Source organism: Actinomadura sp. NPDC048955 (assembly GCF_040649435.1).
GTDB lineage: Bacteria > Actinomycetota > Actinomycetes > Streptosporangiales > Streptosporangiaceae > Spirillospora > Spirillospora luteofluorescens.
Genome location: NZ_JBEZJI010000052.1, coordinates 1 through 57,454, shown reverse-complemented (window position 1 = coordinate 57,454; position 57,454 = coordinate 1). Strand labels below are relative to the sequence as shown.

Annotated in this window: 49 protein-coding genes and 1 pseudogene (1 of these 50 cut by a window edge); 22 read left to right on the top strand and 28 right to left on the bottom strand. The window is 72.8% G+C overall.

Features of this window, described 5'->3' with window-relative positions; translation table 11 throughout:
- Positions 1-1,175, top strand: the 3' portion of a protein-coding gene (locus AB0C84_RS35045) for a lysine 2,3-aminomutase (protein WP_258945415.1). 112 nt of this gene lie to the left of the window's left edge; 1,175 of the gene's 1,287 nt are visible here — the last part of the coding sequence; its start codon lies off the left edge, out of view; the stop codon is at positions 1,173-1,175.
- Between the two features lie 48 nt (positions 1,176-1,223).
- Here the strand turns inward: AB0C84_RS35045 and AB0C84_RS35040 are convergent, their stop codons facing one another.
- A complete protein-coding gene (locus tag AB0C84_RS35040) occupies positions 1,224-2,417 on the bottom strand; it encodes an MFS transporter (protein WP_361074715.1) in 1,194 nt (397 codons plus the stop codon).
- 59 nt (positions 2,418-2,476) lie between these two features.
- Here AB0C84_RS35040 and AB0C84_RS35035 point away from each other — a divergent pair, with 59 nt between their 5' ends.
- Complete coding sequence (locus AB0C84_RS35035) at positions 2,477-3,451, top strand: winged helix-turn-helix domain-containing protein (RefSeq protein ID WP_361074713.1); 975 nt, start codon at positions 2,477-2,479, stop codon at positions 3,449-3,451.
- 42 nt (positions 3,452-3,493) lie between these two features.
- On the opposite strand, the gene AB0C84_RS35030 is transcribed toward AB0C84_RS35035, so the two are convergent.
- Positions 3,494-4,183 carry a DUF4386 domain-containing protein gene (locus tag AB0C84_RS35030; protein ID WP_361074711.1) on the bottom strand — a complete coding sequence of 230 codons (690 nt, stop codon included), beginning with the start codon at positions 4,181-4,183 and terminating at the stop codon, positions 3,494-3,496.
- Between the two features lie 82 nt (positions 4,184-4,265).
- Between AB0C84_RS35030 and AB0C84_RS35025 the strand changes: the two genes are divergently transcribed.
- On the top strand, positions 4,266-4,769 hold the full coding sequence (locus tag AB0C84_RS35025) for a MarR family transcriptional regulator (RefSeq protein ID WP_361074709.1): 504 nt from the start codon (positions 4,266-4,268) through the stop codon (positions 4,767-4,769).
- Positions 4,770-4,820: 51 nt separating this feature from the next.
- Here AB0C84_RS35025 and AB0C84_RS35020 read toward each other — a convergent pair whose 3' ends face one another.
- From AB0C84_RS35020 to AB0C84_RS35010, 3 genes are all read right to left on the bottom strand, one after another.
- Positions 4,821-5,342, bottom strand: a complete 522-nt coding sequence (locus AB0C84_RS35020; protein WP_339156625.1) for a YbhB/YbcL family Raf kinase inhibitor-like protein — start codon at positions 5,340-5,342, stop codon at positions 4,821-4,823.
- A gap of 120 nt (positions 5,343-5,462) precedes the next feature.
- Positions 5,463-6,254 carry an ABC transporter ATP-binding protein gene (locus AB0C84_RS35015; RefSeq protein ID WP_361074707.1) on the bottom strand — a complete coding sequence of 264 codons (792 nt, stop codon included), beginning with the start codon at positions 6,252-6,254 and terminating at the stop codon, positions 5,463-5,465.
- Positions 6,247-7,218, bottom strand: a complete 972-nt coding sequence (locus tag AB0C84_RS35010; RefSeq protein WP_258945402.1) for an ABC transporter permease — start codon at positions 7,216-7,218, stop codon at positions 6,247-6,249. The genes AB0C84_RS35015 and AB0C84_RS35010 overlap by 8 nt, the downstream gene beginning before the upstream one ends.
- Positions 7,219-7,359: 141 nt before the next feature.
- Between AB0C84_RS35010 and AB0C84_RS35005 the strand changes: the two genes are divergently transcribed.
- From AB0C84_RS35005 to AB0C84_RS34985, 5 genes are all read left to right on the top strand, one after another.
- Positions 7,360-8,952 carry a phosphatase PAP2 family protein gene (locus AB0C84_RS35005; RefSeq protein WP_361074704.1) on the top strand — a complete coding sequence of 531 codons (1,593 nt, stop codon included), beginning with the start codon at positions 7,360-7,362 and terminating at the stop codon, positions 8,950-8,952.
- Between the two features lie 34 nt (positions 8,953-8,986).
- Positions 8,987-9,217 (top strand): DUF6158 family protein, encoded by a 231-nt coding sequence (locus AB0C84_RS35000; RefSeq protein ID WP_179844172.1) that lies wholly within the window; start codon positions 8,987-8,989, stop codon positions 9,215-9,217.
- A 150-nt stretch (positions 9,218-9,367) separates the two neighbouring features.
- Entirely contained in the window at positions 9,368-10,246 is an 879-nt protein-coding gene (locus AB0C84_RS34995) for a VanW family protein (RefSeq protein WP_361074702.1), read from the top strand.
- Between the two features lie 22 nt (positions 10,247-10,268).
- On the top strand, positions 10,269-10,790 hold the full coding sequence (locus AB0C84_RS34990; RefSeq protein WP_361074700.1) for a YceI family protein: 522 nt from the start codon (positions 10,269-10,271) through the stop codon (positions 10,788-10,790).
- A gap of 161 nt (positions 10,791-10,951) precedes the next feature.
- Positions 10,952-12,223, top strand: a complete 1,272-nt coding sequence (locus AB0C84_RS34985; RefSeq protein WP_361074698.1) for a serine hydrolase — start codon at positions 10,952-10,954, stop codon at positions 12,221-12,223.
- Here the strand turns inward: AB0C84_RS34985 and AB0C84_RS34980 are convergent.
- Genes AB0C84_RS34980 through AB0C84_RS34955 form a run of 6 tightly spaced genes read right to left on the bottom strand, consistent with a single transcriptional unit; the run spans position 12,220 to position 17,346 of the window.
- Positions 12,220-12,999 carry a hypothetical protein gene (locus tag AB0C84_RS34980; protein WP_361074696.1) on the bottom strand — a complete coding sequence of 260 codons (780 nt, stop codon included), beginning with the start codon at positions 12,997-12,999 and terminating at the stop codon, positions 12,220-12,222. The genes AB0C84_RS34985 and AB0C84_RS34980 overlap by 4 nt on opposite strands.
- Positions 12,996-14,114 carry a glycosyltransferase family 4 protein gene (locus AB0C84_RS34975; protein ID WP_361074694.1) on the bottom strand — a complete coding sequence of 373 codons (1,119 nt, stop codon included), beginning with the start codon at positions 14,112-14,114 and terminating at the stop codon, positions 12,996-12,998. Before AB0C84_RS34975 ends, AB0C84_RS34980 begins: the two co-directional genes overlap by 4 nt.
- The gene (locus AB0C84_RS34970) at positions 14,114-14,467 is read right to left on the bottom strand and encodes a hypothetical protein (RefSeq protein ID WP_361074692.1); all 354 of its coding nucleotides are present in this window, start codon (positions 14,465-14,467) and stop codon (positions 14,114-14,116) included. The genes AB0C84_RS34975 and AB0C84_RS34970 overlap by 1 nt, the downstream gene beginning before the upstream one ends.
- Entirely contained in the window at positions 14,464-15,192 is a 729-nt protein-coding gene (locus AB0C84_RS34965; RefSeq protein WP_361074690.1) for a hypothetical protein, read from the bottom strand. Before AB0C84_RS34965 ends, AB0C84_RS34970 begins: the two co-directional genes overlap by 4 nt.
- Before the next feature lie 10 nt (positions 15,193-15,202).
- Complete coding sequence (locus tag AB0C84_RS34960; RefSeq protein WP_258945393.1) at positions 15,203-16,360, bottom strand: glycosyltransferase family 4 protein; 1,158 nt, start codon at positions 16,358-16,360, stop codon at positions 15,203-15,205.
- A 14-nt stretch (positions 16,361-16,374) separates the two neighbouring features.
- A complete protein-coding gene (locus tag AB0C84_RS34955; RefSeq protein ID WP_361074688.1) occupies positions 16,375-17,346 on the bottom strand; it encodes an NAD-dependent epimerase/dehydratase family protein in 972 nt (323 codons plus the stop codon).
- A gap of 223 nt (positions 17,347-17,569) precedes the next feature.
- Between AB0C84_RS34955 and AB0C84_RS34950 the strand changes: the two genes are divergently transcribed.
- From AB0C84_RS34950 to AB0C84_RS34940, 3 genes are all read left to right on the top strand, one after another.
- Complete coding sequence (locus tag AB0C84_RS34950; protein WP_361074686.1) at positions 17,570-17,926, top strand: hypothetical protein; 357 nt, start codon at positions 17,570-17,572, stop codon at positions 17,924-17,926.
- 173 nt (positions 17,927-18,099) lie between these two features.
- Entirely contained in the window at positions 18,100-19,140 is a 1,041-nt protein-coding gene (locus tag AB0C84_RS34945; protein WP_361074684.1) for a helix-turn-helix domain-containing protein, read from the top strand.
- A 156-nt stretch (positions 19,141-19,296) separates the two neighbouring features.
- The gene (locus AB0C84_RS34940) at positions 19,297-20,538 is read left to right on the top strand and encodes a phospholipase D-like domain-containing protein (RefSeq protein ID WP_361074682.1); all 1,242 of its coding nucleotides are present in this window, start codon (positions 19,297-19,299) and stop codon (positions 20,536-20,538) included.
- A 39-nt stretch (positions 20,539-20,577) separates the two neighbouring features.
- Here the strand turns inward: AB0C84_RS34940 and AB0C84_RS34935 are convergent, their stop codons facing one another.
- Complete coding sequence (locus AB0C84_RS34935) at positions 20,578-22,221, bottom strand: ATP-binding cassette domain-containing protein (RefSeq protein ID WP_361074680.1); 1,644 nt, start codon at positions 22,219-22,221, stop codon at positions 20,578-20,580.
- A 267-nt stretch (positions 22,222-22,488) separates the two neighbouring features.
- Here AB0C84_RS34935 and AB0C84_RS34930 point away from each other — a divergent pair, with 267 nt between their 5' ends.
- The 3 genes from AB0C84_RS34930 (at position 22,489) to AB0C84_RS34920 (ending at position 25,320) form a co-directional block, all read left to right on the top strand.
- Entirely contained in the window at positions 22,489-23,016 is a 528-nt protein-coding gene (locus AB0C84_RS34930) for a hypothetical protein (protein WP_361074678.1), read from the top strand.
- A 163-nt stretch (positions 23,017-23,179) separates the two neighbouring features.
- Positions 23,180-24,628 (top strand): proline--tRNA ligase, encoded by a 1,449-nt coding sequence (gene proS, locus AB0C84_RS34925; RefSeq protein ID WP_312879230.1) that lies wholly within the window; start codon positions 23,180-23,182, stop codon positions 24,626-24,628.
- 275 nt (positions 24,629-24,903) lie between these two features.
- On the top strand, positions 24,904-25,320 hold the full coding sequence (locus tag AB0C84_RS34920) for a hypothetical protein (protein ID WP_361074675.1): 417 nt from the start codon (positions 24,904-24,906) through the stop codon (positions 25,318-25,320).
- A gap of 110 nt (positions 25,321-25,430) precedes the next feature.
- Here AB0C84_RS34920 and AB0C84_RS34915 read toward each other — a convergent pair whose 3' ends face one another.
- The 8 genes from AB0C84_RS34915 to AB0C84_RS34880 form a co-directional block, all read right to left on the bottom strand.
- Positions 25,431-25,943: a DUF6328 family protein gene (locus tag AB0C84_RS34915; RefSeq protein ID WP_361074673.1), complete on the bottom strand. Its 513-nt coding sequence runs from the start codon at positions 25,941-25,943 to the stop codon at positions 25,431-25,433.
- A gap of 51 nt (positions 25,944-25,994) precedes the next feature.
- Positions 25,995-27,977 carry a SpoIIE family protein phosphatase gene (locus AB0C84_RS34910; RefSeq protein ID WP_258945384.1) on the bottom strand — a complete coding sequence of 661 codons (1,983 nt, stop codon included), beginning with the start codon at positions 27,975-27,977 and terminating at the stop codon, positions 25,995-25,997.
- A gap of 112 nt (positions 27,978-28,089) precedes the next feature.
- The gene (locus AB0C84_RS34905) at positions 28,090-28,884 is read right to left on the bottom strand and encodes an ANTAR domain-containing protein (RefSeq protein WP_258945383.1); all 795 of its coding nucleotides are present in this window, start codon (positions 28,882-28,884) and stop codon (positions 28,090-28,092) included.
- Between the two features lie 80 nt (positions 28,885-28,964).
- Entirely contained in the window at positions 28,965-29,387 is a 423-nt protein-coding gene (locus AB0C84_RS34900; protein ID WP_179844153.1) for a CBS domain-containing protein, read from the bottom strand.
- A gap of 116 nt (positions 29,388-29,503) precedes the next feature.
- A complete protein-coding gene (locus AB0C84_RS34895; RefSeq protein WP_361074670.1) occupies positions 29,504-29,878 on the bottom strand; it encodes an SSI family serine proteinase inhibitor in 375 nt (124 codons plus the stop codon).
- Between the two features lie 371 nt (positions 29,879-30,249).
- Positions 30,250-30,855: a sigma-70 family RNA polymerase sigma factor gene (locus tag AB0C84_RS34890; protein ID WP_361074667.1), complete on the bottom strand. Its 606-nt coding sequence runs from the start codon at positions 30,853-30,855 to the stop codon at positions 30,250-30,252.
- Between the two features lie 422 nt (positions 30,856-31,277).
- Positions 31,278-34,460: a M14 family zinc carboxypeptidase gene (locus tag AB0C84_RS34885; protein WP_361074665.1), complete on the bottom strand. Its 3,183-nt coding sequence runs from the start codon at positions 34,458-34,460 to the stop codon at positions 31,278-31,280.
- Between the two features lie 97 nt (positions 34,461-34,557).
- Positions 34,558-35,301 (bottom strand): helix-turn-helix domain-containing protein, encoded by a 744-nt coding sequence (locus tag AB0C84_RS34880; RefSeq protein WP_361074663.1) that lies wholly within the window; start codon positions 35,299-35,301, stop codon positions 34,558-34,560.
- Between the two features lie 178 nt (positions 35,302-35,479).
- On the opposite strand from AB0C84_RS34880, the gene AB0C84_RS34875 reads away from it, so the two are divergent.
- From AB0C84_RS34875 to AB0C84_RS34865, 3 genes are all read left to right on the top strand, one after another.
- Positions 35,480-37,885: a SpoIIE family protein phosphatase gene (locus tag AB0C84_RS34875; RefSeq protein WP_338739806.1), complete on the top strand. Its 2,406-nt coding sequence runs from the start codon at positions 35,480-35,482 to the stop codon at positions 37,883-37,885.
- A gap of 125 nt (positions 37,886-38,010) precedes the next feature.
- Positions 38,011-38,883, top strand: a complete 873-nt coding sequence (locus AB0C84_RS34870; protein WP_361074661.1) for a hypothetical protein — start codon at positions 38,011-38,013, stop codon at positions 38,881-38,883.
- Positions 38,884-38,922: 39 nt separating this feature from the next.
- Positions 38,923-40,167, top strand: coding sequence for a hypothetical protein (locus tag AB0C84_RS34865; RefSeq protein WP_361074659.1), 1,245 nt, complete (start codon positions 38,923-38,925; stop codon positions 40,165-40,167).
- Here AB0C84_RS34865 and AB0C84_RS34860 read toward each other — a convergent pair whose 3' ends face one another.
- From AB0C84_RS34860 to AB0C84_RS34835, 6 genes are all read right to left on the bottom strand, one after another.
- Positions 40,168-41,049, bottom strand: a complete 882-nt coding sequence (locus AB0C84_RS34860; protein ID WP_361074657.1) for a hypothetical protein — start codon at positions 41,047-41,049, stop codon at positions 40,168-40,170.
- A 131-nt stretch (positions 41,050-41,180) separates the two neighbouring features.
- A complete protein-coding gene (locus AB0C84_RS34855; protein ID WP_361074655.1) occupies positions 41,181-42,827 on the bottom strand; it encodes a sporulation protein in 1,647 nt (548 codons plus the stop codon).
- Between the two features lie 789 nt (positions 42,828-43,616).
- Positions 43,617-44,981, bottom strand: coding sequence for a pitrilysin family protein (locus AB0C84_RS34850; RefSeq protein WP_179844144.1), 1,365 nt, complete (start codon positions 44,979-44,981; stop codon positions 43,617-43,619).
- On the bottom strand, positions 44,978-46,234 hold the full coding sequence (locus AB0C84_RS34845) for a pitrilysin family protein (protein WP_258944065.1): 1,257 nt from the start codon (positions 46,232-46,234) through the stop codon (positions 44,978-44,980). The genes AB0C84_RS34850 and AB0C84_RS34845 overlap by 4 nt, the downstream gene beginning before the upstream one ends.
- Before the next feature lie 191 nt (positions 46,235-46,425).
- Positions 46,426-46,779, bottom strand: a complete 354-nt coding sequence (locus AB0C84_RS34840) for an STAS domain-containing protein (RefSeq protein WP_179844142.1) — start codon at positions 46,777-46,779, stop codon at positions 46,426-46,428.
- A gap of 119 nt (positions 46,780-46,898) precedes the next feature.
- Positions 46,899-47,516, bottom strand: a complete 618-nt coding sequence (locus AB0C84_RS34835; RefSeq protein WP_179844141.1) for an ATP-binding protein — start codon at positions 47,514-47,516, stop codon at positions 46,899-46,901.
- A 226-nt stretch (positions 47,517-47,742) separates the two neighbouring features.
- Here AB0C84_RS34835 and AB0C84_RS34830 point away from each other — a divergent pair, with 226 nt between their 5' ends.
- Together AB0C84_RS34830 and AB0C84_RS34825 are read left to right on the top strand one after the other, a co-directional pair.
- The gene (locus AB0C84_RS34830; RefSeq protein ID WP_179844140.1) at positions 47,743-48,609 is read left to right on the top strand and encodes a helix-turn-helix transcriptional regulator; all 867 of its coding nucleotides are present in this window, start codon (positions 47,743-47,745) and stop codon (positions 48,607-48,609) included.
- The gene (locus AB0C84_RS34825) at positions 48,609-48,860 is read left to right on the top strand and encodes a DUF397 domain-containing protein (RefSeq protein ID WP_361074731.1); all 252 of its coding nucleotides are present in this window, start codon (positions 48,609-48,611) and stop codon (positions 48,858-48,860) included. The genes AB0C84_RS34830 and AB0C84_RS34825 overlap by 1 nt, the downstream gene beginning before the upstream one ends.
- Before the next feature lie 182 nt (positions 48,861-49,042).
- Here AB0C84_RS34825 and AB0C84_RS34820 read toward each other — a convergent pair whose 3' ends face one another.
- Positions 49,043-50,803 (bottom strand): serine/threonine-protein kinase, encoded by a 1,761-nt coding sequence (locus tag AB0C84_RS34820; RefSeq protein ID WP_361074651.1) that lies wholly within the window; start codon positions 50,801-50,803, stop codon positions 49,043-49,045.
- Between the two features lie 136 nt (positions 50,804-50,939).
- Between AB0C84_RS34820 and AB0C84_RS34815 the strand changes: the two genes are divergently transcribed.
- Together AB0C84_RS34815 and AB0C84_RS34810 are read left to right on the top strand one after the other, a co-directional pair.
- Positions 50,940-51,596 carry a helix-turn-helix domain-containing protein gene (locus tag AB0C84_RS34815; RefSeq protein WP_361074649.1) on the top strand — a complete coding sequence of 219 codons (657 nt, stop codon included), beginning with the start codon at positions 50,940-50,942 and terminating at the stop codon, positions 51,594-51,596.
- Between the two features lie 654 nt (positions 51,597-52,250).
- Positions 52,251-55,631, top strand: a complete 3,381-nt coding sequence (locus AB0C84_RS34810) for a pyruvate carboxylase (protein WP_361074647.1) — start codon at positions 52,251-52,253, stop codon at positions 55,629-55,631.
- Here AB0C84_RS34810 and AB0C84_RS34805 read toward each other — a convergent pair.
- The gene (locus tag AB0C84_RS34805) at positions 55,628-56,275 is read right to left on the bottom strand and encodes a TetR family transcriptional regulator (RefSeq protein WP_361074645.1); all 648 of its coding nucleotides are present in this window, start codon (positions 56,273-56,275) and stop codon (positions 55,628-55,630) included. The two genes, AB0C84_RS34810 and AB0C84_RS34805, sit on opposite strands and share 4 nt — an antisense overlap.
- Positions 56,276-56,470: 195 nt before the next feature.
- Here AB0C84_RS34805 and AB0C84_RS34800 point away from each other — a divergent pair.
- A pseudogene (locus AB0C84_RS34800) lies at positions 56,471-57,373 on the top strand (RNA polymerase sigma factor); the annotation flags it as partial.
- Positions 57,374-57,454 lie beyond the last annotated feature (81 nt).

The following is a 57,454-nucleotide window of genomic DNA, read 5'->3' as shown; positions in this document are numbered from 1 at the left end:
CGGTGCTGCCGTTCCGGACGAACGCCTACGTGATCGACGAGCTCATCGACTGGTCGGCCGCGCCCGACGACCCGATCTACCGCCTCGTCTTCCCGCAGGAGGACATGCTCCCCGCCGAGGACGTGGCGCACCTGTCGGACCTGCTGAGCCGCGAGGCGCCCAAGGCGGAGATCGAGGCCGCCGCCCACCGGGTGCGGATGAAGCTCAACCCCCATCCGGCGGGCCAGATGGAGCTCAACATCCCGAGCTTCGGGGACGGCAAGATCCCCGGGATGCAGCACAAGTACGACGAGACGGTGCTGTACTTCCCCAAACAGGGCCAGACATGCCACGCCTACTGCACCTACTGCTTCCGGTGGGCCCAGTTCGTCGGCGAGGCCGACCTGAAGATGGCCGGTGACGAGCCCACCGCGCTCCGCGAGTACATCCTCGCGCACCCCGAGGTGACGAGCGTCCTGTTCACCGGCGGCGACGCCATGATCATGGGCGAGCCGGTGCTGCGCCGCTACGTCGAGCCGCTGCTCGACCTCGACCAGCTCGAATCCATCCGGATCGGGACCAAGTCGCTGGCCTACTGGCCGCAGAAGTTCGTCACCGACCCCGACGCCGACGACATGCTGCGGCTGTTCGAGCAGGTCGTGGCCTCGGGCAAGAACCTGGCCTTCATGGCGCACTTCACCCACCCGCGCGAGCTCGAACCGCTCATGGTCGCCGAGGCGTGCCGCCGCATCCGCGACACCGGCGCGATCATCCGCACCCAGGCGCCGCTGATCCGGACGATCAACGACGACGCCGCCGCCTGGGAGAGCATGTGGCGCACGCAGACCCGTATGGGTCTCGTCCCGTACTACATGTTCGTCGAGCGCGACACGGGGCCGCAGGACTACTTCGCCGTGCCGCTCGTCCGGGCGCACGAGATCTTCCGCGACGCCTACGCGAACGTCTCCGGGCTGGCGCGGACCGTCCGCGGCCCGTCCATGTCGGCCACGCCCGGCAAGGTCTGCATGGACGGGGTCGTGGAGATCGCGGGCCAGAAGGCCATGGCGCTGCACTTCATCCAGTGCCGCGACTCCGATCTCGTCGGCAAGCCGTTCTTCGCGCAGTACGACCCTGAGGCCGTCTGGCTGGACGACCTCAAGCCGGCCTTCGCCGATCGGTTCCCCTGGCAGAAGTGACCGCCGTGGCGTGTTCGCCCGCCGCAGGGCGAACACGCCACACCCCCCTCAGCGAAGGGGCCGGTGGAGGAAGAGGCAGGCGATCAGCGTCGCGGCGCCGCACAGCACCATGACCTGACCGGGCGCCATCACCTCGCCCAGGGCGCCCGCCGCGCCGATGCCGGCCGCCTGGCCGGTCATGAGGCCGCTGCCGTACAGGCCGATCGCCTGCCCGCGGACGTCCTCGGGCACGGCGTCCACGAGCCGCCGCTGGACGGGCAGCTCGTAGCCCAGCCCGAACGTCCCCACCGCCATCAGCGCGCACGCCGCCGGCAGGCCCGGCCCGAACGCGAACAGCAGGAGCGGCGCGCCGGTCAGTGCTGCCAGCGGCAGCGCGAGGCGGTCCCGCAGGTCCGGGCGGACCCAGCGGCCCGCGACCAGGTTGCCCGCGAACATCCCGGCCGCGGCGGCCGACAGCAGCAGCCCGGCCGCGTCAGGGCGCCCCAGCTCCCCCGCATAGGGGACCGCGACACCCTCCGCCGCCACCGACAGGGAGATCGGCAGCCATCCGGCCAGGAGCAGCCCGCGCGTCGTGCGGCGGCCCAGCAGGAACCGGTTGGTCCGCCATGTCGCCCGCGCCGTCCCCGTGGAGACGGCCCGGGCCGGGGCGGGAGCGTCGGGGAGGCGGAAGCGAGCGAGCCCCGCGGCCAGCGCCGCACCGGCGGCGGCGAGCCAGAGCGTCCCGGAAGGGGCGAGCACCGACAGCAGCAGCCCGCCGGCGGCCTGGCCGGCGATCTGGGCGCCCGCGCTGGTCATCGAGAACAGGGACCGTCCGAGCACGTAGCCGTCCCCGGGGAGCAGGACGGGCAGCCGGGCCTGGACCGCCGCGCTGCCGACCGGGGCGAACAGCCCCGCCGCGACGAGCAGCGCCATGATCATCGGTAGCGGGAGCCCGCCCACCGCGAGGATGGCCGTGACCGCGAGGCGCAGCAGGTGGTAGCCGGTGAGCAGCCGCCGGGCCGGGACGCGGTCGGCGAGCGAGAGCAGCAGGGCCCCGCCGATCACGTACGGGAGCATCCCGGCGGCGAAGACGAGCGCCGCCGCGACCGGTGAGCCCGTGCGTTCGAACGTCTGGACCGACAACGCGATCGTGCGGACCGAGTCGCCGCCCACCTGGAGCGTCTGGAGGGAGAACAGCGTCCGGAACTCGGCGACGCCGAAGACGTCGCGGTACCGCGCGGAGGCCGTTGCAGGAGCGGACATGGCGGCGACTCTGCGGCCGCCGGTCCCGTCCTGGACAATGTTTCGGGGAGGAGCGAAACATGTACCGCATCGTGGTGGGGCCCGGCGACCTCGCGGCCAGCCGCTTCGGGGTCGCCCCGCTGATCGAGGTGCACAGCGCGCTCGGCGTGGTCGCCGGGCGGATGCCGGTCGGGCCGCTCGGCCCCTGGGCGGAGCGGGTCCGCCCGGCGTACCGGCGGGTGGCCGGTGATCCGGCCCTGCGCGCGCTGGCCTTCCTGCGCCGCCCGCACGGGTACATGGCCGACTTCGTCGTCCCGCCGCCCGCCCGCCCGAACCTGACGGTCGCCGATCAGCTGGTGACCGTCAGGGCGACGCCGCTCGCCCAGGCGCGCCGCGAGATCGCCCGCAACCTCGCGGGGCTGCCGGAGCCGGACGCGGCCGTCCGGGACGTGCTGGAGGCCCCCGACGTCGTCGAGAGGCTCGCCGCGGGCCTGGAGACGGCCTGGCGCGCCCTCCTGGAGCCGGACTGGCCCGTGCTGCGCTCGATCCTGGAACGCGACATCGTCCACCGCGCGGGACGTCTGGCCGCCTACGGCTGGGCGGCGGCGCTGGACGGCCTGTCCCGCAAGGTGCGCTGGCGCGACGGCGTGATCGAGGCCGACATCCACGGCGACGCGACCTACCGCCTCGGCGGCGCCGGGCTGACGTTCGTGCCCGTCGTCTTCGCCGAACTCGGCGCGGCGCTCGAACAGGACTGGCCGTACACGCTGATGTACCGGGCCAGGGGAGTGGCGGCGCTCTGGGAGAGCCGGGAGCCGCGCGACGAGGACGCTCTGGCCAGGCTGGTGGGCCGCACGCGGGCCGACCTGCTGCGCCTGCTCGCCGAGCCCGCCACGACGAGCTGGCTGAGCGCCCACCTGCGGATGAGCGTCGGCGGGATCGGCGACCACCTCGCGGTACTGCGGGAGTCCGGGCTCGTCACGCGCGAGCGCAGCGGCCGTTCCGTCCTCTACCGCCGTACGGCCGTAGGGGACGTCCTCATCGGAACAGACTGAGGCCGTCCCGGGGAGCGTCCCGGGACGGCCTCGTGCGGCCGCTCACGCCCGCCCGTGGCGGGTGCGGGGCAGCAGGACGGCCGCGGCCACCAGCCACAGGAGGCCGCCGAACCGGATGACCGGCAGCAGCGGCGCGAACCCGTCGGCCAGCAGCGCCAGCGTGGACAGCATCCCGGCGGCGGCCAGCGCCAGGCCGGTCCAGGTCAGCGGTCGCGGCAGCAGCCCGGCGAGCAGGCCGGTCACCGAGACCCCGGCCACGAGCATCGCGAAGCCCGCGCCGTAGAAGGGCCCGCCGGCCAGGAAGGACAGGTCGGCGAGCGCGCGGGCGAGCGCGGGGCTCGCGTCGTCCGGCAGCCGCCCGCCCGTCCAGGCGGCCATCGCGCTCAGCGTCAGCGCGACCGAGGCCAGCACCCCGCCCGCCATCGTGATCGCCGAGCCCGGCGCGGTGATGCCGAGGGCGCGCAGCCTGCGGTACAGGACGGCGGCCAGCAGCGCCAGCGGGATCGCCGAGGCCAGCAGCAGCCACGAGCCCGCCCTGATCGCGGTGCCGTGCTCCCTGGCGTACCGCAGCACCTCGGCGCCCGTCGCGTCCGGATGCGGGGTGGCGCGGTTGGCGATCACGTATCCGACGGTCAGCGCGGCGAAGGACAGGACGGGGACGAGCAGTGGCGGCCCGGACTGCGGCCGGCGGCGGGACGGGGCGGAACGCTCCGGAACGGATGCGGTGGTCATGAGCTCTCCTCGGTCGGTTCATCGCTATACACTCGATAATGATTACATATTAGAACGATTGTCAAGCGGCTATGATGTACTCATGGGTACGAACGATGAGGAGCTCCGCCTGCCGGTCCAGGTCGGGGTGGCGTTCCTGCTGGCCCAGCTGGGCGCGCACGGGGCCGGCCGGTTCGCCGAGCGGATCGCGGAACTGGACCTGACCCCGCCGCAGGCCGGGCTGCTGCGCATGCTGGCCGCCGCCCCCGGCCGCAGCCAGCGGGAGCTCGCCGACCAGCTCGGCATGCCGCCGAGCCGCTTCGTCCCGTTCGCGGACGAACTGGAGCAGCGGGGGCTCATCGAGCGCCGCCGCAACCCCGAGGACCGGCGCCTCTACGCGCTGTACCTGACCGACCGGGGCTTCGTCCTGCTCGCCAGGCTCGCGGAGGCGAGCGCGGCGCACGAGAGGGAGATGTGCCAGGCGCTGTCGCCGGACGAGCGCCTGGAGGTGAAGGCGCTACTGGAGCGCGTGGCCGAGCAGCAGGGGCTCGGCAGTGGCGTCCACCCCGGGTTCCGGCGCCTCAAGCCGGGCCACAGACCGGGGTGAGACGCGCGAGGCCGTCCCGGAACCCGGGACGGCCTCGGAGTGCGGGCGGCGTCAGACGCCGAACTCGGCGACGATCGTGGCGCGCGCCAGAGTGTGGGCGGTGATGTTGAAGCCCACGACGGCCGGGGACGTGTCCGGGCCCAGGCCGAGCGACTCCACGTCCAGCGCGTGGACGGTGAAGACGTAGCGGTGCGGGTCGCCGGGCGGCGGGGCGGCGCCGCCGAACGCCCTGACCCCGTAGTCGTTGCGGGCGTGCACGCCGACCTTGGCGTCCTCGGTCCCGGCACCCGTGGGCAGCTCCGTGACGCTCGCGGGGATGTCGAACAGCGACCAGTGCCAGAAACCGCTGCCGGTCGGCGCGTCCGGGTCGTAGCAGGTCACCGCGAAGCTCTTCGTCGCGTCCGGGAACCCGGACCAGCGCAGGTGCGGCGACTCGTTGCCACCGCTGAAACCCCAGTCGTCGAACACGTGCCGGTCGGCGAGCCGCTCGCCCTCGGCGATGTCGTCGCTGGCCACCGCGAACGAGGGGACCTCGGGCAGGTGCTCGTGCGGGAGCGGGGGCTTGCCGGGCATGGCGACCTCCTCCATCAGGATCATCGTGACACCCCATCTCTACCAGGGGGCGTACGGCCTTGCCGGGTCCATGCCGCCCCGCGCCGTCACCTTCCGGTGCGGGGCACGTGGCGGGGCGCGCTACTTGCCGGTCGCCTCGATGTAGGCGGCGACGACCTCTTCGGGGTCGCCGTCCATGTGCATGCGGCCCTCGTCGATCCAGATGACGCGGTCGCACATCTCCTTGACCGTGTCGAGCTGGTGCGCGACGAGGAACACCGCGCCGGCGTCCTTGCGCAGCTCGTCGATGCGGCGCTTGCTCTTGGTCCGGAACTTGGCGTCGCCGGTGGCGAGCGCCTCGTCGATCAGCAGCACGTCGTGGGTCTTGGCCGCGGCGATCGCGAACCGGAGGCGGGCGCCCATGCCGGAGGAGTACGTCCGCATGGGGTACTGGATGAAGCCCTCCTTCAGCCCGGCGAACTCGACGACCTCCTTGTACTTGGACCGGGTCTCCGCCGGGGTCATGCCCATGGCGAGGCAGCCGAGCACGATGTTGCGCTCGCCGGTGAGGTCCTTCATCAGGGCCGCGTTCACGCCCAGCAGGGACGGCTGCCCGTCGGTGTAGACGCCGCCGCTGTGCGGGGGCAGCAGCCCCGCGATCGCCTTCAGCAGCGTCGACTTGCCGGATCCGTTGGTGCCGATGATGCCGACGGCCTCGCCCCGGTACGCGACGAACGACAGGCCCTTGATCGCGTGGACCTCGGTCATCGACGGGCGGTGCTTGCGGCGCAGGACGCGCGAGAACGCGCTCGCGGCGTTGCCCTTGCCGCCCGCGCCGTACACCCGGTAGACGATGTGCAGGTCGTCGACGACGACGATCGGTTCCCGGGTCGGGTCGATGGCGGCGGTCCCGCGGACCTTCGTGTCAGCCACGGCCGTAACGCTCCTCGGCACGGTAGAAGAACAGGAATCCGCCCACCAGCATCACCGCGGCCCAGACGATCGCGTAGAGCCACAGCTGCCCCGTCGAGGTGGCGTGCGCGAGCCCTCCGACATAGTTCCGGTACTCGCCGAGCAGGACGTGCCGGCTCAGTTCCACGTACACGTACGCCGGGTTCAGCTGCAGCAGCTCGCCCAGCCACGGGTAGTCGGCCAGCCGGCTGCCCGGCTTCATCAGCGACGGCAGGCTGAAGATCACGCCGGACATGTAGAGCCAGGTCCGCATGACGAACGGCAGCAGCTGCGTGATGTCGCGGTTGAACGCCCCGAGCCGCGCCATGACCATGCTGATGCCCACGTTGAACATCAGCTGGAGCGCCATCACCGGGACGAACAGCAGCATCTGGAGGCTGAGCGGCTCGCCGAAGGCGAACACGATCACGAACAGCACGACCAGGGCGAGCAGCAGCTGCTGCAGCTCCACGATCGCGATCGCCAGGGGCAGCGTGGCGCGCGGGAAGTGCAGGGCCCTGATCAGCGACAGGTTGTCGCCGACCGACTTGGACCCCGACGTGACCGACCGCTGCGTGAACCCGAACAGGAACACGCCCGTCACCAGGAAGGGAATGAAGTCGGGCACTCCGCGCTTGGTGTTCAGCAGCAGACCGAAGATCAGGAAGTAGACCCCGGCATTGAGCAGCGGGGTCAGAAGTTGCCACACCTGACCCAGTCGGGAGTCGGTGTACATCGAGATGTTCTTGGCGGATGCGAACGCCCAGATGAAGTTCCGGCGAGCCCACACATCCTGGATGTACTTGCGCAGCGGGGGGCGCGCAGCGCTCTGCCTAAGCCCGTATCGTGCGGCGTAGTCGGCCAGGGTCCCGTTCACGTGAGGAGGCTCCGCGATCGTCCCGACCGACTCGCCACCCGGGGTTCCGAGCCGTTCCGGGTGACTCATGCCGCGAAGCCTATTGCAGTCGCTGAGTCCAGAGTGACGTTCGCCCGCATGTGACCCCCGATTTGAGATCTTTACGGAATCATGTCGGCCTCCCTGGGGATACCACGGAACATGCGCGTCAACCATTCACGGCGCACTCATGTGCCGTCACGGTCCGTCACCCGGCGCCGGTCGCGGCAGGCCCAGGAGCACCGGGCCTGGCCGCAGCGCGTCCCCCTCCTGCGCAGGCTGGGCCGGATGGACCGGTGGGCGTTCGATCAGGTCGCGGCGGCGCGGCTGCGCGGGCTGGAGTACGTCCTGCCGCGGCTGTCGCGGTTCGCCGACCACGGGGTGCTGTGGTTCTCGGCGGCCGGCGCGATGGGGATCGCGGGACGGCCCCGGCTGCGGCGCGCGGCGCTGCGCGGGGCCATCGCGATCGCCGTGGCGAGCCCCGCGGTGAACATCGCCGGCAAGCAGGCCTTCCGCCGCAAGCGCCCCGTCGTCGACCTCGTCCCCCCGATCCGGATCCGGTGGAAGCTGCCGACCTCGCACGCCTTCCCCTCCGGGCACTCCGCCTCGGCCGCCGCGTTCGCGACCGGCGTGGCGCTGGAGGCGCCGGCGGCGGTGGCGGTCCCGGTCGCGGCCACGGCGGCGGCGGTGGCCTTCTCCCGCATCTACACCGGCGCCCACTATCCGGGCGACGTCCTCGCCGGGCTCGGGATCGGCGCGCTCGCCGGGATCGGGACGCGGATGGTGTGGCCTGCCCGGCCCCCGGTGGCGCGCCTGGCCCCGGCCGGGGGCGGGGACGTGCGCGTCGCCCGGGACGGCCGGGGCGTGGTGGCCGTCGTCAACCTGGGCTCGGGCCCCGCGGCCGAGACGGACGCGAGGATCCTCCCGAGGCGCTCGGAGCTCGCGCTCGCGCTGATCGAGGCCGAGCTGCCCGCGGCGGAGATCGTCCGGCTGGAGCCGGGCGCGGACGTCGACAAGGCGTGCGCCGAGGCCGCCGAGCGGGCCGACGTGCTGGCCGTGGTCGGCGGTGACGGCACCGTGAGCGCGGCCGCGCGGGCCGCGCTGGGCCGCGACGTCCCGCTCCTGGTCGTCCCCGGCGGGACGTTCGACCACTTCTCCCGCGCGGTCGGCGTGGAGACCGCGGCGCAGGCGATCAGGGCCTACCGGGAGGGCCGGGTCGGCCGCGCCGACGTCTCCTACGTGACCCCGGTGTCCGCCAAGGCGGGGGACGAGGCGGAGCAGGTGTTCCTCAACACCGCGAGCATCGGCGCCTACACCGAGGTGGTGGAGCGGCGCGTCCGGCTGGAGGGGCGGATCGGGAAGTGGCCCGCGCTCGCGGTCGCCGCCGTCCGCACGCTGCGGCACTCCGAGCCGGTCGAGCTGATGGTGGACGGCAGGCGCCGGCGGGTGTGGCTGGCGTTCGTCGGCAACGGCGTCTTCGGCTCGTGGGGCGCCGCGCCCACCTGGCGCGAGCGCCTCGACGACGGGAAGCTCGACGTCCGCATGGTCACCACGGGGAGCCGGGCGCCCCGGGTCCGCGCGGTCGCCGCGATCATCGTTGGCCATCTGCGCGTCACGCCCGGGTACCGCTCATGGCGGACCACCGGCATGGAGGTCGTCTCCCCGGGCGGTGAGCTGCGGCTGGCGCGCGACGGGGAGGTGGCGTCGCTGCCGCGCGCGGTGCGCTTCGGCAAGCACCCCCGCGCGCTCCGGGTGTTCACGGTTCATGCCCCGATGGCCGGGTAGGGCACGGGACGCCCACGAAGGAGGAGATCACACGATGACGAGCCGTGACCTGGGAGTCGCGCCCGGCGACCTCAGCGACGACGACCTGTTCCGTGAGCTCGGCCACCTGTACGACACGAGGCTGGACGCGCTGCGGCACGCCGCCGACCAGGCCTACGGCGAGCACACGCGGCGCATGAACGAGCTGGAGGCCGAGTACCTGCGCCGGCGTCCCGGCCGGGAGATCGACCCCGAGCGCATGCGCGCCGGGGCCCGCGCCCGCTGACGGCGCCCGGCGCGCCCCCCGCGCCCGCCGTCCCGCAGGGCCGGTGTTGTTCGGACGTTCGTTCTGTTCGGGTAAAGGCGCGGGCGCCCGCCGCGGGGAAGCGGCAGGGTCCGTGAAAGATCCCGTTGGGATCCTCGGGGGGTGTGGTCGGTGGGGCGGATCGGGCCTGGGCGCCGTCGGGAGGGGCGGGGGCCCCGCGAGTGGCTGCGGCGCGGCGTCCGGCGGTGGTGGCCCATCGCGGCGGGCACCGCCGCGTCGGCGGGTCTGCTGCTGGGCGTCTACCTGGAGGGCCCGCGGCTCTCGGGGGTGTCGGCGGCGCTCAGCGTGCCGTACCGCGACGGGCCCGGGCGGGGCGGGCCCGGGGAGCTGCCGCCCGACCGCCTGATGAGCACGTTCACCACGCGGTTCGCGCCGGGCGAGCCCCGCGTCCACAACATCGAGCTCGCCGCCCGGACCCTGGACGGACGGGTCGTCGAGCCCGGTGCGACGTTCTCGTTCAACGACGCCGTCGGGCCCCGCACCAGGGGCCGCGGATACGTGCCCGCGCCCGCGATCATGGGCTCCCGGCTGGCGGACGACGTGGGCGGCGGCATCTGCCAGGTGTCCACGACGCTGTACAACGCGGTGTTCCTGGCCGGGCTGGACATCCGGAAGGCGCGCGCCCACACCCTGTGGATGCCGGAGTACCCGGAGGGGCGCGAGGCGGCGGTGTTCTATCCGCAGCTCGACTTCACCTGGAGGAACGACACCGGCGAGCCGGTGCGGATCCAGGTGGCCTACTCGGCGGCGTCGGTGACGGTGAACCTGTGGGGCCGGCGCAGGTACGAGGTGCGGTCGCGGACGTCCGAGCGGTACGGGTTCAGGCCGTTCGAGTCGGAGGCCGGCCGCGGCGGCGAGTGCATTCCCATGACGGGCCGGGAGGGCTTCGAGGTCGACGTGTGGCGGACGCTGCTGGCCGACGGGCGCGAGGTGCGCCGCGAGAGGTTCCACACCGAGTACCGCCCGCAGCCCGAGGTGGAGTGCCTCTGACCCGCGTGGCAGGGTGGGGTGTATGGACGGAACGTTCGAGCTCGGACCGGAGGACGGGCGGCTGCTCGTCCGGACGGGGCGCAGCGGGCTCGGCCGGCGCGCGGGGCACGACCTCACCATCGAGGCCACGCGCTGGTCGGCGGCGGTCGAGGCGCGCGAGCCCCTGGACGCCTCGTCGGTCGAGGTGACCGTCGAGGTGGAGGGGCTGGAGGTGCGGGAGGGCGCCGGCGGCGTGAAGCCCCTCACCGACCAGGACCGCGCCGAGATCGTGAAGAACCTGCGGAAGGTCCTGGACGTCCGGCGGTATCCCCGGATCGTGTTCGCCTCCACCGCGGTCGGCGAGGACGGAGTCGAGGGCGACCTGACCATCATGGGCCGGGTCAAGCCGGTGCGGCTCGCGGCATCGCGGGACGGCGACCGGGTGCGCGGCGGCGTCACCGTCGAGCAGAGCCGCTGGGGCATCAAGCCCTACTCGGCGTTCTTCGGGGCGCTCCGGCTCGCCGACGAGGTCGAGATCGAGTTCGACGTCCGCCTGCCCGCGTAGCCCCCGCACAGCCCCCGCACAGCCCCCGCGCAGGCCCCGCGCAGGCCCCGCGCAGGCCTCGTCCGGGGCTCCGGCCTCCGGGTTCTCCCCGCCACTGAAGATCGAATGCATTAGGGTGCATGATCACCGCATTCCGGACAATCGATCTTCAGGGGGCCGCGGTGGCGGAGCTGAGCAGGCGGAACTTCGGCAAGGCGGCGGGCCTGGTGGCCGCGCCGGCGCTGCTCGCGGGCTGCGCCGGCGGCGGGTCGGGGCCGTCCAAGACGGCGCAGGCGGCGGCCGCCGCCCGCACGTGGGGGGTGACCGGCAAGGCGCTCGCCGGCCTCGGCGGCTTCGACGCCACCATCAAGAGCTTCATGCAGGCGCGGTCGATCCCCTGCGGGCAGCTCGCCGTCGTCCGCAAGGGCAAGCTCGTCCTGTCGCGCGGCTACACCTACGCCGAGGCCGGCGCGTTCAAGACGCAGCCAACCTCGCCGTTCCGGATCGCCAGCATCTCCAAGCCGGTCACGGCGACGGCGGTGCTCCGGCTCGTGCAGGACGGGAAGCTGAAGCTCACCGACCGGGTGGCGACGCTGCTGGGGCTGTCCACGACGGCCGACCCGCGCCTCAAGGACGTCACGGTGCTGCGGCTGCTCCAGCACCTCGGCGGCTGGGACCGCGACATCTCGCCCGACCCGATGTTCCGGGACGCGGCGATCGCCAAGGAGCTCGGCCTCGCGCTGCCGGTGTCGCAGGCGAGCATCATGAAGTACACGTCGCGGCGTCCGCTGGACCACGCGCCCGGTACGCACTACGCCTACTCCAACTACGGGTACATGCTGCTCGGCCGGATCATCGAGAAGGTCACCGGGAAGAAGTACGAGGACTACGTCCGGCAGACCGTGCTCGCGCCCCGGGGCATCACGCGGATGCGCCTCGGCAAGTCGCGCACCAAGGCCACCGGCGAGGTCCCGTACTACTCGACCTACACCGGCGCCACCGTGTTCGACAACAGCGGCACCAAGGTGCCCTTCCCGTACGGCGCGTTCAACCTGGAGAACATGGACGCGCACGGCGGCTGGCTGGCCACCGCCATGGACCTCACCCGCTTCGCGGGCCTCTACGACGGCGCGACGTCCGTCCTGTCGTCGACCTCCATCAGCCGGGCGTTCGCCAAGCCGGAGATCGGCGTCAACGCCGACGGCTGGTACTACGGCTGCGGATGGCAGGTGCGCCCGGTGACCGGCGGCCGCAACACCTGGCACAACGGGAGCCTGGCCGGGACGTACACGCTGCTGGTCCGGCGGTACGACGGCCTTTCGTGGGCGGTCCTGTTCGACCAGCGCCAGGAGGGCTCCGCCGCGAACTACGGCGACATCGACTCGCTGCTGCACAAGGCGGCGAACGCGGTGAAGACCTGGCCGACCGGCAACCTGACCTCCACCTACTTCTAGCGCGGCGACCCGCCTCTGGCGCGGGCCGCGCGCGTGTACTGGTCGTCCAGGCTGCGCGGGAACGGCATCATCCGGTGCCGTTCCCGCCAGGGCGCGTACTGCCGGACGGCGTTGAACCCAGCCGCGGTGACGATCCGCTCGACGTTCGGGCCCGGCACACAGGCGGGATAGACGTCCAGGTGGACGACGTGCGGAGGCAGGTCGTCCGGCCTCGCGGGCGACACCAGCGTCATCGGCGGGCGGACCCGTTCCAGCGACGCCATGTCCTGCGCGTAGGCGACGAGCTGGAGCGTCTCCGCGTCGGGGCCGCTGTGGACGATGAGCCAGCCGTCCACATCGACCGGTTCCGACGGGGGATCGGCCAGCGCCAGCGGTACGACCTCGTCCGACACCGCGCGCAGGTAGGCGAGGTGGGCGGGGTCGAGTTCCTCCAGGACGAACGTCCGGTCGAAGCGGGGCGGCCTCGCGGGGAGCAGGGGCCGGTAGGCGTCCCAGCGCAGCAGCCGCGCCAGATGCGTCGTCCTCGTCCCCGCGGGGAATCCGGTCAGCTCACCCCTCAGCCCGGCGGGGAACGCGTCCACGATCACCTCGTCCGGCGGCGGGGCCGCCGGCTCGGCGGTCTCCACGACGTCCCAGCCGCCCGCCACGCGCGGGTCGGCCGCGAACCGCGACCCGGTCACGACGGTGACCGGCCCTTCCCGCCCGAGGGTGTGCAGGACGGCCCGGAGCCGCGTCAGATGCCCCAGCCCGTCCCCGGCCGCGTAGCAGACGATCAACGCGTCTCGTCGAGGACGGCCAGGTAGCCCGCGGTCTCGGCGGCCGGGGTGAAGTCGCGCCGGATCCGTTCGGCGCCCGCCGCGCCGAGCTTCGCCAGCTCCTCCCCGCCCGCCCGCGCGGCCCGGTCGACCGCCGCGCGGCACGCGTGCGGGTCGCCCGCCGGGAAGGTGAACCCGATCTCGTCGTCGGCCACGTCCGCCAGCCCGCCGGCGTCCGACGCGATCAGCGGCACGCCGAGCGCCGCCGCCTCCAGCGCCACGTTCGGCATCCCGTCGTAGAACGAGGGGAGCGCGACCAGGTCGCAGCTCGCGTAGACGGCCGGAAGGTCGTACCGCTCCAGGAACGGCAGGAACGAGTGCGGGACGTCGCGCTCCGCGAGCCAGTCCCGCACGGAGTCCTCGACCTCGCCGACGAGCAGCAGGTGGAAGGCGCCGGTGCGGCGCGACGCCGCCAGGGCCTCCAGGAAGAAGCCGACGCCCTTCTTGACCTTGAGCTGGCCGATGAGCCCGATCGTCCGGCGCCCGGGAGCGACGTTCTCCTCCCGCCACGCCCGGCCCCGCTCCCGCTCGGACGGCAGCACCCGCCACTGCGCGGTGTCGACGCTGTTGGCGACGAACGCGACCGCCGCGTCCGGGGCCAGCGCCGACACCAGCGGCGCGTGCGAGCGCGCGACGACGCACACGCGCGAAGAGGCGCGCAGCGCGTCCGCCAGCACGCCGCGCCGCCGCATCGAGAAGGCGCCCACGTCGATGTCGTTGCCGCGCAGCAGCGTCACCAGCGGCGCGCCGAGCAGCGCGGACAGGACGGGCGCGGCGAGCATCGCGTAAACGCCGCCGAACGCCACGACGTGGCTGTACCCCGTCAGGTTCTCGGCGGTGATCGTCGTCCACAGGCGGCGCAGCGCGTGCTCGGAGTCGTCCCCGAGCGGGGCGGTGACGAGCCGCCCGCCGTGCTCGCGCGACACGCCCCACGGCCGCGACCGCCGGGTCAGGTGGGCGACGTCGACCTCGGCCCCCGCGCCGCGCAGGCCCCGCACGATCCGGTCGCACGACTGCGCCATGCCGCCCCGGCTCGGCGGGTAGTGCTCGGTGATCCACAGGACGCGGGGCCGCATCAGCTGTCCACGAAGCCGGTGTCGTCGTCCGGTCCCCAGTCGCCGCCGTAGGAGTAGTCGTCGCCCGGGTTGAACGCGCCGCGGTCGTACTCGTCGAACGAGGAGTACCAGTAGCCGTCGTTGTAGCTCTGCGAGCTGCCGCGGTAGTACTCGCGCCGGTACCCGTGGGTCCAGGCCGGGTGGTGCGGGTCCTGCGTCCGGTAGCCCTGCGCCGCCGCGCATTCGGGGCACAGCGCGTTCGGCCCGGCGTGCGCGCCGCAGACGGGCCGGCCGCACTGCGGGCACGCCGCCACCGCGGACCGGCCGCAGCGTCCGAGCACGAAGAACCCGGTGGTCACGGTGCAGCGGTTCATGTGGTCCCCCTCGCGGCCGTGCCGGGCGGCGTCCACCGGAACGGCTCCGTCGACACCTGCAGGATCCGGTCCACGAGGATCCTTTCCTCCACCGGCCCCGGGAACTTCCCGCTGGCGCGGATCACCAGCCGCCTGCCCTGCTTCACCTGCACCCGGACCCAGCGCGGCGGCGGCGAGGAGGGCCGCCGGACGGCCGCGTCCTTGGCCAGCCGCCGGGTGACCCGCACGAGCTGCACCGTCTTCGACTTGCTCTTGAACTTGACCTTGCCGCGCGCGTTCCTCTTGCGGTACTTGCGGTTCCGCACCCGGTCGGTGACCGAGAGCTCGACGACGCTGCCGTCGCGCAGCTCCGCCCGGATCCGCAGCCACGGGTCGATCGCGTACCACTGCTTGAGCCCCGAGATCGGGGGCCGGGAGGGGAGGTCCTGCACCGGGCCGTTCTTGTCCGGGACGCGCGACCCGCGCATGTCCGCGGACACCGACAGCACCCCGTCGGGCGGCATGTCCGCCGACAGCACCCGCAGCAGCGGCACGAGCACGCCCGGGACCCGCCCGTGCAGCCGCCACCGGCGCCGCCGCACGTGCGCCCCGTGCTGCGCGAGGCTCTGGATCACCGGCTCCCAGTCGTCGCGCCGCAGCGAGACGGAGAAGCCCTGCTCCAAGGTCAGCGCCCTGTGCAGGGGATGGAACCGCTCGATGGCGGCCTTCTGTTTACGCCAGAACATGACGGACCACCTATCGACCCCGTGTCAGCGTGCGGTAGACCTCGGCCAGCCGGGCGCGCGACCGCGCCCACGTCAGGCTCTCCTCGATGTGCGCGCGGCCTCTCCGCCCCATCGCCGCGGCCTCCTCCGGGTACTCCAGCAGGATCCGGACGGCCCGGGCCAGCTCGGCGGGACGGTCCGCCGGGACCAGCCGCCCGTGCCGCCCGTCCGCCATCAGCTCGCGGACGGCGGGCAGGTCCGAGGCGACCACCGGGACGCCCGCCGCCATCGACTCGATCACCTTCAGCGGCGCGCACCCCTGGTCCAGGTTGCGGGCGCAGCCCGTCAGCGGCGCCACCGACACCTCGGCGTGCGCCAGCCACGCGGCGACCTCGTGGTGCGGCAGCGCGAAACGCCAGTCGACCCGCTCGGCGACGCCGAGGCGCTCGGCCAGCCGCCGCACCGGCTTGGCCCGCCGCTCCGGGACGGACGCGCAGACCACCAGCCGCAGGCCGGGCAGGTCGGCGAGCCGCGCGAACGCGCGCATCAGCACGTCCAGGCCCTGCCACGGCTGCAGCGCGCCCACGTAGACGAGGTACCGCTCCGGCGCGCCCGCGGGGCGTTCCGGCCTGTCGCGGACGTCGGCGCCGTTCGGGACCAGGTGGATGCGGCCCTCCGGCACCCCGAGGCCCCGGACGGCATCGCCGATCACCCGCGACGGCACCACGACCGCGTCGCTGCGCTCCAGGCAGAACCGCTCCAGCTCGCGGATCTTGCCGAGCGTGGCGGGCGCGGCCCACGGCCAGGTGTGACTCATCTCGATGGACGGCAGTCCGTTGACCTCGTACACGACCGTGTGGCGCCGCCCGTCCGCGACCGCCGGAAGCGCGCTCCACGGGTCGCGCACATGGCAGACCTCCAGCGTCTCCCAGTGCGGCCGCAGGTGGGCCGCGACCCAGCCGGAGAACGCCTCGGCCCGGTCGATCAGGTTGGGGATCGCCGCGTCGAACCGCGCGACCTCCCGCGTCCCCTCCCGCTGGTAGCGCGGCAGGTCGCCGCCGCCGATCGCGGCGAGCAGCCCGCCCTCGAACCGCGTGAACAGCTCGTCGGCCATCTGCGCGATGTGGACCGCCGACCCCTTGCTGGACGGGAACCGGTCGAACGCGACGTACGCCGCCCTGTGCCGCATGGGCCCCTGGTGCCTCATCCGATCGCCGCCCCCTCCGGCACGTTCCGCAGCCCGCGGTGCCAGGCGATCTGGTCCGCGAGCCCCTCGGCCAGGCCCGTCGCGGCCGTCCAGCCGAGCAGCTCCCGGGCGCGGGCCGTGTCGGCCCAGGTGCGCGTCGCGTCCCCGGCCACGGGCGTCTCGCGCCGGATCTGCGCCGGGACGCCCAGCGCCCCGGTGAGCATCGCGATCGCGTCGCGGACCGCGACGTGCTCGGCGTGCCCCACGTTGACGGCGACGCCGGGCGCCAGGTCCTCGGCCGCCGCCGCCAGCGTGGCCGCGACGACGTCCCGCACGTGCGTGAAGCTCCTGGAGCTGCGCCCGTCCCCGAACACCGGCAGCGGCCGCCCGTCGAGCGCCGCCTCGACGAACCGGTGGAACGCCATGTCGGGCCGCTGCCGGGGCCCGTAGACCGAGAAGTACCGGAGCAGCACCGTCCGCAGCCCGCTCGCGGCCGCCGTCCGCGCGAGCCGCTCCGCCTTCGCCTTGCTCACCGCGTACGGGCTCGCCGGCTTCAGCGGATCGTCCTCCCGGTTCGGCCGCGGTCCCGCCGATCCGTACACCGACGAACTGGACGCGACGACGACCTTCGGCCGCAGCCGGGGCGGCCGCTGCACGCAGGCCGCCAGCAACCGCCGCGTCGCCGCCACGTTGTCCCGCTCGACGAGCGCCCTGCCCGGCCCCCACGAGTCGCGCACCCCGGGACGTCCCGCCAGATGCACGACGACGTCCGCCTCGGAGACGGCGGAGAGATCGTCCAGTGCCAGGTCGATCTCGGCGGCGACGACCCCCGGCCTGGTCGCGACCTTCGCCCACGTCCGCCGCGCGACGCCGGGACTCAGCGAACGCCCGGGCGCGTCGACGGCCAGCACCTCGTGCCCCGCCCCCGAGAACGCGTCCACGACATGGCTCCCGATGAACCCCGCCGCACCAGTGACCACCACCCGCACCCGGGCACTTTATCCGTCGGCCCCCGAAGTAGGACAGGGCTCTCGTCCCTGCTCACATGGGACTCCCCGCCGGGACCGTCCGGGGAGCGCGGGACGGGGGAACCGACGCCCTGTTGTCATTACTTAGAGTTAGTTTGTCATTACGCAGGGGCATGAGGCCGTTGTACTGATCAGAACGCTCTCGGGGGGAGAGTTCGTGAAACAGACCTACAAATGCGTAACCGTGGCATTCGCGGGCATTGTCGGGATCGGGGTCGCCAGCGGGACCGCACTGGCGTCGGCTCCGAGCACGGCCGAGGCGGCGGGCCCGGCGGCGCACGCCGCCCAGCCCGCCCTCGACCAGTACGCCACGGGCAAGGTGACCAGCCGGCACCGGCTGGCGGTCCGGTCCCGGCCGACCACGCACTCCAAGCGGGTCTACTGGCTGAAGCCCGGCCAGAGATTCCAGATCAAGTGCTGGACGCGCGGGCAGAAGGTCGGGCACACCCGGGTCTGGTACCGGATGGGCTACAGCAGCCCCAAGGACTGGGTCACCGCCAACTACGTGAAGGTCATCAAGGGCCACGTCCACCACTGCTGAGCGCGCCAGGGGCCGGGGACCGCACGCGGCCCCGGCCCGCCCGTCCCGCGGTCCAGGGCGCCCCGGTGGCCCCGCATCCCGGCCTTTCCGGCCGCCGGATGCTGTGATATCCAGGCCGGGCGGCTCCACTGCGTGACGGCGCCGCGCCCGCGGTCGCGAGTAGGGCGGAGACGATGGCGAGCACCGGTCCGCTGATCGAGGCCTTCGGCGACCCGGGCCGGGCGGAGGCGGCGAGCGTCCCGCGGCGGCTGGTCGTGGTGGTCTTCGACGGCGCGCTGATGGGAAGCATGTCCTTCGCCTGCGGAGTGTTCGACATCGCCGCGCACTACGGCGCACTGCCCGGCATGGACCTGCGGATCGTCGCGGGCGAGCCCGGCGCCGCGATCATCGGCGGGGGACTGTCGTGCGCCGTCCCGCACGACCTGGAGGCGGTCCGGGCCGCGGACCTGATCGTCGTCCCGAACCTGCCCCAGCCGACGGCCGAGCGCCCTCCCGGGCCGGTGCTGGACGCCCTGCGCGCCGCGCACGCGCGGGGCGCGCGGGTGGCGGGCCTGTGCAGCGGAGCGTTCGTGCTCGCGGCCGCCGGCCTGCTGGACGGCCGCCCGGCGACCACGCACTGGTCGGTCGCGGCGCGGCTGGCCGAACTCCACCCGGCGGTCCGGGTCGACGCGTCGGTCCTCTACATCGACGACGGGGACGTGCTGACCGCGGGCGGCGGTGCCGCGGGCATGGATCTCGGGCTGCACCTGATCCGCTCCATGCTGGGCCCCTCGAACGCCAACCGGGTCGCCCGGGCCATGGTGGTGCCGCCGCACCGGCCCGGCGGCCAGGCCCAGTACATCGAGGCGCCTGTCCCCGACCTCGACGACACCGACCCGGTGGCCGAGACGATCGCCTGGGCGCTCGAACGCCTGGACGCGGCGCTGCCCGTGTCCGTCCTGGCGCGCCGGGCGCACATGAGCAGGCGCAACTACGACCGCCGGTTCCGTGAGATCACCGGCTCCGCGCCCGCGCAGTGGCTCGTCCACCAGCGCGTCATCCGCGCGCAGCAGCTTCTGGAGACCAGCGACATGCCGGTCGACGAGGTCGCCCGGCGCTCCGGGTTCCCCTCGGCCGCCGCGCTGCGCGCGCGCTTCCGGCAGGACGTCGGGGTCACCCCCACCGCCTACCGCGAGACGTTCGCCCACCCCGCCAAGCGCCACGGGTTGTCCTGAAACCGCCGCCCGGCGGCCGAATCAGCACTCACACCCGCGCAGGACGGCGGACCAGAATCAGGACCACCGGAGCCCGCGCCGCCGCGCGCCGCGCCACCGGACCCCGCGCAGGCAAACCGACGGAACCCCGCATGAACAGAAGGGCCCCCCACACCCATGCGCTCCCGAGGTCTCACACTCACCACCGCCGCGCTCCTGGCGGGCGCCGCCCTGACCGCCCCCGCGTCCGCCGCCGCACCCGCGGACCCCGGACGATCCGCCAGCGTCCTCAGTGACACGGCCACCTTCAACACCCCGCCCGGCAACGAGATCCTCACCCACCTGCTGGACCTGATCCAGAACGCCGACCAGGGTTCGACGATCATGTTCACCGCGTTCCGGTTCGAGGAGCCGGTCATCGCCCAGGCGCTGCTCCTCGCGTCGAAGGCGCGTGGCGTGAAGGTCCAGCTCCTGGTCGACGGCGGGGCGCCCGAGGCCGAACACGAGGTGTTCACCCAGCTCAAGACGGCTCTCGACGAGGACGGGAATGACGAGACCTGGGCGCGTTACTGCCGACAGGTGCTCGGTGCTCCCCCGTACCCCTCCTGTCAGGGGACGAACGCGATGCACAACAAGTTCGTCCTGTTCTCCGGTACCAAAGGCGCGTCCAACGTGGTCTCCACGGGCTCGGCGAACATGAGGAGATCCTCCGGCAGCGACGCCTGGAACAGCTGGTACACGCACGTCGGGGACGCCAACCTGTACAACCGCTACGCCGGCTACTTCGAGGACCTCCAGAGGATGGAGGGGCGGCCCGACTACTACAACGACAACCCGCCGGTGATCACCGGCAACATCAAGAGCTACTTCTACCCGCGGGCGGTCGTGGACGGCGACCCGGCCGCGAACGACACCACCGTGCACACCCTGCAGGCGACCAGCTGCCCCGGCAAGATCCGCATCGCGAACTGGTCGGTCACCAGGAGCGCGATCGCCAAGGAGCTGGTCAAGAAGGCCCGCGAGGGGTGCAGCGTCGACGTCGTCGCCCGCAAGATCCACAAATCGGTCTGCGAACCGCTGGCGAAGGCCATGAACGAAGGCGCCCCGGTGCGGATGTGGGCGTACAAGCAGAACGAGGACGACGCCCCGAACTACGTCCACACCAAGGACATGATGATCGAGGCGGGCTACCCGAACACCACGAAGCTGGCCACGGTCGTGTTCACCGGCAGCGCCAACCTGAACCACGACTCCCTGGAGAACAACGACGAGAACTCCATCAGGATCATGAACGACAAAACCGTCTACACCCAGTTCGTGAGGAACTTCGACCAGATCACGAGCCACGCCGAGACCTCCGGACAGGGCTTCCAAATCCAGAGCGCCGATGACTGCGGGCGCGCCTACCCACAGGGGTAGGCCGCTCTGACACGCCTCTCATGAGGGTGCCCGCGTGGCTCAGCGGGGGCGGGCCACGCGGGTCTCGTCCCAGACGGGTTCCGCCGACTCGTAGACCGAGCCGTCGGACCCGAAGACGAGGTGGCGGTCGAACGCGCGGGCGAACCAGCGGTCGTGGGTGACCGCGACGACCGTGCCCTCGTAGGACTCCAGCCCCTCCTGGAGCGCTTCGGCGCTGGCCAGGTCGAGGTTGTCGGTCGGCTCGTCCAGCAGGAGCAGGGTGGCGCCGCCGAGTTCCAGGAGCAGGATCTGGAGCCGGGCCTGCTGGCCCCCGGACAGGGTCTCGAAGGGCTGCTCGGCGCACACGTTCAGCTCGTAGCGCGTGAGCGCGCTCATCGCGTCGTTCCGCAGCCGCGCGTGCTCGGTCATGACGATCTCGCACGGGGTGCGCCCGGCCAGGTCGGGACGGGCGTGGGTCTGCGCGAACAGGCCCGGCACCACCCGCGCCCCCAGGCGGGCCACGCCGGTGTGCGCGACGGGCTTCACCGGCGTCGCCCCGCGCGGAAGCGCCTCCGCGACGGCCGCGAGAAGGCGCAGGAAGTGCGACTTCCCGGAGCCGTTCGAGCCCAGGACGGCGACGCGCTCGCCGTACCAGACCTCGGTGGCGAACGGCTTCATCAGGCCCGTCAGTTCGAGGTCCTCGCAGACCACCGCGCGCTTGCCGGTCCTGCCGCCGCGCAGGCGCATCTTCAGGTTCTGGTCGCGGGGCGGGACCTCGGGCGGCCCCGCCTCCTCGAACTTGCGCAGCCGGGTCTGCGCCGCGCGGTAGCGGGACGCGAAACCGTCGTTCACCGTCGCCTTGGTCCGCAGGGTGTTGACCAGTTCCTTGAGCTTCGCGTGCTCCTCGTCCCAGCGGCGCCGCAGCTCCTCCAGGCGCTCGTTGCGGTCGCGGCGGGCGGCGGCGTAGGTGGCGAACCGGCCGCCGTGGATCCACACCCGGGCCGCCTCGACGGTGACGATCCGGTCGGCGGACCGGTCGAGCAGCTCGCGGTCGTGCGACACCAGGAGGACGGTCTTCGGCGTCTCCCGCAGCCGCTCCTCCAGCCACCGCTTGCCCGGGACGTCCAGGTAGTTGTCGGGCTCGTCCAGGAGGAGGACCTCGTCGGGGCCGCGGAGCAGGGCTTCGAGCGCGAGCCGCTTCTGCTCGCCGCCCGACAGGGTGCGGACCTCGCGCCACCGGCACGAGTCGTAGGGGACGCCGAGGGCCGCGACGCAGCACGCGTCCCACAGCACCTCGGCCTCGTAGCCGCCCGCGTCGCCCCAGCCCGCGAGGGCCGTGGCGTAGCGGAGCTGGGCGGGCTCGTCGTCGCGCTCCATCATCACCAGCTCGGCCGCCTCCACCGCGGCCGCCGCCTCCCGCACCCGGGGCGGCGCCAGCGACAGCAGGAGGTCGTGCACGCTCGACCCGTCCCGCACGCTGCCGATGAACTGGCGCATGACCCCGACGCCGCCGCTGTGCGCGACGGTCCCGGACTGCGGCGCCAGGTCGCCCGCGATCAGGCGCAGGAGCGTCGTCTTGCCCGCGCCGTTCGGCCCCACGAGGGCGGCCGTGACACCGTCGCCGACCCGGAAGGAGACGTCGTCGAGCAGCATCCGTCCGTCCGGCAGCACATGGCCGACGTGGCCCACCTCGACGTGTCCCATGCCGCCGAGTGTCGAGAACCCCCCGCCGCGCCGTCAATCGAATTACCCGGCCCGGCGCGGCGCTCGCCTAAGCGGGCTCATCCCGTGGAGTACTTCGACGGCCACCGCCAGGGCCGCGACGCCGGCCCTGCTCGTCGGACGCCTCACCAGACCGCGATCTCAGGGACGAGGCCGCGGTTTGCGGAGGTGCGGGAAATCTGGACGATCTTCCATGTGTCGCCAGCCGGCATGAAGGACGCGAAAAACCAGATCCCCAAGGAGTGCGTCATGGAACGTTCCCTCACCGCAGACCGCGACTACCTCGACGGCATCGGCCGGCTCCTGGTGCTGGGCATGGGCGTCGACGTCGTCATCCATGCCGAAGAGGACCGCGACGAGGTCGATGCCTGGATCGAGGCCGTCGGCGCCGTGTACGAGGTCGAGGCCGCCCGCGCCGAACTGGTGCGGTTCGGTCGCGAACTCAACCTGGAGCTCTTCCCGGTGGCGATCCGCTCCGGCGGGGCCTCGCCGGGCCCGGACGTGGCCGGTGACGTCACCTGTTCGGCCGACCACGGCAGCATCGCCGCCGCCGTCGTCAACGAACCGGTGACGCTCGACGGTGGCCGCGTCACCGTCGGAGCCCCCACCCCGGTTCCGGCCAGGGAGGAGGGCCACCTGACGGTCACGCTCAAGGTGCCCCGCGACTTCTCGATCACCGTCCGTCTCAAGGGCGGCGACATCACCACCCACGGCGTGCCGCGGAGCAACGCCCAGCTGCACACCGACGCCGGAACGGTGGCCCGCCACCAGGCATAGGACCACCGGAACGGCACACCCGAGGGGCCCGGCCACGCCGGGCCCCTCACTCCGTCCGGCGGCACACCGTCCGGGGGGACGCGGGAGCGCGTCCGCATCGGCGACGGCGGCCTCCGCGGCGAAGGTGACATGACCAACGCCGATGGTCAGTACCCTTGTGGCCGTGAGTCGAGAAGGTGTGACGCCGCAGAGCGAGGATTTCTCCGCCTGGTACAACGAGCTGGTGGTGCAGGCCCAGCTCGTCGACCGCGGACCGGTTCGCGGCACGATGGTCATCCGCCCGTACGGTTACCGGGTGTGGGAGCTGCTCCAGGCCGACCTGGACCGGCGCATCAAGGACGCCGGGCACGACAACGCCTGCTTCCCGATGTTCATCCCGGAGTCCTACCTCAAGCGCGAGGCCGAGCACGTCGAGGGCTTCTCCCCGGAGCTGGCCGTCGTCACGCACGCCGGCGGCAAGGACCTGGAGGAGCCGCTGATCGTGCGGCCGACCTCCGAGACGGTCATCGGCGAGTACATGGCCAAGTGGATCGACTCGCACCGCGACCTGCCGCTGCTGCTGAACCAGTGGGCCAACGTCGTCCGGTGGGAGATGCGGCCCCGGATGTTCCTGCGCACCACCGAGTTCCTCTGGCAGGAGGGCCACACCGCCCACGCCGACGAGGACGACGCGATGCGCGAGACGATGTGGGCGCTGGACGCCTACGCGAGCCTCGCGCGGGAACTGGCGGCGATCCCGGTCGTGTCGGGTGAGAAGACGCCCGGCGAGCGGTTCGCCGGCGCCGTCCGCACCTACACGATCGAGGCCATGATGCGCGACGGCCGGGCCCTGCAGTCCGGCACGTCCCACTACCTCGGCACGAACTTCGCCAAGGCGTTCGAGATCCAGTACCAGGACGAGGAGGGCAGGCTCACCCTCGCCCACACCACGTCCTGGGGCATGAGCACCCGCATGATCGGCGGCGTGATCATGACGCACGGGGACGACAAGGGCCTGGTGCTGCCGCCGCGGCTCGCGCCCTACCAGGTCGTGGTCGTGCCGATCGGCCGCAAGGAGCAGGGCGAGCAGGCCGCCGCGGAGGCCCGCCGGCTCGGTGCGGCGATCAAGTCGATGGGCATCCGGGTGCACGTCGACGACAACCGCCCGCAGCTGACACCCGGCTTCAAGTTCAACGAGTGGGAGATGCGCGGCGTACCGATCCGCATCGAGCTCGGCAAGCGCGACATCGAGAACGGCGTCGCCACCGTCGTCCGGCGGCTCCCGACCGTCGAGGGGCAGGGCAAGGAGCAGATCCCGCTCGACAAGGTGCCCGAGGTGCTGCCCGGGATGCTCGCCGACTTCCAGTCGTTCCTGCTGGCCAGGGCCGAGAAGTTCCGCGAGGACAACACCGTCGTCGTGGACGGCTGGGACGCGTTCGTCGCGCAGGTCGCCACCGGCTGGGCCCGCGCGTTCCACTGCGGCGACACCGGCTGCGAGGACGACATCAAGGCCGAGACCGCCGCGACCCCGCGCGTCATCGCCACCGACGCGCCCGAGGAGACCGGCGTCTGCGTGAAGTGCGGCCGTCCGTCCGCCTACGGCAAGCGCGTCATCTTCGGCCGCGCCTACTGACGCCGCCTCCGAGCGGGCCCGCCGGGGGGCGGGCCCGCTCCGGGCCGCCCCCGGTGGTCCGACTTTTTCGATCTTCATGCCCGGCCCGGGCGAGTCCATCGGCATCGGCAGGGACGGCCTCGTTCCTCTCGTGACGCGTGCGCACTCTTCGCTCCCTCAAGAGGGATTCTCCGGTCTCGCCATCGATTTGGCTTCTCGGCGAGACAGCGGAAAGGTATGCATCGCTGCGGATATCGGACCGCAGAGCAGACCTCAACGCATTCGAGGGAACTCTCATGGTTTTCTTCAAGAAGTATCGCTGGGCCTTACTCGCCTGCCTCCTGGCGGCGGCAGTGGGCGGCTTCCTGGCGATGGCGGACGGCTCCAAGGCCGGCCGCGGCGCGCACCCCGGCCACGTGAAGGACTGGGGCACCTGCCCGGACGGGACAAAGATCGAGTCCCTGGCCAAGGGATTCTCGACGCCGAAGGACGGTGTCATCACCAAGCACCTCGAACAGCCGGGGTGCTCCGTCGCCGTCAAGGATCCGACCGGGACGATCCTCTACACCGAGCTGATCCGCTCGCACCACTACGTGGTGGTGACGGGCAACGGGTTCACCGTGACGAGGCTGGTCGACGTACGGAACCCCGAAGACTGCAAGGTCGGGCTGCCGTACGACCGCTGCTTCTTCTCCCACGATGCCGTTGACTGAGGGCTCCCTCGACTGACGGCCGGCACCTGAATCCTCGGAGCGTGCCATGCGCGCTCCGAGGGTTCCTTCACGTTCGCGGCCGCACCGGCCGGAACCGGGACGGCCGCTCGTCAGGAGTCCCCGGCCTCCGACGCGCGACTCTCCGCGCGCCGCCGCGTCAGGTACGGCTGGACGAACCACGCCCACCCGCAAAGGAGCACCGCGACCACGACCGTGGCGGCGGTGGCGGCGGCCTCATCCGACAGGGACTGGACGACCAGTGTCGTCGCCGCGGTCATCGAGACGCCCAGCGCGAAGGCGCCGGCGATCCCGAACCGGTTCGCGCGCCGGATCAGCAGCGCCTTCTGCCCGAGCCGGAACAGGATCCGGTGCTGGATGACGGGCGCGATGAAGCAGACGGACGCGAACCCCGCCCCGAACAGCGCGACGTAGAACAGCGCGCGGCCCAGCTCACTGACCTTCGTGTCGAAGCTCGCCGAGAACGGGACGGTCAGCAGGAAGGCGAACAGCACCTGCACGCCGGTGGTCGCGACACGGAAGCCCTGGAGGAGCTCCATCAGTTGCCGGTCCAGACGTTCGTGTTCCGTCTCGTTGCGGGGCTTGTCCGAGGGGTCGACGCTCATGGATGCCGTTTACCCCGGCAAAACGCCCATCAGTCGCGCGGCTGAAACGTTCTAGTCGAGAGTCGGCGGCTCCACCCGCAGCGCGAGCATGGACACGTCGTCGCGCAGGTCGCCGTCGCAGAAGTCGAGCAGCGCCCGCTCCACTCCGCCGAGCATCTCCTCCGGCGGCTTCCCCGCGTGCCCGGCGAGCGCCTCCAGCAGCCGCTCCTGGCCGAACTCCTGCCGCGTCATGTCGCACGCCTCCAGGACCCCGTCCGAATGCAGGATCAGCGTGTCGCCGACGGCGAGGTCGATCGTGTCGAGCCCGGCCTCGAAGTCCTCGAACAGGCCGAGCGGGACGCCGCCGCGCGACGCCGACCTGATCACCCCGTCGGCGCGGACGACGATCGCCGGCGGGTGGCCCGCGGTGCCGAGCGACACGATGATCCGCTCGGTCTCCAGCGTCAGGTTCGCCATCACGGCGGTGACGAAGCGGTCCTCGTCCAGCAGGGCCTCGTTCACGGTCGCGAGCACGTCGCCGGGACGGGCCTTCCACCGCGACGCGAGCCGGACGCAGTGCCGGGCGGTCGACGTCACGGCCGCCGCGTCCTCGCCCTTGCCGCACACGTCGCCGAGGACCAGCCCCCACCCGTTCTCGGTGCGGAACACGTCGTAGAAGTCGCCGCCCACTTCCGAGCCGTGGGTGGACGTCAGGTACCGGGCGGCCACGCTCACCCCGGGAATGGAGGGGAGCGTCTTCGGCAGCAACCCGGCCTGGAGCGTGTCGGCCACCTCGGCGCGGCGCCGGTAGAGCCGCGCGGCACGGATCACCAGGGCCAGGTAGCGGCCGAGCCGCTGCACGACCCCGAGGTCCATGAGGTCGAACGGGCCGTACTCGCCGCTGGCCGCCAGCGTGATCGTGCCGATGGCGCGGTCGCCGTCCTCGATGGGGACGCTGAGCACCGACGTCACGCCGATCTTGCCGCACACCGGCAGCCCGTCCGGGCACATGCCGAGCACGTCGAGGTTCTCCACGTGCGGGCGCAGCGCGCTCTGCCGGGTGACGAAGACGTCGTGGGGAAGCGTGTCCTCGGCGGGGTCGACCTCTTCCAGCATCCTCGCGGCCTCGACGGACCGCTCGTCCTCCGGGCCCATCACGACCTGGCGGCGCAGCGCGGGCGCCGCGCCCGCCCTGGTCGCACCGCCCTGCGCGCCCCCCTGCGGTCCGCCGCCGGGGCCGGTCAGGTCGATGAACGCCCAGTCCGCCAGTTCCGCGGCCAGCAGCCGGGCGCAGCGCCGCACGGCCACCGTCTCGTTGAAGACCGGCTCGTCCAGCAGCAGCTCGCTGGCGGTGGCGAGGACGTCCATCCGGTGCACGATCGTGGCGACGGCCTCGTCGTCGCCCTGCCCGCCGTCGGCGGCCCGCACCCGGGCGGCGCCCGCCGCCTGGGCCCTGGACGCCGCGGCCCCGCCGTCGTCGGCGGGCGTGGTCGTCGGCCCGGCGGCCACCACGACCATCGGGTCGGGCTCGCCGCGGATCCACACCCGCGCCACCGTCAGCACGGCGTCGATCGGATGGTCCCGGCCGAGGAACCGGACGCTGACGCGGCGCCGCTGCCCCGTCCGGATCGCCGCCGCCAGCTGCGACCGGACCGCCGCCCGGGTCGCCATGTCGCAGAACGCCGTGAACTGCTTGCCCGACACGTATCCCGCCGACGTGCCGAGCAGCATGGCCGCCTGCCGGTTGACCCGGCGGACGTTCGTCGTCCGGTCGAGCAGGAACAGCGGCACGGGGGCGTCCTGGAAGACGGTGCGCAGCACGCGCCGCTCGTTCTCGGCGGCGGCCGACCCGCCGGGCTCGCCGGACTGCTCGCCGCCCATCGTGCGCAGCACGGTCAGCGCCAGCTCCAGCTCGACCAGCGCCGCGTCCAGCGTGGCGCGCAGGTCGGGCTCGGGCACGCCGGCGGCCTGGCGCAGCTCGCCGATGCGTCCCTCGAGATCCGAGATCTCCCGCAGGAGGGTCTCGGGCTCGAGCTGGTCAGGCCGATCGTGCATCTGGTCTCCTTTCGCCCGCGTCACCACGGTGGAACCAGGCGGCTCCCGCCCGACCCGGGCCGGACACCGTTCTACGGGGCCGCTTCACGCAGCCTATGCTCCCCGCCCGCACCTAGGGCAGGCCCTGGTGACCGACGATACGCTGGGCGAGCGCGGTGAGCTTCACGTGGCGCGTCTGTGAGATGCGACGCATCTCGGCGAATGCCTCGTCGGCGTCGCAGCCGAGCGCGTGCATGAGAATTCCCTTGGCCTGGTCGACGACCGCCCGCGCCTCGACGGCGGCCTGGAGCTGGACGGCGGTGCGGTGCACGTCGTCGTACTGCTGGCTGTTCGAGAAGGCCGCGGTGCCCTGCGCTACCAGCAGGGACGTGATCGCGTGCCGCTCGGGCCCGAGCGCCTTCGGCGTCACCCCGTACAGGGTGAGGGTGACGAGGACCCGCGGGCTCTGGTGCGGGGTCGTGGCGAAGCAGCGCACCCCGCGGCGCAGCATGTCCGACATCGCCTCGGGCCAGCGGGTCTCGGCGAGGATGTCGTCGGCGGTCAGCGCCCGGCGGTCGGCCACCACGTCGAACAGCGGCCCGTGCCCGCGGGACAGCTGCCGGTCGGTCACCTCGGCCAGGTCGGGATGGCTGGCCGCGGCGGCCAGCGGTTCGGGCCGGTTCTCCTCCGCGCCGGCGCGCCCGTCCTGGAGGGGCATGTCCGGCATGCCGCTCGCCCGGTCGGGCAGACCATGAGGGCTCGGCAGCGCCCACCGCACGCTCGCCGCGCCCGCGCACCCCGGCACGGCGCGCGCCGCGAGCTCGGTCACCCGGTGCAGGGTGCCCACGTCGGAGGACTCTCCGACCATGCCCAGCCGGGCGATCTCAAGCGCGAGCTGGTCCGTCAGGACCGTTTCGGTGGACGTCACCTTTCCGAGAGTAGCCTGCCCCGGAGGATGCGCAGGCGGGCCCTGCTCGGCCGTGCGGCCCTGGTGCCTCATGGGGTGTCCTAGTTGTTGGGCGGCGCCTTGCTGATCTCGGGAAGGGGCCCGGAGTCGCCGTTCGCCAGGGCCAGGTCGCCGATGCACACGATCCCGACGGGGTGGTGCTCGGCGTCCACGACCGGCAGCCGCCGGACGGCGTGCTCGCTCATCAGCCGCGCCACGGTGTCGGTGTCGTCCTCGGGGTGGACGGTGGTCAGTTCGGCCGTGCAGACGTCGCCGAGCGGGGTGAGCGAGGTGTCGCGGCTCTCGGCCACCGCGCGGATCACGATGTCACGGTCGGTCACCAGTCCGCAGAGCCGTCCCGCGTAGGTGACCAGCACGTCGCCGATGCCCTCGTCCCGCATGATGCGAGCCGCCTCGTAGAGCGTCGCGTCGAGCGGCAGAGACTGGGGCGCCGCCGTCATCACGTCGCTGACCCTCGATGACATAGCGCGCACATCCTCCCGAATAGCCAACGCCTCGCGTGGCCTGTGTGTGCGCGCCCTACCCACGGTCGGCAGCCCTATTCGGACGGTTTGCGAATCGGCCGCCGACCTGCGCCGGGTCAGAACGCGAAGACGGTTCCGGTGCGCGACTGCATCGCGCAGTCGTTGCCGTACTCGGCCTTGAAGCGCGCGGGTCTGCCCTTCCACCGTCCTTCGGCGCGGGCGATGACAGGGGCGTGGACGGCGGTGCACATGCGGCCGTCCGGCCGGTGCTCGAACCGCCCGCCCGACCCCTCCAGCTCCAGGCAGGCCCGCTGGGCTTCGGGGTGCTCGCCCCCCGGCGGATCGCAACGCAGCGTGACCGTCCTACTCCCGGACGTACCCCCGCCCGGATGCGTGACGGAAAGCCGCAACGACGTCTCCGCCCCAGGTGGCGCGGCGGGGATCAGGGCGACGACCGCCCCGACGACGACCGCGCTGAACAGGTTCGGCATACACGACTCCCGAGTTTCCGAGGGACGTCGCACAACGTATCCGACCCATAACAGATCGTGCAGGCAAACGCACACCCTCTAACCCCGAAGCAACCCCCACCCACAACAACCTCGACGATCGCGACCATGACCGTGGCGACGCTGCGGCTGCGGCAGGCCGGAAGGAGGGCACCAAAATAGACACCCACTGACCTCAGCCACCGCCGCAACCACGCAATGACCTCAATGGTTGCGATCGCGTCCGAAGGCAGGTTCAAGCGGAGCGAGAACCTGATCGCGCAGCGAGCCGCAAGGCGAGCCGGAGCGATGCCAGCGATCGCCCGCGTTTCTCGACGATGGAGGGCCGCCAGGCCCGAAGGAGGAGAAAAACGCTAGGCAGCGAGGCTCAGCGATTCGCGGAGTTGCTTGCGGCCGCGGTGGAGGCGGGACATGACGGTGCCGATGGGGGTGCCCATCAGGTCGGCGATCTCCTTGTAGGGGTAGCCCTCGACGTCGGCGAGGTAGACGGCGTCGCGGAAGTCCTTGGGGAGGGCGCGGAGGGCGGCGACGACCTGGGAGTCGGGGATGCGGTCGAGGGCCTCGGATTCGGCGGACCGGAAGCCGGAGGCGTGGGCTTCGGCCTGCGCGATCTGCCACTCCTCGAGTTCTTCGGAGCCGGCGCGCTGGGGCTCGCGCTGCTTCTTGCGGTAGGTGTTGATGAAGTTGTTGGTGAGGATGCGGTGCAGCCACGCCTTGAGGTTCGTGCCTTCCTGGAACTGGTGGAAGTTCACGTAGGCCTTGGTCAGCGTCTCTTGGACGAGGTCCTCTGCGTCGGCGCTGTTGCGGGTCATGCGGACGGCGCTGATGTAGAGGGGGTCTGCGAGCGGCAGAACGTCGCGCTCGTAGCGGAGCGCGTCGTCGGACGTGGCGTTGCCGTTGGCGTCGCGGCCGTTGTCGCCCTTGGCGTTGCGGTGGACGGGCGTGGTGACAGCGGTCATCGTCGCTCCCCGTGGTTGTGTCCCCGGTGGACGGGGACGGTTGCCTGGCGCGTGGTCGGGGGCACGCGCGGGCCGGGCGGTTGAACGCCCCCCGTCGAGTGGTACGTGCCACCGTTCCCGGCGGGTTCGGTGTGGCCTCGGCCTCGCTTGGAGGGTGGGCCGAGGGTTCGGCGCGCTTCGGCTGTGCCAGAGCGACCCCGTTGCCGGGACGTCGCGGGCGTCGCCCGATCGAGCGCTTCGATCCGCCGGTGGGTCTTCCTGTCCTGTAAGACGCATGGAACGAGCCAAATGGTTGCCAGGGTTCTATGTGGCCTCCATCACATCAGGTCGTTTCTTGGTCAAAGTGGTGCTGATCGGCCGGTATAGAGCCCGATCCCCCGGGAGCCCGCGCGCGGCGGGTCCCGGGAGACCGGGGTGAGGGGTCAGTCGAGCAGGTGGTTCAGGGCCTTCACGGCCAGGGCGCGTGCCTCCGGGGTCTGCTCCAGGCCGAAGCCGAGGAGGACGCTGTCCCTGGTCGCCACCGCGGAGACGGAGTCGATCAGGGCCTGCGACCGGACGAACTCGGTGCCGTTGCCGGGGCTCCCGGCCGGGGCGCCCTGGACGGCCCAGGGGCCGAGGCCGGTCTCGAAGCCTTCGGCGTCGAGCGGGCCGCCGGTGGTGGTGAGCCTGGTGTCGTCGATGAACAAACCGGTCCCGCCGGTGGCGGGGTCGCTGACGTAGGAGATCGACACTTCGACCTTCTTGCCCGCGTAGGCGGCCAGGTCGAACGCGGCGGGGACCCAGCCGTCGGAATTGCCCGTGAAGGCGTTCCAGGCACCGGACGTCCCGGTGCCCCCACAGGGGTTGCCCCGGGTGAGGTAGTGGCCGAGGAACGGATGCATGTCGATGAGGTAGCCCTGCTCGCACTGTTCAGGGACGGCCGTGCTCGTCCGGCCGTTCTTGTCGGGCAGGGTGGTCCAGTCCTCGGCGCCGGTGGTGTGCGCCTCGACGATGACGTTGTCGAAGCCCGTCTCGGTGCTGTAGGAGAGCTGGGCCTGCAGGGCCGGGGCCTGGGCGGCGGTGACCGAGGACAGATCGATCGTGCGGGTCAGGCGCCGGTAGGCGCCGTCCTGGTGCGGTCCCGCGACGTACCACTGGCCCTCGACGGGTTCGGTGGGTGCGGCGGCGCCGGTGTAGTCGCCGGCCTTCCAGCTGGTGAACTGGGGGAAGCCGGCCTTGGGCAGGACGGTCGAGGTGACCTGGAACCCGCCGGCCTCGTTCACCGGGTTGGCCGGGGTGCCGGTGAGCTTGGACGTGACGCCTTCGAGCGGCGGGGCCGTCCCGGCGAATCCGGTGGGGGAGCCGACGCGCTGCCTGTCATAGGCGCCCAGGTAGTACTGGAAGAAGTCGTCCGACAGCAGTTCGCAGTCGTCCCGGAAGTTGCCCGTGACGACGCAGGGCTTCTCGGGGTGGCCCTTCAGCCCGTAGTAGATGCCGCCGCCGTTGAGCCGGCTGATCGGGCCGTAGTAGCCGGTCGTCTCACCGGTGTGGAGCAGTTTCCCGCCCTCGTTCAGGTAGGAGCGGACGGACAGCAGCAGGTCCTTCTCCCGGTCGGCGACCTGCGAGTCGCGGGCGTCGCCGAGGAAGGTCTTCACCGGGTCGTCGGCCGCGTCCTGCGTGAGCCGGTTGTCACCGAGGTACCAGACGACCGCCTTGAAGTGCTTCATGACGCCGAGGTCGTGCGGGACGCCGTCCCGGTCGATGTCCCAGACGAGCGGCCGGTGCTTGGCGGCCTTGACGAGGTCGGCGTACTGGGGGGCGTACCGGGGCTTGTTCGTTCCGGCCGGATAGGTCGGGTTGATACCCGTGTAGTCCTCGTCCGCGATGACCAGGACATCGGCCTTCTGCTGGTCGCGCACTGTGTAGGTGAAGTGCTTGCTCTCCACCTGCTTGTGGCCCTTCCTGCCGGTGAACCACGCCTCGACCCTGTCCCCGGGCCGCTGCCCCGCGACCTCGCCGCGGAACTCGGCGTAGTAGAGGTCGTTCTCGCCGCCGAAGCGCTCGCCGCCGCGCCATTCGCGCACGTGGGCGCGCCGGACCCGGCCGCCGTCGATCCGGTAGCGCAGCTCCTTGGCCCGCAGCGACCTGCGGATCACCGCGGCGACCTCCTGGGAGGGGCCGTAGGACGCGCCGAACGCGTCCGTCTCGAAGTCCGGCGCGGTGCGTCCCACCGGGGAGACGGGTTCGTCGGGGGTGCGCGCCGACTTGCCGACCGACAGCGCGAACGGCAGGTTCTTCTGGAACTCGCGGGCGATCAGCGCCTCGTCGTCCGGGAACTCGAAGTCGCTGGCGCAGCCGCCCGGCTCCCACGCGTCGTCCGGATCCTCGTTCGCGGCGGTGGTGCAGGTCGCCATCTCCGGCGTGATCGACAGGGACCCGTACACGTTGTCGGCCTGGCCGTCGGTGTCGCCGTTCGTGGTGTAGAGCTGGGCGCCGAGCTCGGGCGTGTAGCCGGGGACGGCCGGATGGTCGATGTCGCCGAGCAGCGCGTCGTGGATCGCGTCGTCCGGGCTGCGGGTGAGCGCCTGCCAGCCGACGCCGTGCAGGAGCAGCTGGGCGGCCGAGTGGTAGTTGACCAGGTAGGTGGGGCGGAGCCGCTCGTACAGGCCGAGCTGCGCCTTCGTCTCGGGCTCGGATCCCGGCGCCTTGCCGCGGTAGGTCTGGTTCGCGGGCTGGTCCGAGGAGCCCTCGTTGTCGTAGCCCCACTTGTAGGGGAAGTTGCGGTTGAGGTCGACGCCGTCGGCGCCGGTGATCCGGCCGTCGCCGTCGTTGTCGCGGGTGTTCTTGCGCCAGAGCCGGAAACCGTCCTTGAACGTCAGGTCGTAGCCGTCCACGTTCACGACCGGGACGAACCACAGGTCCGTGGTGTCAATGATCTTCGTGACCGCGGCGTCCGCGCCGTATCCGTCCACGTAGTGGTGCAGCAGCCGGCGGACCATCTCCGGAGTGATCCACTCCCGGGCGTGCTGGGCCGCCTGGTAGACGACGACGGGGCGCCGGCCGTCCCTGAGGCCGCGCACGTCCTTGCTGACGCGCACCGCCGTGATCGGCTGCCCCTGGCCGGACGTCCCGACGTCCACCGCCATGGCGATGGACGGATGGTCGGCGGCCACCTTGAGAAGCTCCTCGCGGATGTTCCCGGGGCCGCTGTAGGGACGGAAGACCTTGGGCGCGGCCAAGGCCCGCTGCCGGGCGTCCTTGCCGTTCACCTTCCTGACCGAGAGGGCGAGGCCCCGCGCGTTCAGCGCCGCCGCCTCGGTGCCGCTCATGACCGCCTCGACGTGGACGCGGTCCTTCCGCGCGCTCTTGGAGAAGCGGACGTCCTCCCGGTCGAGCGCGGAGCGGTTCAGCAGCCGCACCTGGTCGGCGGTGAGCTCGGCGGCGTAGACGTCCACGGCGGCGCCGGACGGGGACGCCTTCGGGGCCGCGTGCGCCGGGGAGGCCGCGAACGTCCCGATCAGGAGCGCGGCGGCGGCGAGGGCGGGGGCGAGTGTTCGCCGCCGCCCGCGCCGCGTCAGTGTGCGGTGCCGGAAAAGGGTGCGCGGCGGTAACGGTGTGCGCGACATTGCGCCTCCTGGCAGGGATCACAACGGGGGCTGCGCGATCGTCTGCCGAGGGGCAATGGGTGTCAACGGGGCGTTGGTGCCTGATGCCCGCTTTCGGTCAGGGCGTGGTGAGATGGCCCGCCAGGACGGCCTCGACCAGCCGGGCCGCGAACTCCTCCGGCGCGGCCGGGAGCCCGGCGCCCGCCGCCACCGCGTCCGCGCCCGCGAGCCGGGTCAGGAAGGCGTGCTGCTGGCAGCCTCCCAGCAGGGCCGCGGCGATGAACGGCGAGGGCGCGCCGTCCGCCAGCCGTCCGGCCTTCCGCTCGGCCTCCAGATAACCGATGAGGGCCGCGTGGCCCATCACCGGACCCGCCGCCGGCCCGCCGGGCGGCCCCGCCGGGGGGCCGCCGGGCGCCCCGGGAGGCGGCGGCTCGCCGGTGTGGCCACCTTTGGTCCAGGCACGCGACTTGGCGGCGGTCGCGTTCTGTGCCTTTCCCGGGCCGTCGCTCCGCAGCCACGCGATCAGCTCCGGGTCGGCCAGGACGGGCCCGGTCATCGGCAGCAACTCGCCGTAGAAGCGGATCATCTCCGCCGCCAGCCGGGTGAGGTTCTCCTCCACCGAGTTCTGCCCGACCGATCCGGCGAGCTCCGCCATCGCGGAGCGCGCGGTTCCGGTGACCTCGGCCAGAGCCGCCGCGAACAGCGCGGTCTTGTTCGCGAAGTGGTTGTAGAGGCTGCCCTCGGACACGCCCGCGGTGCGCGCGATCTCCTTGGTCGTCGCGGCCACGATCCCGCGCGACCGGATCACCGTGACCGCCGCGGCCAGGATCCGGTCCCGCATGGGCTCCGTCCGTGTCGCCAACCCGTTCCACCTCGCTTCCCCGCTGGACGTTAGCACGGTCCGCGACAAATGAGTGAGCGCTCACCCGGAGAGGTTCGGCGGATACCGAGCGAACCGCCCGCACAGCCTGTAGTTTCTCTTTCACCGTGTGTTGCCGGGAGGCTTGCGCGCGTCGTTCCACTCGGGGGAGGGGGACCGCATGGTGATCGCGGATCTGCTGGGCGTCACGAGGATGACCGCCGTCACGGTGAACGACCGCGGCCGCATCAGCCACTGGGACGATACCGCCGCCGACCTGTTCGGCGCCGCGCGCCCGCAGGCCCTCGGCCGCCCGCCCGGCGAGCTTCTCCGGCTCCCCAGGGAGCACCGCGGCGCCTTCGAGCCGGAGGCCTTCGGGCAGGTCTGGTGCGGCGCCTGCACCCTGCGACGGGCCGACAACGGCGAGCCCGCCGAGATCGGCTGGTGGATCTACCCCGTCGAGGGCGCCCCGGGCGACCACGGCGTCCGGGTCCTGGCCCTGGCCGCCGACCTGCGCAGGCTCCGCCGCGACGGGATCGGCATCACCGTCGGCGACCTCCTGCTCGCCCCGCCGGGCGTGCCCGGCCCGGCCGGCGCCGCCGCGCTCCGCCCGGCCGCCGTCCGGCTGCTGCGGGTCGAGCCCGCGCTCGCCGGCCCGTCCCCGGACGGGCCCGACCCGTTCGCGGGCCCGTTCGCCGACCGCCTCGCCGAACTCCTGCCCGCGCTCGACCCCCTCGTCTTCGGGAAGATCGCCTCGCAGGTCCTCGGCCTCGGCTGCCCCGCGGTGTCGCTGGGCCTGACCATCCGGCTGCCCATCGTCCCGCACACCGAGGCCGCCCCGGCCCCCGCGCCGACCGTCCCCCTGCCCCGGCCGCTGACGCGCGCCCCCGCGGACCGGCCGCCGCGCGCCCGCCGCGACCTCTCCCACGCGCTGGAGCCCCTCGCCTTCCTCGGCGCGGCCGGCGAGCAGATCGGCAGCTCGCTCGACCACCTGCAGGCCGCCCGGACGCTCGCCGAGGTCCTCGTGCCGCGGCTCGCCGACCTCGCCGCCGTCGAACTGCTCGAAAGCGTCGTCACCGACTCCGCGCCGCCCGCCGACGAGGTCGACGAGACCACGCCGATGCGCCGCGTCGCCGTCGCCCACAACGACGAGGCCGGACGCTGGGACGAGGCCGTCCCCGAGGGCGAGCCGCTCTCCGTGCCGTCCCGCACCCCGTTCGTCCAGGCCATGCGCACCGGGCGGCCCGTGCACATCCCCCGCGTCGACGACGCGCGGGCCGCCCGGCTCGCCGCCGCGTTCGGCGCCCGCGACCTGCGTCCCCTGTTCACCGGACGCGCGCTGCTGGTCGTCCCGCTGATCGCCCGGGGGCGCGTGCTCGGTACGTTCATGCTGCTGCGCAAGCCCGACCGGCACGGGTTCGACCAGCTCGACCTCGCCATGGTCGACGAGCTGGCCCGGCGCGCGGCGCTCTGCGTCGACAACGGGCGGCTGTACCGGCGCGAGGTCCAGGTCGCCGAGGAGCTCCAGCGCAGCATGCTCCCCGACGACCCGCCCGACGTCGCCGGGGCCCGCGTCCGCTACCGCTACCGGCCCGCCGAACAGGCCGCCCAGGTCGGCGGCGACTGGTTCGACGCCATCCCGCTGCCCGGCTGCCGGCTCGGCATCGTCGTCGGCGACGTCATGGGGCACGGCCTCACCTCCGCCGCGATCATGGGCCAGCTGCGCACCGCCGTCCGCACCCTGGCCGCCGAGGAGATGCGGCCCGACCGGCTGCTGCGCCAGCTCGACGGCCTCGCCCGCCGGCTCGGCGAGGACTACCTCGCCACCTGCCTGATCGCCGTCTACGACCCGGTCGAGCGGCGCTGCACGGTCGCCAGCGCCGGGCACGTCCCGCCCGTCCTCCGCACGGCGGACGGGGAGAGCCGCGTGCTGCCCGTCCCGCCGGGCGTGCCCATCGGGGTCGGCGGCGAACCGTTCGAGACGGTGGAGTTCAAGGTCGAGGACGGGTCCCGCCTCGTGCTGTGCACCGACGGCCTCCTCGAACGCCGCGACCGCGACCTCGACGCGGGCCTGGAGGAGCTGCGCGCCCGCCTGGCCGAATCGACCGCCGACCTCGACGGCACCTGCGACGACCTGCTCGACCGGCTCGCCGGGCCCACCCCCGCCGACGACATCGCCATCGTCGCGGTCGGGTTCGACGGCATCCCCCTCGACGACGTCGTCACCTGGCAGCTCGAAGCCGTGCCCGGCAGCGTCCCGTGGATCCGCGCGCAGGTCGGCGCCCGTCTCGCCGACTGGGGCCTGCACGACCTCGCCGAGACCGCCCGGCTGCTCGTCAGCGAGCTCGTCACCAACGCCCTCGTGCACGGCGCGGGATCCGTGGGCCTCCGCCTGATCAGGGGACGCGGCCTGCTCTGCGAGGTCCACGACGACGGCGCCGACATGCCGCACCTGCGGCACACCGAGGCCACCGACGAGTCGGGCCGCGGCCTCCAGCTCGTCGGCCACCTGGCCGCCCGCTGGGGCACCCACCGCACCGCGGGAGGCAAGGTCGTCTGGTTCGAGCAGCGGGTGCCCCGGCGCTGACGGCGTGGTCGTGGGCGCGGCTCCCGGCCGTGTGAGGTAACTGTCCCGTTCGCGCCAGATACTTTCCAACGTCCGCTTCGTTCTGATCGAAGGGTCGCCGTTCGCCGAGGCCGCCGGGAGATGAGTTGGGTGAGAAGCTGACGCTGCCGGTCCCCGAGACGCTCTACGGCACCTACGCCGTCGCGCTCGCCGAGCCGCTCCGCGACCCCGCGGCCCTCGCCCGCGAGGAACTGCTGCGGCGCACCGCGCCACCGCTCCGCGACCTCGTCCTCGGCATGCTCGGCAGCCCCATGCTCACCCTCGACCAGCGCCCGGCCGACGGCTTCCCGCCGCTCCCCGCCGACCTGCTCGCCGTGTACGGCGGCTCCCCGGCCGAGGTGGAGGCGGTCGCCGCCGCGGCGCACGTCCTCGCCGTCCGCGCCGCGTACCGGCCGGGGCGGCCGCCCGCCCACGAGTGGGCGGCACGCGCCGTCGCGGGCGCCGTCGGCGCCGCCGCGTCCGCCCCGGTGATCGACGTCTTCACCCCGCAGGTCCTCGCGCACGACCGGCTCTTCCGCTCCCTCCCGGGGCCGGGAGGCGCGGTCCGGCTCACCGACTGGATGCTCCTGCCGCACACCACCGGCCGGGACGGTTCCTACATCACCACCAGGGGGCTCGCCAGGTTCGGCCTCCCCGAACTGCAGACCGAGCACGTCCCGCCGGGCCTCATCGAACCCTGGGGACGCCTCCTGAACGGTCTCGCCCACCACGTCCTCGACCTCTGGCTGGACGAGCTGCCCGCCGGCGAGCAGCCCCTCGTCGTCGAGATCCCCGACGTCGTCTCCGTCGGCCTCCGCGACATCGCCGCCGCTCAGGGCGCCGACGAGCCGGCACGGCGCGAGGTGCCCGTGCGGCTGCGCCACGACCCGGGCCCGGACCCGGTCCTCACCGTGCTGCCCGCCGAGGACGGCCCGGACCGCCTCCGCTCCCTGTGCGCCACGCTCTTCGGCTCCCGATGAGCTTGCCTACGACCTTGCTCTGAGCGCAGGATCGACATCGTGAGATTCGGCCCGCGTGACCGTCGCACCCCACAGCCCGAAGACCCCGGACCCGAGGAGGCCGGCCCCGAGACGACCCCCCGCCCAGGCCCCTACCCCGAAGACGTCCACGTGGCGGGCAAGGGCGCCGCCCCGGAACCGGCGCCGGACGAGGCGCCGTCCGACTGGGTGCCCGTCCAGCCCCCGCCGGAACCCGAGCACGAGCCCTGGACCCCCCACCCGCCGGTGCCGCCCCCGGCCCCGCCGCCCGTCGAGACACCGGCGTCCCAGGAGGAGTCCCTCTGGGTGACACGCGAGACGCCCCCTGGATTCGGCGTGGGCGAAGCGTCGCCGGGCGAGCCCTGGACGCCCCAGGAGACCGGCCCCGCGCCCACGGGGCGGCACGCCCGAAGTGACGACGAGCCGTTCCTGCCGGGCAAGGGGCTGGCCGCCGCGCCGCCCTCGGTGACCGTGCCGGACATCCCGGCGCCGCAGTGGGCGCCTCCGCAGCCGCCCGGCCCCATGACCGACCCCGAACGTCGCAAGGCGATGGCGGACGCGTTCGTGGCGGAGTTCGTCGGCAGCACCACGTGGCAGGCGACGCTGGCCGTCCTGGAGAGCGCGTTCCCCGGACTCGGCATGGCCTCGACGCTGTCGCGCCGGACCGACGAGCTGTGGCGGACCATGGACGCCCTCGACCGGACGGCCGCGGCCAAGCTCGGCGTGCCGGTGTGGCTGGACGACGCGGGCATCGTGCTCGACCTCAGCGCCCGCCTCGGCGTCCGGGCCGTGCGGACGCCGTCGCACGGCCTGGCGCGCCCGCCCCGCGCCTCCCGTCCGTACGCGGGGGCGTTCGTCATCGACACGCTCGACCCGCTGCGCTACCACCGCGCGGTCGGCGGGCCCCGGGCGCCGCGCGACCTGCCGGGGGAGGGGACGCTGCCGGCCCCGTCCGCGTCCGAGGACGACGACAGCGGCGTCGTGATCGTCGCGAACCTGACGTCGGCGGGCGTGCGCGTGCTGGACTCGGCGGCGCTCTGGCGCTACGCGGGCCGGGTGGTCACCGGCACGGTGCACGAGGCGGGCCGTCCGGAGACCCGCGTCCGGGCGCGCCGGGCGCTGCGGGCCCTGCGGCGCGTGGTGGTCGTCGACCCGGACCTCGGGCTCGGCCTGTGCCTCCAGATCGACGCGGCACGCGTCCCGCGATGCCTGCTGGCGTTCAGCGTGGACCGCACGGACGGAGCCCCCCGGTTCGTCCGCCCCTGATCACTCGTCCGAACGCAGCCAGGTGAGGTCGCGCTGCCGGTCGGCGGGCAGCTCGCGGATGTGCTCGACGAGCCGCCACGGCTCGGTCGGCGGCGCGCCCTCGTCCGGCAGCACCCCGCACAGCACCGCGCTCTGCGTGCTGACCGCGACGAACGGCCCGAACCGCGCGACGCCGCCGCCCCGCAGCGACGCCAGCTCGGTGAGCAGCACGGTCACCGCGGCCGCGTCCTTCGGGTCGTAGAGGCCGCGCACGTAGGAGAACAGGTCTTCGGCGAGGACGTCGGGGCGCCGCCCGGACATCTGGTAGACGGTGCCCCAGTAGGTGCCGGTGGCCTGCTCCGACCGCTGGTCGCGCAACCGGACGCGCAGCCCGCACTCGGCGGCGCACTGCTCGTAGGCCTCCGCGAGCAGCGCCTCGCTCTCCCCCTCCTCGCTCAGCAGCGCCCCGGTGACCACGCCCTCCTCACGGTCGAGCCGGTCGAGCATCTCGCGGTGCAGCTCCTGGACGTCCTGCTCCACCGCGTCGAGGGTCCGCGCGAGCGCGTGCTGGGAGTCGCGGTCGAGGTCGATGCCCGAGAGTTCGTCCGACAGGTCGCCGAACTGCTTCTCCAGCCGCTCCACCCGCCCGGTGACGGTCTCCAGCCTCTCCGCGACGTCGGACGCCGGCGCCTCGGGCTGCGGCGGCGGGATGGGGATGCCGACCGGCTCGGTCGCCTCGTCCACCACCCGCTTGAGCACGTCGTGGTCCCGCGCGAGATCGTTCAGCTGTTTCCGCAGGTTGCGCAGTTCCGCCTGGGCTTGCGGAAGCCGCTTGTCGGACGCCAGGTAGAGCTCGCGTCCGGCGATCGCGAGGCAGAGCAGAACCAGGACCACGGTGGTCATGTGACTCCTCGGAGGCAGGCTGCGCTCACGACGATAACCACCCCCGGCCGGGTTGGCCGAGTGCGCAGCGGATCCCGTCCGAAACGCCCTTTTTTCCTTTACCCATCGTCTCCCCGGCTACCCCCGGAAGATCAGCCGAAGAGGCCGCCCAGGAGGCCGCCGAGGATCTCGGCGGCGCCGCCCGCGAGCTCCCCGGCCACGTCACCCGCGATGTCTCCGGCGATGCCGCCCGCCGCGTCCGCGATCACGTTGCCGGCGACGTTGCCCGCGTAGCCGGCGAGCGCGTTGCCGAAGGCGTCCACGGGGGCGCCGGCGACGTAGCCCGCGACGTTCTGCGCGTATCCGGCCGCGTCCAGGGCCCCCATGGCCATGCCCCCGGCGACCCCCGCCGCCGCGACACCGCCGACGAGCCCGGCCGCGGCGACGCCGTGCCCGAGGTGGCGGTGCCCGTGGTAACCGGGCGGACCGTGGTGGACGTGCGCGGGCGGCGGATACGGCGCGGGCCCCGGCGGCGCAGGCGGAGGCGGCCCCCCATGCGCGGCGGGCGCATACGGCACAGGTCCCGGCGGCGCCGGAGGCGGCGCCCCGTGAGAAGGCATCCCATGCGCAGGCGCAGGAGGCGGCGCGCCATGCGAGGGCATTCCATGCTGAGGCGCAGGAGGCGGCGTGCCATGGGGCGGGGTCCCGTGTGACGGCATCCCATGTGAGGGCATCCCGTGTGATGGCATCCCATGACCGGGCATCGGCGAATGCGCGGGCGGCGGGAAACCGTGCCCGGGCGCCGGGGGCATGCCGGGCGGGCTCGGCGCGTAACCCGGATCGGCCACCGGCGCGGGCTGCCGCTGACCAGGAGCAGGCGCGGGAGGCGGAAACTGGTTGTTGCCGTGCGACCCGTACTCGGCGGGCCCGCCGTAGGCCGCCGCGGCCTGCGGCGGAGGCGGCGGGAAGGCCGAGTGCCCGCCGGGCGGCGGCAGCGGCGCCTGCCCGGGCGGCGGCGGGGAACCATGAGCCGCCGGGCCGGGCCGCGACGACCGGGGCAGCGCCACCGCCGCCTCCAGCCACTGGCCGATCTTGGCGTTCCAGTCGGTCTCCGCGGCCTCGGCGTGCGGCACCTGGAACACACCGAACGACTCGTCCTGCGGGGTGTCGCGGTCCTCGGCGCGCAGGACGAAGGCCATGGCGCGCGGGCTGGCGACGAAGGCCAGCCCGACCTTCTCGATCCGCCCCTGGTGCGACGGCGGCGGATTGAGGTGGATCTCCTGGTGGAACGGCAGCTGCTGGGACACGCCCCGCAGCTTGGACGACTCGAACGTCACGTTGGTGATCTGGAAGCCGAGCCGGGCGATCGAGGCGAGGACCCACTGCTGCGACTCCAGCGGCTCCACCGAGATCGGGTCGATGTCGCCCGGGTCGGGCTGCCCCGCCACGTCGATCTCGGTGCACATCCCGATGGTGAAGCCGGGCAGCTCGTGGCCGAGAACCGTCGTGAACGGCAGCTCGTAGGGCAGCGGGATGGAGAACGCCAGGTCGCGCTGCCCTCCCGCGTCCAACCGGAATCCGCGGGTCAGCGCGCCCCGGTACACCTCGGGCCCCGCGGTCTCGCCGCCGTGGTGCCGCATGCGCGGCATCAGCGCCAGCGTGACCTGCCGGATCTCCGCGGGCCCGGCGCCGCCGCGCAGGTGCACCTTGCCCGCCACGACCCCGCCGGGTTTGCAGTTCGGCTCAGCAAGGATCGTGTCGACGGACGGTCCACCGCCCGCCATCTGCCCGTAGGACACCGGCCGTTCCCCTCTCCCGCCGCGAGGCGACATACCCCGCGCCCACCACCCGCGCGACCCGGGCCGCGCGCACCAGAAACTTAGACCCCCTCAACCATGCCACCGGTTCACCCCGCCGGGACCAATCCCCCAATTTCCCACCGATCGCCTCGACGCGCTAGACAGGCGCCAGCACGCAAGCGCAACCCAAGAAGCCGCGCAAGCGCGTTCGCAAGGCCCTCCCCAGCCTGCCGAGAAGTCTTGACACAGGACCGCCACGCGCCCCTGAACGCACGCCCAGTCGCCCCAAGAAGAAACACCAAGCCGACCCATCAGGTCGCCGCGGCCCGAGACGACGTAGACGGCCGTCGGCACGAGAGTGCGGTCCACGGAGCCGCGCAGGTTGGTTCGTAGGGCCCCACAGCCTGGTGGAGTGTCTTGCCTCAGGGTTGCTGCGCGCGATTAAGGGCGCGTGCGTGCGCTGTCGCTTCAAGGGGTGCGCCGGGCCGACGCCCGTCGTCTCGGCGCGGGGACGGCGTAGGTGGGCGTCGGCGCGGGCGTGCTGCGTCAGTTCGTGGAGGTGCGCGGGTTCGTTCGGGGCCCTCCCCAGCCTGGCAGGCACCTTTGGCGCAGGGTGCTGCGCGCGGTTGGGACCGCGTGCGTGCGCTGTCGTCTCGAGGGGTGTGCCGGGGCGGCCTATCCGGTCGTCTTAGGGGACGGTGTGTGCGGCTGGGGAGTCGGCACGGCGCGTCCCTATCGCGCGCGGTGCGGTATTCGCTGCACGCGCGTTGCGCCCTGCGGGGGGCGGGGTCAGGTCTCCTTGGAGGTGACTGTGACGGGTGCGTAGGCGAGTTTTTCCAGCGGCTCGCGGATTTGGGCGGCGTCGCCTACGGCGATGATGGTGAGGGCCTCGGGGTCGATGTGCTTGCGGTAGGCGCGGGCCACGCCGTCGGGGGTGGAGGCCCGGACCGCGGCCAGATAGGCGCTCGGGTAGTCGGCGCCCAGGCCGTTGGCGGACACGTCGGCCAGCTCGGCGGCGACGGCGCGGGCCGTCTCGTACTCGGCGGGGGCGCGGTCGGCCAGGGCGCGGACGGACGAGCCGTGCTCCTCGGCGTCGATGCCGCGGGACACGACGCCGCGCAGCTCGGTGAGGGCGTCGGCGACCGCGTCGGCGGTGACCTCGGTGTGGACGGCGCCCTGGGCGATGAACACGCCGCAGTGCCGCATGCGGAGCAGGCCGGCGCGCATGCCGTAGGTGTAGCCCTTCTCCTCGCGCAGCACGGCGTTGAGGCGGGACGTGAGGCCGCCGCCCAGGACGTGCGACGCGACCATCAGGGACGGCCAGTCGTGGTGGGAGCGGTCGGGGACGCCGTGGCCGAAGCTGAGGTAGGTCTGCACGGAGCCGGGGCGGTCGACCACGACGATGCGGGCGGCGGACTCGGGCAGGACCCGGTCGGCGGTCGGGAGCGGCGCGGCGGAGCCCGCCCAGCCTTCCAGGGCGGCGGCCAGGGCGCCATCGGCGTCCGTGCCGGCGAGGTCGCCGGCGACGACCGCGGTCGCCTCGGCGGGGACCACGGAACCGTAGAAGTCGCGGACGTGCGAGCCCTGCAGCGCGCCGACCGAGTCGGGGGTGCCGCCCGTCGGGCGGGAGGCGCGGGCCTCCGCCGGGAAGAGGACGGCGCGCAGCTCGCGCATGGCGCGGGTGCCGGGGTCGGCGTCCTCCTGGGCGATCTCCTCCAGGCGTTCGCGGACGAGGCGCCGGACGTCGGCGTCGTCGAGGGCCGGGCGGCGCACCACCGAGGAGAACAGGTCGAGGGCCGCGCCGAGCCGCGTGGTCGGGACGTCCAGCGCGATGCGCAGGGCGGTCAGGTCGGCGTGCGCGTAGAGGCTGGCGCCGAGCCGCTCGAACGCGGCGGTCAGCGCGGTGCCGCCGCCGGGCTCGGTGCCCTCCAGCAGCGCGCGGGAGGCCAGCGTCGCGACGCCGTCGAGGCCGGACGGCTCGCGGCCCGCCCCCGCGTGCAGGACGAGGCGGACGGCGGCGAGCCGGCGGCCGGGCAGGTCGCAGCGCAGCGTCGCGGGGCCGGCCGGGACGCGGCCCGCGGTGCCGGCCGGGAACGCCCAGGCCGGGACGGGCCCGGGGACGGGGCGGGGCTGCAGTGCAAGGCCGCTGCTCACGAGGTGCCTCCGTAGGTCAGGGCGGTGCGGGCGCCCGGGGCCAGCCAGCGGCCCGCCATCTCCTTGATCGCGTCCCCGGTGACCGCGGCGGCGCGGCCGGGGGCGGTGAAGGTCCGGGACGGGTCGCCGAACTGCGTCGCGTTCTGCGACAGCGCGTTGGCGAGGCCCGTCACCGTCTCGGTCTGCTCCAGGAAGCCGCGCTCGGCCTGGGCGGTGGCGCGGGCGGTCTCGTCGGCGTCGGGGCCGTGCGCGGCGAACCGTTCGAGCTCCTCGTCCAGCACGGCCGCGATCTTCTCGGGCTGCGGGCCGACGGCGTCCACGATCGCCAGGGACTGGCCGGACGCGAGCCGGGTGACCCCGGCCCACACCTCGGTGGCGATCTGGTCGCGCCGCACCATCCGGTCGTAGAGGCGGGAGCCGGAGCCGCCGCCGAGGATCTCGACCGCGAGCTCGGCTGCCTCGATGTCGTCGCCGCCGTCGGTGGGGAGCGGGAACATCGCGAAGTAGGCGGGGGAGGGGACCTCCTCGTCGAGCGTCTCGCCGCGGACGCCGGTCAGCGGGTCGAGCCCGCCGGGCCGCGCGGCGGGCTGCTCCGGGCCGGCCGGCAGGCCGCCGAAGTAGCGCTCGACCGCCTCCAGCGTCTTCTCCGGGTCGACGTCGCCCACGACGGACAGGACGGCGTTGCCCGGCGCGTACCAGGTGGCGAAGAAGTCGGTGCAGTCGTCGAGGGTGGTGGCGTCCAGGTCTTCCATGGAGCCGATCGGGGTGTGCGCGTAGGGGTGCCCCTCTGGGAACGTCAGCGCGCACAGGCGCTCGAAGGCCGTCCCGTAGGGCTGGTTGTCGTAGCGCTGCCGCCGCTCGTTCTTCACCACGTCGCGCTGGTTGTCGAGGTTGGCCTGGGTCAGCGCGGCGGGGAGCGTGCCCATCCGGTCGGCCTCCAGCCAGAGCGCGAGCTCCAGGTGGCTGACCGGCACCGTCTCGTAGTAGTTCGTGCGCTCGAAGGACGTGCTGGCGTTGAACGCGGCGCCAGCGCTCTCCAGCAGGGCGGCGTGCTCGCCCTCGGCGACGTTCGCCGAACCCTGGAACATCAGGTGCTCGAAGAGGTGCGCGAGGCCGGTGCGGCCGGCCCGCTCGTGCCGCGAGCCCACCCCGTACCAGATGTTCACGGCGGCCAGTGGTACGACGTGGTCTTCGCAGACCACCACGCGCAGGCCATTGCCGAGCGTGTGCTCATGCAGCGGCTGTTCTGCCACGGAGCGCTCCCGTCCGTTCGATGGGCCGGACAGCACCGCGCGCGTCGGGAGGCCTCCCAGGCGGCGGGCTTGATCTCGGTCTCACCGTACCGGGTGCGCCCGGCGCGGGGAGCGCCGACGGAAACTGTGGATAACTCGCACCAGAGAAAGGGGGCGAGGGCGGGCGAAGAGGGAGGAGCGAGCGCGGGGGCTCAGGGCGCGGCAGCCTCGTGCGCCGCGATCGCGTCCTCCAGCGACCGGTGCAGGACGAAGATCTTGGTGAGCTGGGTGACGTGGAAGACGCGCCGCACCCGGTCGTTGACGCCCATGAACGACATCGAGCCGTCACGTGCCCGCAGCCGGTGGTAGATCCCGACGAGCACGCCGAGGCCGGTGGAGTCCAGGAAGGTCACCTCGCCGAGGTCGATGACCAGGTGCGAGCCGCCGCTGTCGATGATCTCCAGCAGGGACTCGCGCAGGCGGGGGCTGGTGAAGACGTCGATCTCACCGCTGATCTTGACGACCGTGAGGCCCTTCTCGACGCGATGCTCGACGGCGAAGTCCACCGGTGCTCCTCTCTGCCCCTCGCCTCGTCCAACCCTGGAGAAGTTCTAGGGCCTCGTCGGGGGAACTGTTTTGTTACCCCGGTCGCGCGCTGTTACGCCCGTGGATTCGATCGTGTCCGTCAGGGGGACCGGAAGAGGGCCCAGACGACCTTTCCGTGCGCGAGGGCGCGCCACCCCCACCGGACGCTGAACGACTCGACGAGGTGCAGGCCGCGTCCGGTCTCGGCGATGTAGTCGGGTTCCTTGCGGCGGGGCGCCGTCCGGCTCGCGTCCATGATCCCGCAGAGCAGCCACGGCCCCTCGTGCCCGAGGCGGAGCCGGATGGCCGTCGGCGCGGAGCCGAGCGGGTCGGCCGGGTCGTCGTACACGCCCTCGCGGTGCACGTCGTCGCCCGGCCGCCCGCCGGCGGCCTTCCCGCTGTGCCGCAGCGCGTTGGTGACCAGCTCGGAGACGACGAGGCCGACGTCGTCGGCGAGCTCCGACAGGCTCCACTCGGCCAGCCTGGAGATCGCGAAGTGCCGGGCCTCGGTGACCGATTCCGGATCGGGCTCGACGAGGAACGAGACGGTGGAGCCCCGGAGCTCCGTCAGCGCCGTGACGGCGGTGTCCAGGCGCGGCGGCAGGTCGAAGGCCTCCGGGACGGGCGTCGAGTGCCCAGCCTGGGCCCGTGGGTCGTCCGGCCCCGCGAGAGGGCCGAGCTCCCACCGCGTGTCGTCGTGCGCGTGGCGTGACGTCATTCCACCGGACCCCGCAGAGTGATCTCGTTGTGCAGCCGTGGCTCGGAAGTCTCGTGCGTTATCCTGCGCATCGTAGCGTGCGAATGCAAGGCCCAATGCACGTGCATCCGCGTCATGAGGGTGTGGGCCGACGCGGATCGCACGCGGGAGATCGGAGGTAACCGCAGGACGCTGAGGCCAGTGGCACACTAGGTTCGCTGTCCGCCGAATAGCCGGGAGGTTGGGCGTGACTCCAGAGACGCCGGGAAGCGGGTCGACGGTTCGTCGGATCCTGCTCGGGTCGCAGCTTCGCCGTCTGCGCGAGCAGAAGGGCGTGACCCGTCAGGACGCCGGCTACGTCATCCGCGCGTCGGAGTCGAAGATCAGCCGTCTTGAGCTCGGCAGGGTCAGCTTCAAAGAACGAGACGTGGACGACCTGCTCACGTTGTACGGCGTCGGCGACAAGACGGAACGCGAGGCGCTGCTACAGCTTGCGCGGGAGGCCAACACCCCCGGTTGGTGGCACCGGTACAACGACGTGTTGCCCGGCTGGTTCCAGACCTATGTGGGCCTGGAGGAGTCGGCGGCGTTGATCCGCACATATGAACTGCAGTTCGTCCCGGGACTGCTGCAGTCGGAGGGGTATGCGCGCGCGGTGATTCGCCTGGGCAACGCCGGGGCCGCCGAACACGAGATCGACCAGCGCGTGGAGCTGCGCCTGCAGCGTCAGGAACGCCTCACGGGCGCGGAAGCGCCGCGCCTGTGGGCCGTGGTGGACGAGGGGGCGCTGCGGCGCCCCATCGGCGGACCGGAAGTGATGCGGGGCCAGTTCGAGCACCTCATCGAGATGTCGAAGCTGCCCAACGTCACCATCCAGATCATGCCGTTCAGGTTCGGAGGCCACGCGGCCGAGGGTGGCGCCTTCACGATCCTGCGCTTTCCCGAGCAGGATCTGCCGGACGTGGTTTACGTCGAGAACCTCACCGGCGCGATGTACCTGGACAAGCGCGACGACGTCGACACCTACCTGCAGGCGATGGAACGCCTGTGTGTCGACAGTGCGACCCCGGAGCGCACCGTCGAGCTTCTCGGTGATCTTCTCAGAGAGACATGATGCTCCAGACCGATTACGACAACGGGATGTCGGCCGCCGAGCTCCTCGGAGCACGATGGCTGAAGTCCCGGCGCAGCAATTCCCAGGGGAACTGTGTGGAAATCGCCGAACTGCCCGATGGGCAGGTGGCGATGCGCAACTCCCGCCATCCCGAGGGCCCGGCCCTCATCTACACCCGCCCCGAGATAGAAGCGCTCATCCTTGGAGCCAAGGACGGCGACTTCGACCATCTCATCGCCTCCCGTAACTGATCCAGCAGCGGCCGGGTCGGCACCGGTGCACCCGAACGTCGACCCGACCTCCGCAGGAGACACAGGCCACCCCAGGCGCGAGGGTGGCCTTGTTCATGTCAGGCCCGGCTCATGTCAGGCCCGGCTCATGTCAGGCCCGGCTCATGCCGGGCCCGGGTTTCCCGCAGGCCCGGCCCTGAGCGTCAGCCGCAGTTGCCGTAGGGGGCCGTACCGCCGTTGCCGCCGAAGCGGACGCACGTCCCGGGCGCGCTCACGTAGACCGGCCCCGCGTACCAGGCGAACGAGCCGCTGTCGCTGATGGCTCCTCCGCCCTTCTTCTGGACCCAGGCGGATACCGGTGACTTCGTGCCGACGTGCTTCGACTTGATGGTGACGGCGCAGTTGTACTTGGTCGAGTTGCTGTAGAGCAGGTAGGCGACGCCGCCGGACACGTTCATGGAGCGCAGGACGTAGTACCCGCTCCCCTTGCCTCCGCTGTTGCACGCGGACTGCGGCGTGTACTTGTTGGGCGGTTCCTTGGGAGGCGTCGAGGTGCCGCCGCCGGTGCCCCTGGTGGGGGTCGACCCACCGGGCTGCTTCGGCGAACCCGGTTTCGGGGACGCTGTGGGGTTCGCGGGGCTCCCGCTCTTTCCAGGTTTCGGCTGTCCTGGTTTCGTCTTCGCCGGGTTCTGGGGGCCGCCGGCCGCGCCGTTCGCGGAGCCGGTGTCGCCCCCTACGCCATGGTTCTCGTCGGACGCCGAGGTGGACCGGCCCTTGTCGCCGCTCGGCCGTGTCGCGGCCCATGCGGCGCCGCCCGCGATGACCAACGCCACCGCCACGGCCGCCGCGATCGGAATGGCGAGCCGTCCGCGTCCCCGGCCGTCCGACCCATGGTCGTTGGACGGTGCCGGAGGAAGCGGCGGCGGCATCGCCGGCGCACCGTGACCGTGGCTTTCCTGGCCGCCGTGGCCGCTCGGAGGCGGTGTCTCCTCGGCGAACGGCCGCGGCTGCGGGGCCGTCTGCTCGCGCGGCAACACCGCCCCGGCCGCGCCGCCGGCCACGCCGCCGACCACGCCGCCGACCACGCCGCCGACCACGCCGCCGACCACGCCGCCGGGCGCGCCGCTGGCCGCGCCGACCAGCCGCTCCTGGGCCTCGCGGGCGGTCGGGCGCAGCGAGGACTCCTTGGCCAGGCACGCGAGGACGAGTTCGCGCATCGGGCTCGGCAGGTCGCCGAGATCCGGCTCGCCCGTCAGGATCCGCTGCATGACCGTGGCCATCTCGTCGTTGCCGAACGCGGGTCGTCCCGTGGCGGCGAACGCCATGGTCGTGCCCCAGGCGAACATGTCGGCCGCAGGGCCGACCTGGTCGCCGGTGAAGTGCTCTGGGGCCATGTAGGCGGGGGTGCCGACGTTCTGCGTCTCGCCTGCGGCGCCCAGCGCGCGCGCCACGCCGAAGTCGATGACGCGTGGGCCGTCCGGGCCCATCATGACGTTGCGCGGTTTGAAGTCGCGGTGCACGATCCCGGCTTGGTGGATCGCCGTGAGCGCGGTGAGAGTGCCCACTGCGAGCCGCTCCAGGGCGCCGCCCCGGCGCGGGCCTTCCGCCCGCACGATGTGGAACAGCGACAGGCCGGGCACGTACTCGCTGACGATGTAGGGCTGGTCGCCTGCGACGTCGGCGTCCAGTACCTGCGCGGTGCAGAAGCGCGCGACGCGCTTGGCCACCTCCAACTCGCGGACGAAGCGCGCGCGGGCGGACTCGTCCCCCGCGAGCCTGCCGTGCAGCAGTTTGATCGCGACGAGGTCGTCGGGGCGGCTGCTTCCGGCCTCGCCGCGCGGGCGCCCCAGGAAGACCGCGCCTTGCCCGCCCTCGCCGAGGCGACCCAGGATCTCGTAACCGCCGAGCTCATCCGGGTCCCCCGACAGCAGCGGATGGGCGTCCGGCATCGTCCTGTCCGTCACACCACTCGCTCCCCGTAGTTCCGCATCGTCCCAGGACCGTTCCGCAAGACTATGGCCAACGATGGTATGCGGTCGGCAAAGCGGGTGATCAAGCGATGGTGGCCGCGGGCAACTAATAGGACTATAGTCCGGTTGAATGTCAGGGGAGGAGGCGATGATGGACCGTCGCCTGGCCGGTACGAGGCGCGTCGATCTGGAGTTGATGCGGACCCCGCCGCCCAAGGAGCGCGCCGACGCCGCTCGCAACCGCGTGAAGGTGCTGGACGCCGCAGCCGCGCTCTTCGCCCGGCACGGGGTGGAGGCGGTTTCGATGGACGCCGTCGCCGCCGAGGCGGGCGTCGGCAAGGGCACGCTCTTCCGCCGGTTCGGCGACAAGGCGGGCCTCGCCGTGGCGCTCCTGAACGAACGCGAACGCGAACTCCAGGATGCGATCCTGTCCGGGCCGTCTCCCCTGGGCCCGGGGGAGGAGGGCGCGGTCGTGGCCCCATCCGAGCGGCTGCACGCCTTCGCGGACGCCTACCTGAACTACGTGCTCGACCATCTTTCGCTGGTGCGCATGTCCGAGACCGCTTCGCCGGGCGCCCGGTACCGGATCGGCGCCTACGGCTTCTGGCACCGGCATCTGACGATCCTGCTCGACCAGCGCGGCGACGCCGTCCCGGACGGAGAGGCCGCCGCGCACGCGCTCCTGGCCGTTCTCGGCGCGGAGCACCTCACCGCGATGGTGGAGAGCGTGGGCACGGAGCGCACGCGCGCCACCGTCCGCAAGTTCTTCGAGATGGCCCGCGCCTAGCACGGCGACTTCCGCGTACGGCCGGGCCCGATCTGGCGCAGGAAGCACGAAAGCCCCCGCGTCGCGGGGGCTTTCTCATGCCTGACCGGAGGTGCGGCCGGGCGGGGTGTCAGGCCGGGTCGGGTGTCCGCCTACGGCGGCGGCTCTCCGCCCGGCCCTGCACGTTGCCCGGTGGACCCTCCGGGGCATGGTTGCGTTCCAACTGTGCGGCGACCGCGAGGGCGCGGAGCGACGTGGTTCTCACGTGTTTGCGCTCACTGGTTGAACGGGTGCGGGGAATGCTGCTCGGCACGGTTCACCTCCATGGGTCGCTGACATGAGTGCTACCCGGCTGGCGGGATCTCGCACGGTAGTTGCAACCGCAAGATCCTTCCGGCTATTCCGAGTGATCGTTCCGTTTAGCCGGCGACCGGATCCGGCCCCGCGCCCGCGGCACGCCGCCACGGTGGGCGAAACTTTCCCCTCTTTTCACTTTACGTATCATCTGTCCCTTTGTTCTCGTGGGCGGGCGGGGCCGTCCGGACCGCCCGACTGGGTAGGTATCCGAGGATCCGGTTCGCCCACGGGTTCGTCCCGGCAGGAGCGGCTCAGCGTGGAGCCCAGGAGGCCGTCGGGCGCGGCCGGACGCGCCCGCACCTCTCCTGGGAGACACACGTGATCAGTAAGCTGCTCGTCGCCAACCGTGGCGAGATCGCCGTGCGCGCCTTCCGCGCGGCGTACGAACTCGGCATCGCCAGCGTCGCCGTGTACGCGCACGAGGACCGCCTGTCCCTGCACCGGCAGAAGGCGGACGAGGCGTACGAGATCGGGGAGCTCGGCCATCCCGTCCGCGCCTACCTCGACGTGGACGGGATCGTGGAGACGGCGCTGCGGGTCGGCGCCGACGCCGTCTACCCCGGGTACGGGTTCCTGTCGGAGAGCCCCGAGCTGGCGGCGGCGTGCGAGCGCAACGGGATCAAGTTCGTCGGCCCGCCGTCGCGGGTGCTGAGCCTGGCGGGCAACAAGATCGAGGCGGTCGCGGCGGCGCGGCGCGCGGGCCTTCCGGTGCTGCGCTCGGCGACGCCCGAGCCGGGACGGGAACTGGAGGCGGCCGACGAGGTCGGGTTCCCGCTGTTCGTGAAGGCCGCGGCGGGCGGCGGCGGGCGCGGGCTGCGCCGCGTCGACCACCGCGAGGAGCTGGAGGCCGCCGTGGACACGGCGCGCCGCGAGGCCGAGAGCGCGTTCGGCGACCCGACGGTGTTCCTGGAGCAGGCGGTGGACCGTCCCCGCCACATCGAGGTGCAGGTCCTCGCGGACGGCGCCGGGCACATCGTCCACCTGCGCGAGCGCGACTGCTCGGTGCAGCGCCGCCACCAGAAGGTCGTCGAGATCGCGCCCGCGCCGGGGCTGGACGCGGAGACGGTCCAGCGGCTGTGCGACGACGCGGTCAGCTTCGCCCAGGAGATCGGCTACGAGAACGCGGGAACGGTCGAGTTCCTTGTGAACGACCGTGGTGAGCACGTCTTCATCGAGATGAACCCCCGCATCCAGGTCGAGCACACCGTCACCGAGGAGGTCACGGGCGTCGACCTGGTGCAGAGCCAGCTGCGCATCGCGGGCGGCGAGACGCTCGACGACCTCGGCATCGCGCAGGACGAGGTCAGCGTGAGCGGGTTCGCCGTGCAGTGCCGCATCACGACCGAGGACCCGGCGAACGGCTTCCGTCCCGACACCGGGAAGATCTCGGCGTACCGGTCCCCGGGCGGCGCCGGCGTGCGGCTCGACACCGGTACGGCCTACGGAGGCGCGATCATCTCGCCGCACTTCGACTCGCTGCTGGTGAAGCTGACGTGCCGCGGCCGGACGTTCGAGGACGCGGTGCGGCGGGCGCGCCGGGCCGTCGCCGAGTTCCGCATCAGGGGAGTCGCGTCCAACATCCCGTTCCTGCGGGCGCTGCTGGACGAGCCCGACTTCCGCGCGGGGGGCGTCACCACGTCCTACATCGCAGACCATCCCGACCTGCTCACGGCCCGTTCCAGCGGCGACCGCGCGACGCGGCTCGTCCGGTACCTGGCGGACGTCACGGTCAACAAGCCGCACGGCGAGGCGCCGACCGACCTGGACCCGGCGACGAAGCTGCCGCCGCTCGACCTCGACGGGCCGTTCCCCGAGGGTTCGCGTGACCGGCTGCTGGCGCTCGGCCCGCGCGCGTTCGCCGAGCAACTCCGCAACCAGGACGCCCTGGCCGTCACTGACACGACGTTCCGCGACGCGCATCAGTCGCTCCTGGCTACGCGAGTACGCACGTATGACCTGCTGGCAGCCGCGCCCTACCTCGCCCGGATGACGCCGCAGCTTCTCTCCGTCGAGGCGTGGGGCGGTGCAACCTATGACGTCGCGCTCCGGTTCCTGGGCGAGTCGCCCTGGGACAGGCTGGCCGCGATCCGCGAGGCGGCACCCAACCTGTGCATCCAAATGCTTCTGCGTGGCCGCAACACCGTCGGTTACACGCCGTACCCCGACTCGGTGGCTCGGGCCTTCGTGAAGGAGGCGGCCAGTACGGGAGTCGACATCTTCCGTGTGTTCGACGCCCTGAACGACGTGGACCGCATGCGTCCGGCCATCGACGCGGCCCTCCAGACCCACGCGCTGGTGGAAGGCACGCTCTGCTACACGGGTGACCTGTCCTCCCCGGACGAACGGCTCTACACGCTCGACTACTACCTGCGGCTGGCAGAGGAACTCGTCAACGCGGGGGTCCACATCCTCTGCATCAAGGACATGGCCGGCCTGCTCAGGGCGCCCGCCGCGCGCACCCTCGTCGGGGCCCTCCGCGAGCGGTTCGACCTGCCGGTCCACCTGCACACCCACGACACGGCAGGCGGGCAGATCGGCACCTACATCGCCGCCATCGAGGCGGGTGTCGACGCCGTCGACGGGGCCGCCGCGCCGCTCTCGGGCACGACGAGCCAGCCGCCGCTCCAGGCGATCGTGGCCGCGACCGACTTCACCGAGCAGGCCACCGGGATCGACCTGGACGCGCTCACCGTCATGGAGCCGTACTGGGAGGCCGTCCGGAGGCTCTACGCACCGTTCGAGATGGGGCTCCCATCGCCGACCGGACGGGTCTACCGGCACGAGATCCCGGGCGGGCAGCTGTCCAACCTGCGGCAGCAGGCCGTCGCCCTCGGCCTCGGGGACCGCTTCGAGGAGATCGAGCGCCTCTACGCCGCCGCCGACGCCATCCTCGGGCGGCTCGTGAAGGTCACCCCGTCCAGCAAGGTCGTCGGCGACCTGGCGCTGCACCTGGTCGCGGCGGGCGCCGACCCGGACGACTTCGCCGAGAACCCGGACCGCTACGACATCCCCGACAGCGTCATCGGGTTCCTGAACGGCGAACTGGGCGATCCGCCCGGCGGCTGGCCCGAGCCGTTCCGCGCCAAGGCGCTCGCGGGGCGCCAGTTCACGCCCGCCCGCGCCGAACTGGACGGCGCCGAGGAGAAGGCCCTGGCCGGCCCAGAGGTTCGTGACACGCTCGACCGCCTCCTCTTCCCCGGCCCGGCGAAGGACTACCGCGAGGCCCGCGCCGCCTACGGCGACCTCTCCGTCCTGCCGACCGGCCCGTTCCTGTACGGGCTGCGCGCCGGGCACGAGGTGGCGTTCGACCTCGAACCCGGCGTCCGCGTCCTGGCCGGGCTGGAGGCCGTCGGCGACGTCGACGAGGCGGGCGTCCGGCAGGTCATCTGCTCGGTGAACGGCCAGCTCCGGACACTCTCCGTCCGCGACAAGTCCGTCAAGTCCGATGCGCCGCCGGTCGAGCGCGCCGATCCCGCCGAGCCCGGCCACGTCGCGGCCCCGTTCGACGGCTCGGTGACGCTGCGGGTGGCCAAGGGCGACGAGGTCGCCGCAGGGGACGTGGTCGCCACGATCGAGGCCATGAAGATGGAGGCCGCGATCACCGCTCCGGTCGCGGGCGCCGTCGCCCGGCTGGCCGTCCCGGAGGCGACGCCCGTCCAGGCCGGTGACCTCCTCCTGGTCATCCGGGAAGGCGCCTAGAGCGCTTTTCGGCCCTTGGGCGACGGCCGCGTCGCGTAGGTGCCCAGGGACGGTTCGAGCAGGTCGAAGGCGGTCTTCGCGGTCTCCGCGAGGGCCGCCTCGATCTCCTCGTGGGTCTCGCCCCGCACGGTGCGGCGCAGGGCCTCGCCGAACAGGACGCGGTGGACGCCGCCGAGCTGCGCGGCGGCGAGGCGGGGGAGTACGTCGCCCGGGCCCGCTCCGGTCTCCTCGGCGAGGACGGCGGCGAGGGCGTCCTCCCGCTCCTCGTGGAACTCGCGGAGCCGCGCCACCAGCGCCGGGCTCTCAGTGATCATCCGGGCGAAGTCGGGACCGGCGAAGCCGATCACGGCGTCGTGCCGCCGGACGGCCTCCAGGAAGGCCCGGCGCAGCGCGGCCAGCGCGGACTCGCCCGGCTTCCGCTCGGCGACCGTGCGCGCGAGGAGGGCGACGAACACCTCGTGCAGGTCGAGGGCCAGGTCCTCCTTCCGCGGGAAGTAGTTGGTGACGGTCATCTTCGCCACCTGCGCCGCCGCGGCGACGTCGGCGATCGTCACGCGGTCGAAGCCGTGCCGCAGGAACAGGCGGGTCGCCTGGTTCGAGATGCTCTCGCGCGTCTGCTGCTTCTTCATCTCCCGCAGTCCCATGCCGCCATCCTCTCATAATTCGACCTAAGTTCGTACTTGACACATACTTAGGTCGACTCCAAGTTTGGCTCGCGAGCCTGACGGGTACCGAGACCGGGTGACCGTTCCCTCCCGGCCGCCGGACGAGCAAAGGACACAGCCCTGAACGCCAGCCACGCGCCGAGCGCAACCCCCCGCTCCACCGTGAACCTCGTCGACCCGATGAAGGACTACCTGTCCCGCATCGGGCGCACCGCGCTGCTCACCGCCGAGCAGGAGGTCGACCTGGCCAAGCGCATCGAGGCCGGCCTGTTCGCCCGAGAGCGCCTCATGACCCTGGGCGACGAACTGAGCCTCCAGGACAAGCAGGACCTGGAGTGGATCGCCGCCGACGGTGCCCGCGCCAAGGAGCACATGGTCGAGGCGAACCTGCGCCTCGTCGTGTCGCTCGCCAAGCGCTACATGGGCCACGGCCTACAGCTGAACGACCTCGTGCAGGAGGGCAACCTGGGCCTGATCCGCGCCGTGGAGAAGTTCGAGTACCGCCGCGGCCTGAAGTTCTCCACCTACGCCGTCTGGTGGATCAAGCAGGCGATCAGCCGCGCGCTGGCCGACCAGAGCCGCACCATCCGCATCCCGGTGCACGTCGTCGAGGTGCTCAACCGGATGACGCGCGTCCGGCGGCGGATGATGCAGGACCTCGGCCGCGAGCCGACCTCGCAGGAGCTGGCCGTCGAGCTCGACGTCACGCCCGAGAAGGTCGAGTGGCTGCGGCGGCAGGCCCGCGAGCCGCTGTCCCTGCACACCCCCCTCGGCGAGGACGGCGACGGCGAGCTCGCCGACGTCATCGAGGACCCCGAGGGCGGCGACCCCGCCGACGTCGTGGCGACCTCGATGCTGCGCGGGCGGCTCGACGCCGTCCTGGAGACGCTCACCGAGCGCGAGGCCGGCGTCATCTCGCTGCGCTTCGGGCTGTCGGGCGGCGAGCCGAAGACCCTGGAGGAGGTCGGCAAGGTCTACGGGGTGACGCGCGAGCGCATCCGGCAGATCGAGTCCAAGGGCATGCACAAGCTGCGCCACCCGTCCCGCCGCGAGACCCTCGCGGACCTGCTCGGCTGACCCGCGGGCCGGCACGCACCGCGCCCTCCGCCGCCGCCTGACCGACCTGTTCACCCCGGCTTACACCGAGGCGCTGTGCGC

Coding starts and splice junctions, on each gene's coding strand:
- AB0C84_RS35040 (WP_361074715.1), bottom strand. CDS start 2,417: ATGTCCGCTCCTGCAACGGCCTCCGCGCGGTACCGCGACGTCTTCGGC.
- AB0C84_RS35035 (WP_361074713.1), top strand. CDS start 2,477: ATGTACCGCATCGTGGTGGGGCCCGGCGACCTCGCGGCCAGCCGCTTC.
- AB0C84_RS35030 (WP_361074711.1), bottom strand. CDS start 4,183: ATGACCACCGCATCCGTTCCGGAGCGTTCCGCCCCGTCCCGCCGCCGG.
- AB0C84_RS35025 (WP_361074709.1), top strand. CDS start 4,266: ATGGGTACGAACGATGAGGAGCTCCGCCTGCCGGTCCAGGTCGGGGTG.
- AB0C84_RS35020 (WP_339156625.1), bottom strand. CDS start 5,342: ATGCCCGGCAAGCCCCCGCTCCCGCACGAGCACCTGCCCGAGGTCCCC.
- AB0C84_RS35010 (WP_258945402.1), bottom strand. CDS start 7,218: ATGAGTCACCCGGAACGGCTCGGAACCCCGGGTGGCGAGTCGGTCGGG.
- AB0C84_RS35000 (WP_179844172.1), top strand. CDS start 8,987: ATGACGAGCCGTGACCTGGGAGTCGCGCCCGGCGACCTCAGCGACGAC.
- AB0C84_RS34990 (WP_361074700.1), top strand. CDS start 10,269: ATGGACGGAACGTTCGAGCTCGGACCGGAGGACGGGCGGCTGCTCGTC.
- AB0C84_RS34975 (WP_361074694.1), bottom strand. CDS start 14,114: ATGCGGCCCCGCGTCCTGTGGATCACCGAGCACTACCCGCCGAGCCGG.
- AB0C84_RS34970 (WP_361074692.1), bottom strand. CDS start 14,467: ATGAACCGCTGCACCGTGACCACCGGGTTCTTCGTGCTCGGACGCTGC.
- AB0C84_RS34965 (WP_361074690.1), bottom strand. CDS start 15,192: ATGTTCTGGCGTAAACAGAAGGCCGCCATCGAGCGGTTCCATCCCCTG.
- AB0C84_RS34960 (WP_258945393.1), bottom strand. CDS start 16,360: ATGCGGCACAGGGCGGCGTACGTCGCGTTCGACCGGTTCCCGTCCAGC.
- AB0C84_RS34945 (WP_361074684.1), top strand. CDS start 18,100: ATGGCGAGCACCGGTCCGCTGATCGAGGCCTTCGGCGACCCGGGCCGG.
- AB0C84_RS34940 (WP_361074682.1), top strand. CDS start 19,297: ATGCGCTCCCGAGGTCTCACACTCACCACCGCCGCGCTCCTGGCGGGC.
- AB0C84_RS34935 (WP_361074680.1), bottom strand. CDS start 22,221: ATGGGACACGTCGAGGTGGGCCACGTCGGCCATGTGCTGCCGGACGGA.
- AB0C84_RS34930 (WP_361074678.1), top strand. CDS start 22,489: ATGGAACGTTCCCTCACCGCAGACCGCGACTACCTCGACGGCATCGGC.
- AB0C84_RS34920 (WP_361074675.1), top strand. CDS start 24,904: ATGGTTTTCTTCAAGAAGTATCGCTGGGCCTTACTCGCCTGCCTCCTG.
- AB0C84_RS34915 (WP_361074673.1), bottom strand. CDS start 25,943: ATGAGCGTCGACCCCTCGGACAAGCCCCGCAACGAGACGGAACACGAA.
- AB0C84_RS34910 (WP_258945384.1), bottom strand. CDS start 27,977: ATGCACGATCGGCCTGACCAGCTCGAGCCCGAGACCCTCCTGCGGGAG.
- AB0C84_RS34900 (WP_179844153.1), bottom strand. CDS start 29,387: ATGTCATCGAGGGTCAGCGACGTGATGACGGCGGCGCCCCAGTCTCTG.
- AB0C84_RS34895 (WP_361074670.1), bottom strand. CDS start 29,878: ATGCCGAACCTGTTCAGCGCGGTCGTCGTCGGGGCGGTCGTCGCCCTG.
- AB0C84_RS34890 (WP_361074667.1), bottom strand. CDS start 30,855: ATGACCGCTGTCACCACGCCCGTCCACCGCAACGCCAAGGGCGACAAC.
- AB0C84_RS34885 (WP_361074665.1), bottom strand. CDS start 34,460: ATGTCGCGCACACCGTTACCGCCGCGCACCCTTTTCCGGCACCGCACA.
- AB0C84_RS34875 (WP_338739806.1), top strand. CDS start 35,480: ATGGTGATCGCGGATCTGCTGGGCGTCACGAGGATGACCGCCGTCACG.
- AB0C84_RS34860 (WP_361074657.1), bottom strand. CDS start 41,049: ATGACCACCGTGGTCCTGGTTCTGCTCTGCCTCGCGATCGCCGGACGC.
- AB0C84_RS34835 (WP_179844141.1), bottom strand. CDS start 47,516: ATGACGTCACGCCACGCGCACGACGACACGCGGTGGGAGCTCGGCCCT.
- AB0C84_RS34825 (WP_361074731.1), top strand. CDS start 48,609: ATGCTCCAGACCGATTACGACAACGGGATGTCGGCCGCCGAGCTCCTC.
- AB0C84_RS34815 (WP_361074649.1), top strand. CDS start 50,940: ATGTCAGGGGAGGAGGCGATGATGGACCGTCGCCTGGCCGGTACGAGG.
- AB0C84_RS34805 (WP_361074645.1), bottom strand. CDS start 56,275: ATGGGACTGCGGGAGATGAAGAAGCAGCAGACGCGCGAGAGCATCTCG.